Raw genomic sequence first — 56,217 nt, forward strand, 5'->3', positions numbered from 1 at the left:
CTGGTACAGCCCCTGCAGGAACACCATTCGCACCAGCACCTCGGTGGCATCCACAAGAAATCAGAAAGTCATTGACCTGCTTCCCGAAAAGCCTCAAGCTCCAGCGGCGAAAATTTGTTGATACTCAGCAAATCCTCCATCGCCCTCTACACACGTCGCCCCCAACGACTTGTCATGACCGTTCGAGCTGCATGCAGCCCTCCGAGCGGCCGTTTTACCTGCGGTGCTGTTTGAGCCTGCAGCTTTGATTGATCAAGATTTTCCCTTCTGCCATTTCCATGGGCCAATTCGTCGTTTCGCCCACGACACACCCGACCGAATGCGGCCGCTTTCGCGCCTCGATCTCGGTTCAGCGATCGCAAGGCAACGGCAGCTACTGCCGTGTCTTCCGTTTTGACAAGACGTTTGCCTCACGTGATGCGGCCCGGCTCTTTGCCGTGTCCCAGGGCTGGCTGCAAACCAGCATGGCCCAGCCACCGGCCTGCTGACGGCTTGGTGGGAGACGTTCCCACAAGCGGCCCCAACTGCGAAACCGGGTTTCGCGAATGCGCACTTGAACCTGCGCCACTCTCATCCAGAAAGGCTCAATCATGAGCAGCAAAATCTACGTGGGCAACCTGCCTTACTCCGTCACCGACGCCAGCCTGAAAAACAATTTTTCGGAGTTTGGTGACGTGTCGTCCGCCAAGGTCATGATGGACCGAGACACCGGCAAATCCAAGGGCTTCGGCTTCGTGGAGATGTCCACCCCTGAGGTGGCACAAGCCGCCATCGAAGCACTGCACGGCATGTCGGTGGACGGACGCTCCATCGTGGTGAGCCTGGCTCGCCCCCGCGAGGCCACTGGTGGCGCTGGCGGCCATGGCGCAGGCGGCTTTACCGCCAGCAAGCGCGCCGACGTTGGCTACGGTAACGGGGGCTACGGCGGCGGTCGTTATTGAGCGCCTTCGGGCGCATGCAAAGCCGGCCCCGAGAGGCCGGCTTTTTTTCGCCCGTTGCGCCGGCGCGGCCGCTTGACGGTGACGGCCTTCTTGTACAACTAACTGCGCGAAGAACTGGTAGCTCATCGAAGCTCACGGGCAAAGAACGCCGACGCCACCGAGTCCCCCTGCCAGGGTGACCGGCGGACGGGCCGCGGCGCCGTGCGGCTGCCTCCGATCATCCACAGCCGAATGGGCTTCAAGGTGGGCCCTGCCCCGCTTCTCAACGTGTCAGGGCTGACCTTCCCGCCTGAGCAGCTCAGCATGTTGCCAGAGGTCGTTCAGCAGATCGCCATAGACCTTGGCCTCTGTCCCTTCGATGGAGGTGTTCGTCACGAAGACGATGGCGGTCTCATGAGACAGGTCGGAAAGCATCTCGGCGCGCACGCCCGGATCCGACCCACCGTGGCCGATGCGGGTGACGTTGAACTTGGTGGACCAGAAGATGCCCGAGTTCTTCTCATTCAAGGTCACGTTGTCGGGCTTGTGGGCGTCCGTGTACTGGAACCTGAGCATCTCTTCCACCGTCCTGGTGTCCAGGATGCGCGCCTGTTGGTACTGTCCGCCGTTCAACAGGGCGATGAAGAACCGCGACAGGTCGCTCACCGTGGTTCTGACGCCTCCGTCCGCGTAGGTCGTCAGCCCGTACGGCGGGATGGGAATGCTCAGGCCGGACTGGCCGACGTAGAGGGTCGAGTGCGAACCGGCCGGCACGTCCGCCAGCCGCCAGGCCGTACGGCTCATGCCGAGTGGCTGAAAGATCTGCCGCTGGGTGTACGAAGCCAGCGATTCGCCCATGGCTTGCTCGACGATGAAGCCCGCCAGGCCCGCCCCGATGTTGGAGTATTCGCGGTGCGTCCCGGGCAGGACCGGCAGAAAGTTCTCTCGGGCGTAGCGGCTGCCGCCGGGCACCAGATAGGCCTTGAGGAAGGCGCCCATGGGCTCGGGTGCATCCGAGCCCCAGTGGTACGTATCCCGGTAGACCTCCCAGCGGTCCGTGATGCCCGAGGTGTGCGTCGCCAGCTGGCGAAGCGTGATGGGGGCGTCGGGAAAGAACGGGTTGGCGATCCGGAACGGCAGGTAGGTGTTGATGTCGGCATCGAGCGAGAGCTTCCCGCTCTGCACCACCTGCATCAGCGCTGCGCCCGTCACGGTCTTGCTGATCGAGCCGACGTTGATGACCGTGTCGGGCGTGAAGGGTGTTTTCGCGGCTTGATTCGCGTAGCCCCAACCCTGCATCCACACCACCCGCCGATCAAGGATGAGGGCCGCGGCCGCGCCGACGATCCCGGCGTCGTCCATCCGCTTCTGGATCCTGCGCTTCAACGCTTCGCCGGAAGCCAACGCGGCGCCGGGATCGGGCAAGGCTTGTGGCGCGGCCAATGCCGCCGCAGCCGGCTGTCCGGCCAGCACCACGGCCGACATCATGCTGACCGACGCCACGGCCAGCGCCCACGATCTACCTGCGCCCATTGCATGTCCTCTTGCTCAAAATCACACGATCAGTGCCTGGTCAAGCCTGCAAGCCTTTCAACTCGGACTTGGGCGGCACCCATGGCAGGCATCAGGATGCCACCACGACGCGCACCGGGCGAAGGTTTGCGACGAAGCGGGCCCTGAGCCGATAGGGCGCCCAAGACGCCCTCAAGTGATCGATGAACGGAAGCCTGCTGCGGTTCCGCGGCCCACTCGTTCTGCAGAACCTGATCGAGCTCGGCGCCTGAACGCGCTCGGTCGTTGTCCATCCTTCGGTGCATCCCGTGACCAATTCCATCATTCACGTGATCCCGCCCGGGACTCCCTGGGAGACCATCGATCCGCTTCTCGTCTGCGCGCATCACGTCGACCACTTCCCGCGGGGAATGGCGAACTGGGGCCGGTTGTCATTCCCGAGATCGGGCCTGCCGGTGCCACGCACGATTGGCGGAAGTATTTCGGCAAAAGAGTCCCCGGTCTTCCGGCGCCCCCCATCGTGGCTGACGGTTCGGCGAATGACCGCTTGCGGGCGCCATACTTGACACAGGAACTTCCGCCTGGGGTCGCCATGGAGAGCTCTGCATAGCGCCCCGTTGCTGCCTCTCGCCGCTTCAGACAAGTGACCTCGAACTGGTCATTCGGCTTCCTGCTGGACCAGGCTGTCGCGCTCCGCGAAGATGCCTGCCATCACCGCCGCGTTCTTGGTTCCCCAGGTGCACAGCGGGATGATCGCGTCGGCCAGACTGCGGCCGAGCCGGGTCAGCGCATAGTCCACGCGCGGCGGTACTTCGTTGTAGCTTGTCCGCGCCAGCACCCTATCGGCCTCCAGATCCTTCAGCGACTGGATGAGCACCTTGTCGCTGACGCCCTCGCCAGTCGCTTCAGTTCGCCGTAGCGCTTCGGGCCGTCGCGAAGGAAGAACAGGACCAGCGGTTTCCACTTGCCCGAGATGACGCCGCGCTCGACGGCATCGAGCAGGACGCCGACCAACTCGCCAGGACCTTGAAATACAACAACGGCCGTCACGACGACCTGAAGCGCGAGCCGGCCGACACCCGCCTCATGTGAACTTGGCAAGAAAGAAATCTTTATGAACTACGCAATCATCGGCTTCGGCCGGATCGGCCAGGCACTGGCCAAGGCGTTTGCCCGAAGCGGCATCGCCGTCTCCATCGCAACCACGCGCAACCCGGAAAGCTTCGCATCCGACGCGGCCGCGATCGGACCGCAGATAAGTCCCACCACATTAACGGAGGCCGCCAAGGCGGACGTCGTCTTTCTGGCTGTGCGGTTTGAATCGCACACAGATGTCGGGGGTGCGCTTTCCGACTGGCACGGAAGAACCATCATCGACGTGAGCAATGCCTATGGCGTGCCTCCCGAAACCTTGGGAGGACAGCCCTCATCCAGGTTCGTTGCACAGGCCTTCCCTGGTGCCCGACTGGTCAAGGGCTTCAACCATCTGGGCGCTGCCGTCCTCGACCAGGATCCCGCTGTGCACGGCGGAAAGCGAGTCGTGTTCCTGGCGAGCGATGATGAAGGCGCGGCAGCAGAGATTGGCGAGCTCGCGAAAAAGCTCGGCTTCGCGCCGATCCAGCTTGGCGGGCTTTCCGAAGGTGGACTGCTCGTGCAGGCACGCGGAAACAGCTGGGGTCGCCTGATCTTCAAGGACCTGGTCAAGTTCGAGTGATGAGAAGACGCTCGAATCGGGTCGAGCACGATCCGATTCGAGCCTGCCGGAGAAGACACGATGAGCACCAAGGTCAAGGTCGTGAAGAACTTCTTCGCCGCCATCTACCGAGGCGACAAGCAGACTCCGCCGGCGCCCGTTCATTGACTTTGGCGCAGAGGTCGCCCCGCCGAAATCGAACTCTAAGCCATCGGACGCGGTCCGAAATTCGGGCTGCCTTCTGTGAAACTCTCCCCCGGTTGAATTGGCCGTTGTGCCAGTATCCGAAGTACCCGCGTTACGCCGGCCCGGCGAACGACCCCAACGCCGCGAAGATGGCATCGAACTACACCTGCAGTTAGGGCCGAGTCGGGGCCCGGCCGAACAAGGCGGCGCATCGAGACCCGTGGGCGGGCAGTCGCCGCGGCGACGCGGCGGTGCACACGATTCACGTTGCCAAAGTTGCGCGCCGGGGTGCAGGCTCTCAGGTGGTCAGCGCGTCCCCGCGGCGCGGGTCGCCGTGGAATGGCCCCGCCCTGCGACGGCCGCCGGCCCGCGTTTCGGTGCCGCGGCCGCGGCTGCGTGGCGGTTGCGCGCCGCCGTCATCTGCGGCATGTGGCTTTCGATCCAGTCCGTCAGGCCCACGACCTGGCGCGAGGCGTCGCGGCCCAGCGGCGTCAGGCTGTACTCGACATGCGGCGGCACCACGTCGTGCGCCACCCTCAGCACCAGGCCGTCGAGTTCCAGCCATTGCAGCGTCTGCGCCAGCATGCGTTCACTGACGCCGCCGATGGCCCGCCTCAGTTCAGCGAAGCGGTGTGTGCGCTTGGTCAGCACCATCAGCACGAAAAGTCCCCAGCGGCTGGTCATGTGCTTCAACACTTCGCGCGACGGGCAGGCCTCGGCGAGCAAGTCCCCTCGCGCCGTGCGGCCCCCCTTCGGGCGCCGGGCTCCAGGGTCCTTCGGATGGGCGGATTCACTTACTTCCATGCACGTACTTTCAAAAAGTAATCATTGATTCTAGAGTGGCGCCTCGTCATTCACTTCACCGTCTCACCATGACCACCGCCACCTCCATCGCCATCACCGGCGCCACCGGTCAACTGGGCCGCCTCGTCGTCGCCGCGCTGAAGCAGCGCGTTGCCGCCGAGCAGCTGCTCGCCCTGGTCCGCACGCCGGCCAAGGCCGGCGACCTGGGCATCGCCGCCCGAGCCGCCGACTACACCAGCCCCGACACCCTGCCCGGCGCGCTGGCCGGCGTGCAGACGCTGCTGCTGATCTCGTCCAGCGAGGTCGGCCAGCGCGAAGAGCAGCACCGCAATGTCATCGACGCAGCACGTGCGGCCGGCGTCGGGCGCATCGTCTACACCAGCCTGCTGCGTGCCGATGTCTCCACGCTCAGCCTGGCCAGCGAGCACCGCGCGACCGAGGCCATGCTGAAAGCCAGCGGCGTCGCCTACACCCTGTTGCGCAATGGCTGGTACACCGAGAACTACACCGGTGCCATCCCCGGGGCCTTGGCCGGTGGCGCGCTCATCGGCAGCGCCGGCGAGGGGCGCATCGCGTCGGCCGCGCGCGCCGACTACGCAGAGGCTGCGGCCGTGGTGCTGACGACGCCGGGACAAGAAGGCCGCACCTACGAACTGGCCGGCGACACGTCGTACACGCTGGCCGAGTTCGCGGCCGAGCTGTCGCGCCAAACCGGGCGTTCGATCCCCTACCGGAACCTGACGCCGGCCGAGTACGCGAACGCGCTGGCCGGCTTCGGGCTGCCGCCAGCGTTGGCCGAAGCGATCGCCGGCTGGGACTTCGAAGCCTCCAAGGGCGCCCTGTTCGACGATGGCAAGGCGCTGTCGCGCCTGATCGGCCGGCCGACGACGCCGCTGGCACAGGTGATCGCCGCCGCCTTGAAGGCGTCCTGAAGGGCGCCATCACACTCTCGCCATCGTCAATGGAGATTGACGTCCCCTTCCGGACGAGTCGATGCAATTCACATCGCCATCGAGGCACGCGTTGCCGACACCCGCACCGCGGCGCGTTCGGGACGGGAAAGTCTTTTTCATTCGTTGGGCTCGAACGCCCGCACATCGGAGCTCCCGTGCAAACCACTTTCCATGCCCTTGTCATTGCGTTCCTGCTTGCCGCCTCTCCGGCGCTGCGAGCGCAGGTTCCGGTCCTCGCAAATCCGAACCAAGAGCAAATGCTGATCGGCAGCGATCCCAAGGCAGTCATGAACAAGCGGTTGGTCTACGACTTCTGGCGTGAGGTCTTCGAAGGCGGACACATGGAACTGGCCGAGAAATACATGGCTGATTCCTATGTCCAACACAACCCGAACGTCGCCACCGGACGAGCAGCATTCGTGGACTTCTTCAGCAAGGTCGCCAAGCCCAAGCCGATCGAGCCCAAGATCAAGGCCCCATTGGTCGCCGTCGTAGCCGAAGGAGACTTGGTCGTACTCGCCTTCGCGCGCGAGGGCACCGATCCGAAGGACGCGACGAAGAAGTACACAACGACGTGGTTTGACATGTTCCGCATCGAGAACGGCAAGATTGCAGAACACTGGGACCCGGCCACGAAGCAGTAGGCCGACGGCACCGTGTCGGCGCGACCACAGTCACAGGCTGCCAACCTCAGGCGGGCGGCAACCGGATTGCTGGTTCGTAGCGTGCGCGACGACAGCGGCAACCCCGACGTAAAGTGCTTTGCTGCGGCAAGCGCGCTCGGCGGATCGTCCAGAAGCTCGTCGAAGCGCCCACGGGCTGAACGTGCGCCGCGGAACGCCAATCGGCATGGGCTTCGCGCTTGGGCGTGTGCCACTGCCCGGCCGTGTAGTGCAAGGCCCGTCCCGGCAAGCTCCTGGGCAACACGCTGTGCAGGTTGGCCAGCAGCAGCTTCTCGATCTCGCTGAGCACCGGCACACTGTCGTGCTGGCGTCGCCGCGTGAGCTCTGCGGGACCGACGCTTGTACGATGGTGATACAGGTCTCGACCAACTGGGTAGTGGCAGTGGCCGGATCGCAGCGAAAAATTCTGGGGTATGAGTGGGGGTATCACTCACAGCCATGTAAATGGATCTCAACAAAAACATGAACTTAGGTACACCATGAAACTCGCCACCTGGAACGTGAATTCGCTGGCCGTGCGGTTGCCGCAGTTGCTGGACTGGCTTGGCCAGCATCAGACGGATGTGGTGGTGCTGCAGGAAACGAAACTGACGGACGACAAGTTTCCGCACGAGGCGCTGAAGGAAGCCGGCTATCACGCGCAGTGGTTCGGCCAGAAGACCTACAACGGTGTGGCGCTGGTGTCGCGCGAGCCGGCGACCGATGTCGCGCGCAACATCTTCGGCTTCGAAGACGAACAGGCACGGGTGATCGCGGCAACGGTGAACGGCGTGCGCGTGGTCGGCGCGTATTTCCCGAACGGCCAGGCACCGGACAGCGACAAGTTCGTCTACAAGATGGGCTGGCTGACGGCGCTGCGCCGTTGGCTGGCAGACGAAATGGCCCAGCACCCGCAACTGGTGCTGATGGGCGACTTCAACATCGCGCCGGAGGACCGCGACGTGTATGACCCGGTTGCCTGGGCCGGGCAGATCCACTGCACGCCCGAAGAGCGGGCGCACTTCCAGGCGCTGATCGCAATGGGCTTCGTCGACGCGTTCCGGCTCTTCGAGCAACCGCCCAAGAGCTGGAGCTGGTGGGACTACCGCAACCTGGCGTTCCGCAAGAATCAGGGCCTGCGCATCGACCACATCCTCGTCAGCCAGGCGCTGAAGCCGCGGGTCACGGCCTGCGTGATCGACAAGCTGCCGCGCAAGAACGAGCGACCCAGCGACCACGCACCGGTGGTCATCACCCTCGACTGACATCGACAAGCGCCACGGCCAGAGGCTTGCAGGCCTGGCCGCATCAATCGTCCAGCGCGAGTTCCTGGATCTTGCGAGTGATGGTGTTGCGGCCAATGCCCAGCTTTTGCGCCGCCTCGATGCGGCGACCGCGGGTGATGGCCAGCGCAGTGCGGATCAGCCGTGCTTCGAACTGACGGGTCAGCAGGTCCCAGACCTCGGGCGAACCGGCTTCCAGCAGGCGCTTGGCCTCGGTTTCGAGGTCCTGCAACCAGGGTGCCTCGCCGCTGCTGCTGGGCGCAGCTGCCACGCCGGCTGGCGCCGCTGCTGCTGCCATCACAGGTGTGGGAACGGCGAGGTTGCCGGGCTGCGCTGCCGCCGGCTGCGGCGAATAGCCACCTTGCGGCAGCGCACGCGCAGTCTCGGCGGGATCGACGTGCAGGCTGTTGACCGACACCGCTGGCACCGGGCCGAGGAACTCGGGCGGCAGGTCCTTGGACTCGATGACCTGGGCCGGTGCCATCACGGTCAGCCAGTGGCAGACGTTTTCCAGCTGGCGCACGTTGCCCGGGAACTCGAACAGCTTGAGCCGCTCCAGCGCGTCGTCGGTGATGCGCTTGGGCTCCACGCCCAGTTCCTTGGCGCTCTTCTGCAGGAAGAAACGGGCCAGCGCCGGGATGTCTTCGTTGCGCTCGCGCAGCGGCGGCAGGCGCAGGCGGATCACGTTCAGGCGGTGGAACAAGTCCTCGCGGAAGCCGCCCTCGCGCACCCGCTGCTCCAGGTTCTGGTGGGTGGCGGCGATGACGCGCACATTGCTGCGCAGCGGCTGGTGGCCGCCCACGCGGTAGAACTGGCCATCGGACAGCACACGCAGCAGCCGGGTCTGCAGGTCAAACGGCATGTCGCCGATTTCGTCCAGGAACAGCGTGCCGCCATCGGCCTGCTCGAAGCGGCCGCGCCGCATCGTCTGCGCGCCAGTGAAGGCGCCGCGCTCGTGGCCGAACAGCTCGGACTCCAGCAGGTCCTTGGGGATGGCTGCGGTGTTGATCGCGATGAACGGGCCGTTGCTGCCCAGGTCACCGCGCGGGCTGTGGCGGTGCAGCGCGCGGGCCACCAGTTCCTTGCCGGAGCCGGACTCGCCGGTGATCAACACCGTGACATTGCTCTGCGACAGGCGGCCGATGGCGCGGAACACGTCCTGCATCGCCGGCGCCTGGCCGAGGATCTCGGGTGCCGGTGCGCCGCGCTCGTCATTGACCTCTTCGCGCAGGCTTTCTTCGACCGCGCGGCGGATCAGCTCCACCGCCTTGGTCAGGTCGAAGGGCTTGGGCAGGTATTCGAAGGCGCCGCCCTGGAAAGCCGACACGGCACTGTCCAGGTCGGAGTACGCGGTCATGATGATGACCGGCAGGTTGGGCATGCGCTCCTTGACCTTGGCCAGCAGTTCCAGCCCGGAGCCACCCGGCATGCGGATGTCGCTGACCAGCACCTGGGGCTCGTCATCCGCCAGCGCCGCCAGCACGTCGCGGGGGTTGGCAAAGCTGCGCACCGGCAGCTGCTCGCGGGCCAGGGCCTTCTCGAGGACGAAGCGGATGGATTGATCGTCGTCGACGATCCAGATGGGTTTCATTCGAGCGGTCGTTAGGTCTTGAAAGCCAAGGAAAGGCCGCTCCCAAATTGAACCACCCCAGCGCGGGCCACCGCCATTGGCGGCCCGGGGGTGTCCTCGCTTCAGGGCAACGGAATCACGATCTTGAAGACCGTGCGTCCCGGTTCGCTGTCACATTCGATCATGCCCTGATGTTGCTGCACAAAGGTCTGCGCCAGCGTCAGCCCTAGCCCTGAGCCGCCCTCCCGCCCCGATACCAAGGGGAAGAAGATGCGTTCTCGCAAGCTTTCGGGGACGCCCGGTCCGTTGTCCTGGATATGCAATTCCAGTGCCAGTCGATTGCGCTGCTTGCCAATCGTCACCTGCCGGGCAATGCGGGTGCGCAGCACGATCTGCGCGTCACCGGCGTCGATGCGCTCGGCCAGCGCCTGGCTGGCGTTGTGCACGATGTTCAGCAAGGCCTGGATCAGTTGCTCGCGGTCGCCGCGGAACTCGGGGATGGAGGCGTCGTAGTCACGCACCACCTCCAGCCCGCGCGAATGCTCGGCCAGCACCAGCGAGCGCACCCGCTCGCAGACCTCGTGGATGTTGACGTCCGTCACCACATGCGGCTTGCGGTGCGGCGCCAGCAGCCGGTCGACCAGCAACTGCAGCCGGTCGGCCTCGTGGATGATGACCTGGGTGTATTCGATCAGCTCGGGCGACGGCAGGTCCATTGCCAGCAGCTGCGCCGCACCGCGGATGCCACCCAGCGGGTTCTTGATCTCATGCGCCAGGTTGCGGATCAGTTCCTTGGTGACCTGGGCCTGGCCCAGCGCACGCTCCTCGCGGTCCTGCTTGGTCTGCTGCTCGATCTCCAGCATTTCAACCAGGATGCGGGTGTGCGAATGCTCGGTCTGGCTGACGATGATGTGCACCGGCAGCGGCTCGTGATGACCGACCACCGCGCGGCGCAGCGCACCTTCGAAGCGGCGGGTGGCGAATTCGTTGCGGGCGACCGCATCGATCGCCTCGCTGAGCGCCGCCGGTTCGCGGAACCACTCCAGCATGCTGCGTTTGAGCAGCGCCTTGCGCGACATGCCGATCACCGACTCCAGCACTGAGTTGACGAACAGGCAGGTCCCGTCAGGCTGGACCACGGCCACCATCGTGGCCAGCAGGTCGAAGGTTTCCCAGGCCTTGGCCTCGGCCGACTCGCGCGGGCGCAGCAGCTTCACGACGGCAGCTTGCCGAGTTCGCGGCGCAGTGCGGCCACGTCGGCTTCCTTGCGGCTGATGGCAGCCTTCAGGTCGGACACGCGGTCCTGGTACTTCTGGAAATTGCGCTCGTCGCCGCGGCGCTCGGGCTCGCCGTTGTTGTACTCGCGCTTCATCGCTTCCAGCGCCGCTTCTTCCTTGCGCAACTCGTCGTCGAGGATGCGGCGGGCATCGGTGTCGCGGCTTTTCTGCTCGGAGGAATCCACGCGCTCGCCGTCGGAACGAGCGGTGGTCGCCGGACCGGCTGGCGCCTTCACCCTCGGGCCGGCGATCGTCGTCGGCTGCTGGGCCTCGCGCGCCTTGCAGCCACGCTGCTCGGCTTCCTTCGAAGTGATGGTGTTGGTGAAGACATTGCCTGGGCAGATGTAATACACCGACGGTGATTGGGCCTTCGCCTGTCCCGCACCGGCCAGCAGCGCCATGCACGCGGCAACGGCAAGAAAACCACCGGCGACACCGCCGGACAAACCGCGTGAAGCACGGATGTCACTGAGGACTGGAGGCATGGGAAATGACAGGGCAGACAACCGCATGGCCGGCATTGTGAACCGAAAAAAAAGGGACGGCGCAAGCCGTCCCTCTTCCGTTACCAATGATCCGTGAAGGATCACAGGGCGTAGTACATGTCGTATTCGACCGGGTGCGTGGCCATGCGGAAACGCGTGACTTCCTGCATCTTCAATTCGATGTAGGCGTCGATGTACGCATCGGTGAACACGCCGCCCTTGGTCAGGAACGCGCGGTCCTTGTCCAGGTAGTCCAGCGCCTGGTCAAGGCTGTGGCAGACGGTCGGGATCTTCGCGTCTTCTTCCGGCGGCAGGTGGTACAGGTCCTTGGTGGCGGCTTCGCCCGGGTGGATCTTGTTTTCCACGCCGTCCAGGCCGGCCATCAGCAGCGCGCTGAAAGCCAGGTACGGGTTGGCCGAAGGATCCGGGAAGCGTGCTTCGATGCGGCGGCCCTTGGGGTTCGCCACGTACGGAATGCGGATCGAGGCCGAGCGGTTCTTGGCCGAATAGGCCAGCTTCACCGGGGCTTCGAAGCCGGGCACCAGGCGCTTGTACGAGTTCGTGCCGGGGTTGGTGATGGCGTTCAGCGCGCGGGCATGCTTGATGATGCCGCCGATGTAGTACAGCGCGAATTCCGACAGGCCTGCATAGCCGTCACCAGCGAACAGGTTCTTGCCGTCCTTCCAGACCGACTGGTGCACGTGCATGCCCGAACCGTTGTCGCCAACGATGGGCTTGGGCATGAAGGTCGCGGTCTTGCCATAGGCATGGGCGACGTTCACGATGATGTACTTCTGCAGCTGGACCCAGTCAGCGCGCTCGACCAGCGAGCTGAACTTGGTGCCGATTTCCATCTGGCCCGCGTTCGCCACTTCGTGGTGGTGCACTTCGACCGGAATGCCCATCTGCTCGAGCAGCAGGCACATTTCCGAGCGCATGTCCTGCGCCGAGTCGACCGGGGGCACGGGGAAGTAGCCGCCCTTGACCGAAGGACGGTAGCCGCTGTTGCCGTGCTCGTATTCCTTGCCGCTGTTCCAGGCAGCTTCTTCGGATTCGATCTTGAAGAAGCAGCCGGACATGTCGTTCGCCCAGCGCACGCTGTCGAAGACGAAGAATTCGGGTTCGGGACCGAAGTAGGCCACGTCGCCCAGGCCCGAGGACTTCATGTAGGCCTCGGCGCGGCGGGCCAGCGAACGCGGGTCGCGCTCGTAGGGCTTGCCGTCATGCGGGTCGATCACATCGCAGGTCAGGATCAGCGTCGGCTCTTCAAAGAACGGGTCGACGTTGGCGGTGTTCGGGTCCGGCATCAGCAGCATGTCGGAGGCTTCGATGCCTTTCCAGCCAGCGATGGAGGAACCGTCGAACGCGTGGCCCGAGGTGAACTTGTCTTCGTCAAAGGCGGACACAGGCACGGTCACGTGCTGTTCCTTGCCACGGGTATCGGTGAAGCGGAAGTCCACGAATTTGACTTCGTTTTCCTTCACCAGCTTCATCACATCGGCGACGGTCTTGGCCATCAATAAGGCTCCTGGCGGATGAGTTGTTCAACAGGGTGCTTGGTCGCAATTCCCCGACACTGGCCAGCCCTCGAGCCAGCCCACGGGTGCACCACGGCGCCGGCGAATGTAGCAGAAACCATGCCCAGAAATGGGGAGCGAAGGGGGTGCGGACCCTGTGGCCAGACGCCGCGAATCGCCCTCGCCCAGACCTGATTTGCACCAAGCCGGGACAGCCAGCCCCGGCCGCGCCGCAGTGCAAAGCGCAGAAGCTGCCATATTTGGTGTCGTGAATCCGGGCATCGCCAACGCCCTGGCAGGGCAAGGCGCCATTTGCACCAAACTGGTGAGAATCCGAACCAACTCAGGGCGGCACCGCCAAATCAGGGCATCGTCCGCCGAATCGGGCTCAGGCCAGGTCGAAGCGTAAGCCTTCGAAAGCGGCCAAGCCCTGTTGCAACTGCGCGAAGGCTGCCGCGACGCTGCCCGGCTCGCCCTTCACGCCCAGCTCGATGTGCTTGCCGCGCTGCGGGTGATCGACGCTGGGCAGGCTGAAGACGCGCACGCCGGGGAACTGGGTTTCCAGCGTTTCCATCAGCGGCGTCAGTGTCGCCTCCATGCCGCCATAGACGAACAGCGAGCGCTCTTCATGGGCCAGCGGTGCCAGCTCGGCGTACCGGCTCGCCAGCACCCATTCGATCATCGGATGCGCCATCACCGGGAAGCCCGGCACGAAGTGCACATGGCCGACGCTGAAGCCCGGGATCTTGTTGTACGGGTTCGGGATGATGCGCGCGCCCTCGGGGAACACGCCCATGTTGAGCCGGTGCACGTTGTCCGGCCGGTCCGGCTCCCAGGTCGTGCCCTGCTCCGCGGCCACGTCGCGCATGCGCTCCTCGATCAGCGCCTTGGCCTCGGGATGCAGCACCAGCGGCCGACCGGCGGCCAGCGCGGCGCACTGGCGGGTGTGGTCGTCCGGCGTGGCGCCGATGCCGCCGCAGGAGAACACCACTTCGCCGGAGGCCATGGCCTCGCGCAGGGTTTCGGTGATGCGCGAGCGCTCGTCGCCCACGTAGCGGGCCCAGGCCAGTTGCTGGCCACGCGCGGCGAGCAGCTCGATGACCTTGGCCATGTGCTTGTCCTGGCGGCGGCCGGAGAGGATCTCGTCGCCAATGATGATCAGACCGAAGTTCATCGTGCGGGGCAGTTGAGGTGAATGAAGGGTCAGGCCGGCGGCAGCACGGGCGGCTGCGGTGGCACGTCGCGCTGGAAGTCGTAGTCGGAACCGGGCCCGTCGACCGACAGCTCGCGCAGGTCAGTCGCCTGGCGGGCCGCGGCGGCGGCATTGCCGGCGACGATCAGGCGGTCGTCCCGCAGGGCGCCCAGGCAGTAGTGCACGAACCAGAGCGCGGAAAACGCGAACACCAGCGTGTAAAGCCAGATCGACACGACGATCAGGAACGGCGCCAGGATCAGCGTGGCGGCGCTGACGGCCCACAGCAGTGTGGGTGCAGCGCCCAGGTAGCCGGTGATCACGCCGATGAACAGCAGCGGCCAGTGGTGGCGCTCGCGAATGCGCAGCCGCTCGGCTTCGCTGGCGTGTTCGGCCAGCGCGTCGAAGCTCATGACCTTGGTGGTCAGCCAGCCCCAGATCAACGGCGGGATGATCAGCGCCAGCGGCGGGACCAGCCACAGCGGCGCGCTCAGCAGCAGCGCCACCAGCGCCACCAGCGCCAGCAGCGTGGCGCCCAGCGACACGGCCAGCCCACGCCAGAAGTTGCCGCCACGCAGGCGCTCCAGGCCAGGGAAACGCCGCTCGGCCACCAGGCTCACCAATGCCGGCGTCATGAAGGCCGCAACCAGCAGCAGCGACAGCACGACGACCACCGGAATTGCCACCGCCAGCACGATGATGATGGCCATCATGGCCCGGAAGCTGGTGCCCGCATGCAGGTCCAGCCAGCGCAGCACTGCCTCGGTCAGCGACCAGGTTTCCAGCCAGTTGCGCACGCCGTCAACGGCCGGCTCGTAGAAGAAGTAGCCGGTCACCAGCGTCAGGCCGCCCGCCACCACGAGCGGCAGCAGGGTCAGGCCAATGACACGCGGCATGAAGAGATAGGCCGCCGCGCGCCAGACCGAATCAAGCAGGAGTTTCATGGCGCGCAAGCATACGGCAGCGTGGCCATGAACCCTGGGTGGGCCGTGGCGTTCTTTCAGCTCGCCTGGCGGCGTGAGAACAGCCGCTGCAGGCCCAGCCACTGCTGGCGCCAGAAACCGCGGCCGTAGTCGCGCCCACCCGCTTCGGGCAGCTGGTCGCGAATGCCGGTGGCCGGCCATTCGGCGCCGAAGTGCGCGCTGCGGAACAACAGGTCCCAGACAGGAAACAGCACCGCGAAGTTGTGCCCACCCAAGGTGCCCTGGCCCTTGGACTCATGGCCGACGCCGATGGCGTGATGCAGCCTGTGGAAGCGCGGGCCGACCAGCAGCCGCTCGCCCAGCCAGCCGAAATGCAGCCGGGTGTTGGCATGCGCCAGGTTCTCGATCAGCTGCGACAAAGCGACCAGCGCAACGAACTGCCCCGGCGCCACGCCGATCAGCCGCGCCAGCAGCACAAACGCGCTGTCGATCAGCAGGTCGTCCAGCAGGTGGTTGCGGCTGTCGGTCCACATCGTCATGTGGCGCTGGCTGTGGTGCAGCGAGTGCAGCGCCCACCACCATTCGAACTGGTGCTGCGCCCGGTGCAACAGGTAGTTGGCCAGGTCGAACACCAAGAGGTAGGCGACGAAGCCAGCCAGCGCGGTGTCGGTCAGGCCCGGCCACCATGGCGCGATCCACTGGTCCAGGTGCCAGGCGCCGTAGCCGGCCAGCGCCAGACCACCGAACAGCGCGTCCCACAGCGGGTCGATGGCCAGGAACAGCCCGACGCGGAACAGCCCGAGCCGGTGCAGCAGCGTGTAGAGAAAGTCGATGAAGATCGCATGGCGGCGCTCGGCACGGCGAGCAGGGTCGGCTGGTGCCGCTTCGCCCGGCCACCAGCGCTGCAGCGGCCCGATCAGCGCAACGATGATCACCAGCTGGATCAGACCGACCAACAGCCAGCCGGTCGCGTCGAACGCGTCTTCCAGGTATGCACCCCAACCCATGGAGAACAGCAGGGGCTGCACCACCGCTTCGTACAACCACTGCTGGGCCAGGCCGAAGACATCGGCGACCCAATCGAAAACAGACGACAAGACCTGCATGACGCCCGCTACTTTGCCACCGCTTCGTCGGCCTTGAAGAGGCTGCGGTATTGCGGGTGCTCGCGCAGCGTGGCGAAACACATGCCACGCGCCTTCAGACCCGTGATCAGCGGCGCCAGCACCGCAGGCGCCCAAGGATCCTGGCGCGACCAGATGCCCAGGTGCGCGAGCAGGATGTCACCAGGCTGGATGTCGCGCAGCGCCTTTTGCAGCAACTGCGCATTGGGGTACTTGTCGCTGGGCAACTCGTCGCCCAGGAAGCCGGCGGCCGACCACGGCACATGGCTGAAGCCACAGGCCTTGGCAGCAGCCAGCAGCGCTGGCGAGGTCTTCCCTCCAGGCGCGCGGAACAGCGGTGCCATCGTCGCACCGGTCATCTCGTGGAAGCGCGTCGCGCTGCGCTTGAGTTCCTGGCAATAGTCCGCCGCGGTCCACTCCAGCGTCTTGCCGTTCTGCGGGCCCGCCGAGGGCTTCATCAGGAAGCGGCCACCGGGCTTGTCCGCGCGCCAGTAGACGTGGTCGAAGGTGTGGCTGCCAAACACGTGGCCTTCGGCCGCGCGGGCCTTCCACCACGGCGCCCATTGGTCGTCCAGGCTGCTGCCGCCGTCCAGCGTCTTTTCGTTGGCCAGGAAAAACGTGACCTTGACCTGCTCCCGCGTCAGCACCTCGGCGATCAGCGGCGCCACGCCCATGTGGCCGGTGTCCAGCGTCAGGTAGACCGGCTTGTCGCAGTTCGCCGCGGCAGCCAAACCGCTCTGCGCCGCCAGCAACATGGCCAAGGCCAGCGCGCCGGCCTTGCGAACCACCTCCTTATTGACGCGGCACATGGTCCAGCGTCCAGACGCCGTGCGGCGAGCGGCCCACCGGGATCTGGCGCACGACCTTCTTGTCGATGATGTCGACCACGCTGATCTTGCGGGCCCAGCGTGAACTGACCAACAAAGTGCGGCCATCGGCCATCAGGTCCAGGCAGTCCGGGCCGCCAGGGCCGGGCAGTTCGCTCACCACCGTCATCGTCTGCGTGTCGATCAGGCTGATGGTATTGGCCACGCGGTTGCTGACGAAGATGTGGCGCTTGTCGCCCATCGCGCGGAAGGCGTGTGCGCCCTCGCCCGTCTGGATGCGCTTGACCAGCTTCGCCGGGCCATTGGACACGTCGTAGACCTCGACGAAGCGGTCGCCGGTCAGGCCGACGAACAGCGTCTTGTCGTCGGCCGTGAGGTATACGTCGGCCGGCAGCTTGCCGGTCGGCACGCGCCAGCGCACCGCTTGCGAGGCCAGGTCGATCGCGACCAGTTCGTCGCTGTCCTGCATGGTCGCGTAAATCGTCGTGCTCTTGCTGTCGATCCACTGGTGGCTGGGCGTCTTGCCGGTAGGCACGCGCTTGACCAGCTTCATCGGCTCGGCGGCGTTCTCGGGCTGCCACTTGTAGATGTCCACGTGGTTCAGCCGGTTCGCCAGGGTGACGAACCACTTCATGTCCGGCGAGAAGCGCAGCTGATACGGATCCGAAATGCCACCCAATGTACGCTGCACCTTGGCGGTCAGCGGGTCGATGAAGGTCAGCGAATCACTCAGCGCATTGGCCACCAGCAGCGACTTGTCGTCGGGCGTGAGGTAGAGATGGTGAGGCTCCTTGCCGACCGGAATGCGTTCGCGCTCGGTGAAGGTGACCGGGTCCAGCACGCTGACGCTGGCATCCAGCGAGTTCAGCACGAAGATCGGGCGCTGGCCGGGCGGCGGCACTGTCGCAGCGGCGGCACTGGCCGTGGCTGCCGGCTCCGGTGCCGCCATCAGCAACGAGGTCGACAGGCAACCGACAGCCAGCAACAGGGCCTGCAACGCCGGCAGGCGGCGCGCCTTCAAGGGAAATACGGCAGACAAATTCACTGAAACAGGACCCTGAACGGAGCAACATGCCAGTTTAGCCGCCCTGCCTTGCCGGTCCCCGAATAACCGGCATCTCCCTGCAGCGAGCTTGCGTTGGCGCAAGCCCGCTGCCGCCGTTGCCGTGGCAGTGGCTCAGTCGTCGTCGCCGCCCAGCAGGCCACCCAGCAGGCCCGCACCGGCAAAGCCGCCCAGGACCGAGCCCTCCTCGCGGCTGCCGCCGTTCTGCGGCGCCGCGGCGAAAACGCGGCTGGCCAGGCGCGAGAACGGCAGGCTTTGCAGCCAGACCGTGCCCGGGCCGGTCACTTTGGCGAAGAACAGGCCTTCGCCGCCGAACAGCGCGGTCTTGATCTTGCCGACGTACTGGATCTCGAAATTGACGTTCGGCGTCATCGCGACGATGCAGCCGGTGTCGATCAGCAGCGTCTGGCCAGGTTGCAGTTCACGCCGCAGCACGGTGCCGCCGGCATGCACGAAGGCCAGGCCGTCGCCCTCGAGCTTCTGCATGATGAAACCTTCGCCGCCAAAAAAGCCGACCGAAAGCTTCTGCTGGAAGTAGATGCCCAGCGACACGCCACGCGCCGCGCAGAGGAATGCATCCTTCTGGCAGATCAGCATGCCGCCGAGCTGGCGCAGGTCCATCGGCAAGATCTTGCCGGGGTAAGGCGCGGCGAAGGCTACGCGCTTCTTGCCGTCCACCTGGTTGGTGTAGACGGTGGTGAACAGCGATTCGCCGGTGACCAGCCGCTTGCCCGCCCCCAGCAGCTTGCCAAACAGGCCGCCGCTGGACTTGCTGCCGTCGCCGAACACCGTGTCCATCGAGATGCCGGCGTCCATGTACATCATGCTGCCGGCTTCGCCGACCGCCGCCTCGCCTGGGTCGAGTTCCACCTCGACAAACTGCATCTCCGAGCCCTTGATCTCGTAGTCCACCACATCCATCGCCATGGCGATCACTCCCCGTTAGGTAAGTCTGCAAAGAGGCGAATGGTACAAAAGCCCGCGCCCGCCGGCCGCGTGTTGCTGCATCCCCAATTCAAGGGGACCTCAAGGTAACGCAATGCAACCTGCGTTGGCACAATGACGCGGCGCCTCGTCGCGTCATGCGTGCAACTGGGTATGGCTGCCAAGCCAGCCGCCAACCACACTGGCCGGATGCCCATGCCACGCCCCACTCCTGCCGTGCCCGCCGCTGCTGTGTCCAAGCTCCCCATCGTCCACCCCGGAACGCCGGCTCCCAACCATGCCCAGGCCGGCCGCATCGGGCCCTGGCCGCTGGCGCTGCTGGCGACCGTGGCGGTGATGGGCGGACTGGGCGTGTTCGCCTACGCCGGCAAGCCGGCCTATGCCCCAGCCGGTACCGGCCGCCTGGCCGGAGGCGATGCCGCAGCGCCGGGTTCGCAATCGATACAGGCCGCCATGCCGGCCGCAGCCGGCCCTGGTGTCACACCCAGCGCTGGCACGCCGGAAGGCGTCAGCGCGGCAGACTGGGCCAAGGTGCAGCAGGCCCTGGCGCAGCACCCGCAGCGCGAGGCCGAGCTGCGCCGCATCGGCCAGCTGCTGAGCTACCAGTCGCGCGTGCGGCGCTTCCAGGAGGCACGCCAGAGCGGCGCCCCCGCCACCGAGCTGCGCGCGCTGGCCAGGCAGCTGGACGGCGAGCTGGACCAGCACCTGGCGAACAACGAAGTCAGCGCTGGCGAAGCCCAGACGCTCAAAGCCGCGCTGCTTGAACAGCTGCAACCCGACACCGCCGCGCGCGCCATGGCCCTGGCCGCCTGGCGCCGCCAGCAGGCCGCCGCAGCGCCCAGCCAGCCCGACCCGCGCGACGCCACCTACCTGCAGGCCCAGGCCAGCACAGTGGCCGCCTGGCAGGCCAGGCCCGCGGCCCAGCGCAACGAAGCCCAACTGAGCCAGCAGCTGCGCACGCTGCGCGGCCAGGTCTATGCCGGCAACAGCGGCAACAACACAAACACCGGCACCACCGGAGGAACCCAACCGTGAACCCTGCATCCACTGCGCCCATGCCCGTGCGGCGGCGCCTGTCTTCCCGCTGGCTGGCACGCGCCAGCGCCCTGCTGGCGCTGGTCGTGCTGCCGGCCGCCCATGCCGGCTATTTCAACTGGGACATGGTGGAGTTGCCGCCGGAATCGGGCGCCTCCTGCGGCAACGGCACGCCGTACCGCTTCTTCGTCAACCGCACGCCGCTGAACCACAACGTCTCGCTGACCTTCGAAGGTGGCGGCGCCTGCTGGGACCAGGACGCCTGCGAAGGCAAGGGCCCGTACAGCGCCAGCAACCCGGACGGCATTCCGCCCGACTACATGCACTCGCTGCAGACCATGGCCGCTGGCGGCTTGGTCACGCCCTTCACCTCCCGGCTGGACCCGTTCCAGAAAGTGCGCACGCAGGACTGGACCATGGTCTACCTGCCGTATTGCACCGGCGACGTGCACGCCGGCAGCAAGGTCTCGGTCTACGACGATGTCGATCCTTCGGCACCGCGGGTGCAGCACCACGCCGGCCTGGCCAACATCCGCGCTGCCGCCTCGTGGCTGCGCAGCAACCTCGGCCGGGCGGACGACCTGCTGGTTGGCGGCTTCTCGGCCGGCGGCGTCGGCTCCACCGTCAACTATGCGACCGTGCGCGACACGCTGGCGCCCAAAGGCAAGAGCACGCTGCTGGCCGACTCCGGCCCGCTGTTCAACGCCCCGCGCGCCACGACCACCTCGTCCACCCAATACCCCTCGCTGCCGCTGCACCAGAAGATCCGCCCGGCCTGGGGCCTGGACGAACCCGGCGGCATGATCCCGCGGCTGGCCGCACGCCTGCCGGCGCTGGATGTCAACAACCTGGGCAGCCTGAACACCGGCCTGGCGCGGGCCTATCCGCAGGACCGCTTCGGCTACCTGGCCTTCGAGACCGACAACGTCTTCTCCGGCTTCAGCTACCTGGACTTTCACCCCGAAGTGCATGCCAGCGACCCCGAAGTGCAAAAGCAGCTGGTCAACCAGCTCTGGCGCACAGACCTGGCCAACTGGCTGCCCACGCTGGCGGCAGAGGCCAATGTCGACTACCACGTGCCCTTCTTCCGCGACTTCAACGACGCCCACTGCCTGAGCATCGTCGACTTCTCCGGCACCGGCGTCGAAGAGCTGGGCGTGGCCTCGGTGCTGCCCTTCTTCGACAACCTGATGGACCGCGGCCCGGTGCAGCGCAACTACGAGACCGACCAGGTCTCTGACCTGTCGCAGACCTTGAGCCCGATCATCCAACTCTTGAACTGGCTCGAAAACCTGCTTGCCTGAACGGCGCTTTGCTGGCCGGGCGCTGTGAAGCAACGCTAGACGGCGCACCAGCGCAGCCGGCGCCGGGCCGCCCCAAGGCGGCTGCGCCAACCCGCCCGGCGGGTGGTCTCACGTACCCGTGGGGCCGGGTGCACCATTCAAACCACCGAAGCAGGTCTGCAGCAAAAGCTCGATGATGCGTTCATCGCTGTACTGGCCGGTCGCCTTCAGGACCGGCAGCACAGGGTCGCAGGCACGGGCGAACAGCGTGTAGAGCACCAGCTCTGGCGGCAGCGAATCGTCCAGTGAGCCTTGCTGCTGGGCTTCGACGATCCATTCGCCGAGTTGCTCGCTGACCTCGTTGAGCCGAGTCAGGTAGGTCTCGTGGCCCATCAGCGTGGTGCGCAGGGACGAGTTCTGCGAAGGCAGGGACGGCATTTCGCCGGCCAGCTGCAGTTGCATGGTCCAGCGTGCCACGGCCTTGAGCCGGCCCAGCGGCGTGGGCTCGGTGGCGGGCAGCGTGGCCATGAAGGCCTGCGCCAGCGTCAACACCCGGACCATGGCCGCGGCGGCCAGCTCTTCCTTGGAGGCGAAATGCCGGTACAGGCTGGCCTTGGCAATGCCCACGTCGGCGGCCACTTCGTCCACCGTCATCAGGTCAAAGCCTTTTTCGGCCAGCAAGCGGTTGACCGACGCCACGATGGCGTCTTCCCGCACCTTCAACACCTGCTCGCGAAACGAAACCTTGGCCATTGCCGCATTCTATGACTGGCGAGTCAAGTTGCGACTGATCGGTCACTTCGCCCCTGCTGCGTCCATGTCGTGCAGCCTCAACGCCGCCCGGGCGGCCCGCTCGGCGTGTCGACAATGCTGATGAAGCCGCGCTGCAGCGCGATCACCACGGCCTGCGTTCTGTCGGTAGCACCCAGCTTGGACAGGATGCTTTTCATGTGCGTCTTGACCGTGTCCTCGGACAGGCACAGCGCATCGGCAATCTGCCGGTTGGTGCCGCCCTGCTTGAGCTGGCGCAGCACCTGCAGCTCGCGCGGCGACAGCGCTTCCCCATACGAGTGCAGCCCCATCATCGCCGCCACTGCCGTCGGGATGTGGCGCTTGCCGGCATGCACCTCGCGGATCGCGTCCAGCAGCTCCTTGCGCACCATGTTCTTCAGCAGGTAGCCGCGGGCCCCCGCCTTCAGCGCCCGCAGGGCCTGCACGTCACCCTCGTAGGTGGTCAGCACGACGATGCGCGCACCGGGGTCGTCGGCGACGATGGTCTCGATCGCCTCGATGCCGTCGCTGCCCGGCATCTGCACGTCCATCAGCACCACGTCGGGCCGGTGGTTGCGGTACTGCTGCAAGGCCTCGTCGCCATCGGCCGCTTCGGCCACCAGCCGCATGTCGGGCTGCGACATGATCAGCGAGGCAATGCCCTGGCGCATCAGCGGATGGTCGTCCACCGCCAGCAGGCGGATCGCTGCGGCGTTCATCGGCCCGCCTTCAGCCGCCGCAGCAAGCTGCGCCAGGCACTGCCTGCGGGCTGATCGCCACCGGTCGGTGCGCGCAAGTCCGGCGCCTCATGCGCCAGGCTCGCGGGCAGGCGCAGCTGCAGCCGCGCCCCACCATCACGCTCGTCCAGGTGCAGCTGCCCGCCCATGCGCGCCACACGCTCGTGCATGGCCGCCGAGGCCGGCAGGCCTTGCGTCGGGTGGTCGGGGCGGTTGTCCTGCATGTCGACGATGAACACCTGTTCGTTGTAGTGAAGGGTCACCAGCGCCGAACGCAGCCCCGCGTGGGCCACCGCATGCGCCAGCGCTTCGCGGACGATGCTGCAGACCTCGTGGTAGACCAGCCGCCGCAGCGGCCGGGCCCGGCCCTGCACCAGCACCCCAAAAGCCTGCGATTCTCCCCCCGCCAGCTCGGCCCAGATGGCCGCGATGGCTTGCGACAGCACGCTGGCATCCAGCTCGGCGGCCGGCAAGGTCCTGACCCGGTCGCGCGCCTCCAGCAGCCAGCCATCGGCCTGGGTCAGCAGGGTTTCAAAATCCGCGCGCACCGGCCCGTCCGCCGGCAAGGTGGCCGCCAGGCCTTCGACCGCCAGCACCAGCCCCTGGGTGCTTTGCAGCAGGCTGTCATGCAACTGCATGGCCTGTAGTTCGCGCAGCTGCCTGGCGCGCTCGGCCTCCTGCTGACGCGAGCGGGCACGCCTGCGCAACAGCGCGCAACTGCAGCCGGCCATCAACAGCAGCAGCACCGAAAACGCCACCAGCCAGCCACCGGGGCCACGCAGCACCTGCTCGAAACAGGCTTGCGGAACACACGACGGCGGCGGCGAGGAAAACGGCATGTCAGACGATGAGCGGTGCTGGAAAAGACAGGCGTGCGGCCGGTGGTCCAGCTTGCCGCAGTTCGGCCGCGCGGCCTTCACCCACAAGGGTGAATCTGGCGTCGCTGGACCTGGGCTGGATCAAAGCAAACGATGCGGCCTAGCATCAGCTCACCCAAAAGGAGGCCCAGATGTCATATGAGCGGATGTCCCATGAGGCTGGCACCGTGCGTGTCAGCGTGATCCACAGCGAAGCCGTGATCGCGCTGGGCATTGCCACCGCATTGCGCGGCCAGTCCAGCTGCGAGGTGGACATCGTCGGCGCCACGGCATCACCGCTGGCAGCCTGCGTGAGTGCGCGGGCCGACGTTGCCGTCTGCGACCCGACAAGCGCCGCCCTGCTGCTGGCCCAGCGGCGTGAGCATGCGCACGGCTGGGGCAACAGCGTGCGCGTGCTGGTCGTCAGCACCCAGGTGCAGCCGCAGGACGTGCAGGCCGCGCTGCGCCACGGGGCACATGGCTACGCGCTGCTGGACTGCGGCATCTCCCAGTTGCAGGAGATCGTGCTGGCCGTCAGCCGCGGCCAGCGCCACCTGTGCCCGGCGGCGGCCAGCCTGGTGGCTGAGAGCATGAGCTACCAGGCGCTGACCGGCCGCGAGAGCGAGGTCTTGCAGTTGCTCGCGCAAGGCGACTCGAACAAATCGATTGCCAATGCGCTGAGCCTGTCCGGCGGCACCGTGAAGGCCCACGTCAAGAGCATCCTGAACAAGCTGGACGCGAAGAGCCGCACCGAAGCGGCCAACGTCGCGATGCGACGCGGGCTGATCGGTTCGCAAGCGCCATCGTCGCCCGCCACCGGCGTGCGGACCGAACTGTCACCGGCGCATCGCCCGCAACCGGCGGCCTCGGCCACGCGAAGCCTGAGCCACGCAATCTGACTTCCGCCGTCACCGGGCAAGGAAGTCCTGCACGGCATTGACTGCCGGCACTGTCGCTGCATCCATCAGCCAGTGGACCGAGCCAGGCTTCAGGTGCGGGTGATGGAAGCGCCACCGTCCACCAGCGAGGCGGTACCGGTGACAAACGCGGCGTCGTCAGACGCGAGGTAGAGGACCGAGCGCGCGAGCTCCTCCGGCGTGGCCACGCGCTTGAGCGCATGCAGCTGCGTCACGAAGGCCTGGGACTGTTCGGTGTTGTTCATGCTGCGGTACATGTCGGTGTCCACCGCGCCAGGCAGCACCGCATTCACGCGCACGCCCCGCGGGCCGAACTCGGCCGCCAGCGCCTGCGTGAGGCCGATCAGCCCGGACTTGCTCGCGGCATAGGCAGCCACGCCCGGGAAGGCAAAGGTGTGGCCGACGAAGGTCGACGTGAAGATCACCGAGCCGCCGCCGTTGCGCAGCATTTGCGCGATCTGGTGCTTGGCGCCGAGGAAGGCGCCGGTCAGGTTGATGGCCAGCGTGTCTGACCAACCCGCTTCTGACACCTCCGTGCTCGGCCCGCCCTCGCCCAGCGTGCCGGCGTTGTTGAAAGCGATGTCCAGCCGACCATACCGCGCCACCGCCAGCGCCACCAGCGCCTTGGCATGTGCCTCCGAACGCACATCCCCGGCCAGCGCGACCGCGTCGCCGCCGCGGTCGCGGATGGCGTCGACCAACTGGTCCAGCTCGTGCGCGCGGCGGGCGGTGACCACCACCTTGGCACCTTCGGCAGCAAACAGCAGCGCGCTGGCATGGCCGATGCCGGAACTCGCGCCGGTGACCAGTGCGACCTTGCCTGATAGACGATCCATCTTGTTTCTCCTTTTGGCTCGCACGCGTGGGCGAGCAACGGGGTTGAGGGACGAGGTGATGCATGGTGTTGGGAGCGACCCGGCCGCACCAGTGAATCGCTGTGAATTCACTGCAATTCACGCGTGGTGGCCGACGAGGTTCAAGGCTTCACTTCAAACGGCAAGGCCTGGCCCTCGCCACACGCCTGGTGGCTGTTGCCGCGCATCTCGAACAGGGCGCAGGCCCGGTTGCCGGCGGCGTCTTCCAGGTCGGGGTGGACCATCAGCGTGTAGCGCCCGGCCGCCCATGGCTGCGCAGGCACGAAGCGCCAGCCGGTTTCGGCGTCCAACAGCTGCGGCCGGCCCGCCAGGCGCAGACCGTCCGGGCCACGCACGGCCATCAAGCCTTCACCACTGGCGCTCACAGGCGCATCCAGCCTCACCACCAGCGCAGCCGCACTGCCGGCTCGCGGCGCTGCAATGCGCCAGCGCGCCGGTTCTGGCGCCGCACGGTCCGCGGCCGTGACCTGCCAGGTCTTGCGCAGCGCGGGCCCGAGTGCCGGGTCGTCGATCCTCAGCGTGATGCTGTCGCCGGCTTTCAGCGCCAGCCCCAGCTGCTCGTGCGCGACCAGCCCGGACTTGACCCGCCCCGGGTGCAGCAGCAGCGTCAGCCGGCGGCCGTCGGCACTGGGCAGCGGCAGGTCCAGCAGCGCGCCGGGCAGCACCTGGCCGGCAGCGTCCAGCAAGGTCACATGGCGCATGTCCAGCGCCCGTGGCAGCGGCATGGGCAGCCGCAGCTCGATGTGCAGCAGGTTCTCCGGCACGCTGGGGCCGGACGGGAAAACCTGCACCGAACCCGCCAGCACATCGGTGGACAGCAGTGCCAGCGCCAGCGCAGCACGACCGCGCTTCACGGCAGCGTGCGCCGCGCCAGTTCGGGGTAGCCCTCGTCGCTGCGCAGCACGCCGTGCAGGCCGCGGAAGCCATCGCTGGCCTGGTAGCGGAAGTCGGCGAAGTCGTACTCGTTGATGAAATCGCTCAGGCGCAGGAACGCCCCCTGGCGCAGCGACACCAGCTCCAGCGCCCCGGTGCTGCCATGACGGCGCAGCACCGTGAGGAAGGTCTTGTCCTGCACGCCGAGCTTGACGATGCCGGCCAGCGGGATCGGGATGGCTTTCACGCCCAGGTACGGCTCGGTTGGCCAGTTGATCGGCCTGGCCAGGCCTGGTTGCGCGCTCGCGGCGGCAATGGCCGAGACCGGCAGCAGGTCCGCCGCCTTGTGCGAGTTGGCCAGCAGCAGCGCGGGTCCGTCCTGCGTCTCCAGGCTGACCAGGCCGACAGGCGCGCTGCCCCAGCCCAGTTCGGCCACGGTGCGGCCGACGATGTGGGCGCCGTCTTTCAGGTCCCTCAAAGGAATCGTCACCAGCGGCGTACAGGTGAAGGCCGCCACCAGCGTAGGTTCGCCGTTGAGCGTGGCGATGGCCATGCGGCGGATCGGTGCCCGCGTCTCGACCTGGTTGTGCACCGCGTGGTACATCTCCACGCTGGTCGCGCTGGCCGTGCCGTTGAACGGGAAGTCGTAGACCCGCAGCGTGGAGGCAAAGGCTGCGTTGCTGAGCCCGGCCACGTACAACTTGCCGGCCTGGTAGACCATGTCGGTCACGGTATAGGTCGCGGCCGGCACGTCCGCCCAGAAGCGTTGGTCATCGGTGGGCCGGCCGGCAATCGGTGCGCTGCTGTGCGGCGCATGCACCAGGTCCAGCCGGCGCACCAAGCCACCAGCGTCCAGTGTCACGACTGCCGGCTCGGGCAATCCGCGGCCGCGGTCCACCGAAAGCGAGAGGTAGGCCAGGCCGGCGCCGGGGCGCATTGCCATGTCCTCGAACTGCAGCCGTTCGGCCGAGGTGCCCAGCGCCGTCGCGACCTTTGCCGCCACCTGCAACTGGTTGAACGGCCGGCTCGCCTCGGCGGGCGCCACGCTGAGCGGCGGCAGCTTCAGCGCGTGCAGCGCGGCGCCGCGCCAGTCGGCCACGACCAGCGTGTCGGCATCGGTGAACAGCAGCGTGCCGGCGGAGCGGATCGGCGCGTCCGCCGCGCTGGCGTTGCCCAGCCAGCCTGCCAGTGCCAGGCACGGCAGCAGGCGCAGCCAGCGGAGGGTTCGAGGACCAGATGACATGAGCGGCTCCAAAGCGTGAGCGTGCCGGACGGCCCGGCGCCGGGGGTTGCGGATGCCCGCAGCTTCGGCGCTGCCTCACGCCAGCGCATCCCGCAGCAGGGTGGTCGGCAGACCAGCCAATCGGGACAGCCTCCCGGTGAACGACACCCACCTCGCGCCCGGCCACCCATCACATCGGCGTGTCCGAGTTGACACCGGCGTAACGAGCTGCGACGCCGGGCGAATGGCGGCCCCAGTCTTGCCCTTGCCTCGGGTGTCGCGGCGGCAGGTGCCGGCTGATGGGTGTCAGGCAGGCCAAACTGCTTGAAACCCAACAGCCGCACCCTAAAAGCTGTCGACATTGGTGCAGCCAGAAGTGATCGACCGCATGGGCTGCGCAAAACCGAACCTAGGAGACCTCATGAAACTGAAACCTCTGCTCGCTGCGCTGAGCCTGGCGACGGCCAGCCTGGCCAGCCAGGCCGGCGTGTACGACCTGGGCGTGCTCAGCGTCCCGCCCGCCGATCCGACCTTCGCGGTGCACGGCGTCACGGCCCAGCCCAGCGTGTTCACCGACTGGTGGTCCTTCAGCGTGCCGACCAACGCCAGCCTGGTCTCGTTCGCCTCCAACACGCTGCTGCTCAGCGGTTTCACCGAGCTGTTCGGCCTGAAGCTGTCGATCACCCACACCATCGGCGGCACCGCCATCGTCAGCGACTATCAGAGCCTCAGCAACATCACGCTGTCCCCCGGCGGCAACTACTACCTGGGCGTCACCGGCAAGACTGCCGGCAGCCACGGCGGCGTCTATTCGCTGCTGGCCCAGGCCGCGCCGGTGCCGGAACCCAGCACCTACGCGATGCTGGGCCTGGGCATTGGCGTGCTGGCCCTGATGAGCCGGCGTCGCAGGAAGGAAGAGGCCGAAGCCGAAGCGCCTGGCCTCGCACACCCGCTCGCCACTGCCTGAGGCTTCGCGCCAGGCAAGCCGGCTGCGCACCGCAGTTGGTGCGCCGGGAAAGGTGCGGCCCCGCTGGCACCCGACCTTTCTGCCGAAAACCGCAACACCAGTGCCCACCACCGGCGCTGGCGTCATCCGCATGCTGAATGCCGGTCACCACGTCACCGTGCGTGAGGGACTGGCGGCGATGATCGGCAGGCACGTGGACATGTGCGTGGCGGGCGAAGCCGCCAACGGCCAAGCCGTCGTGGCCTTGTTGGCTGCAGCACCGGCCCGATGTCGCGTTGTTCGACCTGCGCATGCCGGTGATGGACGGCATCGAAGCCATCGCCGCCGGCAGGCATCAGCCGTCGCAGCTTGATCCAGCTTTGCTCATGGCGCCTGGCTCGGCGCCAGCGCAATCGAGTTCAGGAACTCGTAGAAGATGGCGAGGTGCCGCTCGGCAGTCGCCGCCGTGGTGCAGCCATACACGTAGACATTGCTGAGCCGAGTTCTCGGAAGCACCGCGGCCCATTCCACACTCGGGATGCGGTTGAGGACGTGAAAATACTCCAGCAGGCCATACACCACTCCGTGTACGTTCCTGCCTTCCGTTCGCCTGCGCTCCTCGTAACCCACGGTGTTGGCCTTGCGTCGGTTTGAAAGATTGGCCAGGTAGTCATCTGGGCTTTGCGGCTCCGTGCGACTCAACTGTTCAATGAAGAGGTACGCGTCATAACCTCCGGCGATTGGCGGGCACATGATCTGTACACCGCTGGAACCCGGGAAGCTTTGCTCGGTCCAGTTGGCAGGTACGGTAAAGCTGACCCCTGCCGCCCGAAGTTTTTCATCGAGCGGCGGGGCGCAGGACACCGTCATTCCGCCCACGGCGAGCAGTGTCAGCACACTGCGTCTGTCAGGGAAATTCGTCACTTCTGAACACCTGCTTGAGCGCAAAGGGCACAGCACGAAAGCCTCAGCCCGTGGGTGGCTGAAGGTTTTCGGCGCCAGGCAAGCATAGCTTCTGATCACGGGCTGTTCGAAGTCGAAGGCGGCGAAAATCTCCTCCAAACGAGCGAGGGGCACCCTGCTGTCGAAGCACGCCAAAACCCTTTGACTGTGCAATGGCGCTGCGGCGCGGGGCACCACTTTCGCGGCGCATCGCGGCGGTGGTTGCCAAGGTGACCGCGGCCCGACCACGCCGCCCGTCTGCCTGGCCGAAGCGCTCGAATAGCCTGCCGTGGCCTTGCTGGTGGAACGTGCCGCGGCCAGCGCGCCGGGGCTTCGCCGCCACGCCCGCCAACCTGCCCGCGATCCTGCAGCTCTGCCAGGCGCTACCGAGACCCAGCGCCTGGTGCTGCGCCGACTCTCGGTGTTCAACCGGTGCTTCGCGCTGGACGAAGCCGGCGAGACACTGGCCTGCGCACGGTTGCCGGCGCTGCAGGCGACCGGCACGGTGCCGAGCCGGGTCGCCAGGTCGCTGGTGATGCGGCTGGACGGCGCCGCCCGGCCCGGTTCCACCTGCCGGCCACCACCCGCGCCTATGCCGCGGCCCGGCAAGCGGCGCGCGGCGAAACCTGAGCCCCGCCAACCCGCCAAGCGCCTCGAATTCACACCGATTCACACCACCCGCCGGAGTGGCTCGCCGATCATGTCTCGGCAGACGGCGGCCCCGCCGCACGGCAGGTTTGCCCGCTGCCCAGGCCGCCGTTTCTTCAGCGTCCGAAGCATGGCGCCCAGCAAGCCCCGAGTCCAACACCGCCGCCCAAGCTGCCGCCCAGCGGCAGCCGGCCAGGTGACGATTGCCTCCCCGGCACAGCCCGCAGCCGCGGCCCGCCACGCCTTCCGTGCTGTCGCGCGCACGAGGCCTTCAGGCCGCACAGACCACGCTGGCACCGATGCTGGCGCGCTTCTTCGACGAAGGCCACGACGCGCGCGACCTGCGCGAAGCGGCCACGCTGCTGGCGGACCTGAAAAGAGGAATCTGAATCGCCCCGCCACCCGTCGGCATTCACGCCGATTCACATCGGCCGAGCCCCTTCGCTTCACGGTGATTCACGTCGATTCACTCGCGCCGCAGCACAACCGGTTCCATCATCTGCTCACCCACTGCCTGGAGGCCGCCATGCTCGATCTGCTCACGATCAAAGTCCTTGTCCTGTACGACGACGCGCTGCTGTGCGCTGGCCTGCGGGCCACGCTGGGCGCGCAGCCCGACATGGTGCTGCTGTCGCCGCAGGCCGACCCGGGCCAGGCCGACGTGGTGATTGCCGACTACGCGCAAGGCCTGCGCTGCATCGCGCTCGGCAAGGCCGAACCCGCACGACGCTCGCTCGGGTCACTGGGCGCGCGGGTGCTGATCCTGACGCGCCGCGACAGCGAGCGCGAGATCCGCCATGCGCTCGAATGCGGTGTGCGCGGCTACCTGACGATTGGCTGCGGGCTCGACGAGCTGGTCGACGCGGTGCGCGCGCTGCACTGCGGCATGCGCCGCATCGGCACGCTGGCCGCCCAACGCCTGGCCGACAGCGTGGCCGGTTCGCTGCTCACCAGCCGCGAGACCGATGTGCTGCGGCTGCTGGTGGCCGGCCACGGCAACAAGGCGATTGCCAAGCGGCTGGACATCGCGCTGGGCACCGTCAAGTCGCATTTGAAATCGGTGTTCCAGAAGCTGGACGCGAGCAACCGCACCGAGGTGGCATTGGCCGCGGACAAGCGCGGCCTGCTGATCGACCTGCCGGTAATGGATGAGCCGGAAGTGGAGGCCGCGCCAGCGCGCTGGCGCATGCCGGCCGTCAGCCCGCAGGCAGAACCGGCGCGGGCACTGGCGTCGGCGAACTGAGTCACCCTGCTGCCGCGGTGGCGGCCGGGCGGGCGCGGCTTCGGGCGATGGCCTGCATGGCATCCTCTGGCCCCTGACTTCCGCCGAGCATCCCATGTCCCAACGCCCGCCCCTGCCCCCGTTCACCCGCGAGACCGCGGTCCAGAAGATCCGCTTGGCCGAAGACGCCTGGAACAGCCGCGACCCGGCGCGCATCGTGCTGGCCTACAGCGCCGACACGCACTGGCGCAACCGGGTCGAATTCCCGGTCGGCCGCGACCAGGCGCAGGCGCTGCTGGAACGCAAGTGGGCGCGCGAGCTGGACTATCGGTTGATCAAGGAACTGTGGGCGTTTGAAGGCGACCGCATCGCGGTGCGTTTTGTCTACGAGTGGCATGACGACGCCGGCCAATGGTTCCGCAGCCACGGCAACGAGAACTGGTTGTTCGACGGCGACGGCCTGATGACGCAGCGCCACGCCAGCATCAACGACCGGCCGATCGCCGAAGACCAGCGCCTGTTCCGCTGGCCGCTGGGCCGCCGGCCGGACGACCATCCAGGCCTGAGCGAGCTGGGGCTGTAAAACCGACCTTTTTGTGGCAAACAGCAGCTGGCAAGCCCTGGTGCAAAGCCCCGCCCGCTGCACCACATTGCAAGCCATCTGAACGCAGTTTTGGCGGGTTTGCGATGAGCGTGCCCGCGGTCAGAGCCCGCTGGCGGCGCGGAACAGGCCTTCGGAGCAGGCCGAGCAGCGCGCCGGGTCCGTCTGGTCGCCGGTCATCAGGGACGGGTCGTACTTGTTGTAGAACACCACCGGGCCGTTCGCGGTCACGAACACTTCCGGATCGCTGCGCTCGTGCAGGTCGGTGTCGTCGCTGATCTTCCAGAGCTTGGTCTTGGCATTGGGCGACACGGCGGCAATGTAGATCGCGGTCGGGAAATCGTAGGCGTCGCTCTTGACGGCCAGCGACACGTAGGACTTGCTGTTGTAGGTGAAGGGCTCGGGCGAGCGCACCACCGTGCCCGCGGGCATCGTCACGCTGTTGACAACGGCCCAGTTGCCATTGCCGTCGCCCTTGTAGAAGCGCAGTTCGTTTTCGTTGACCGTGGTCATCAGGACCAGCTTGTTGTTGTATTCCGGTGCGCGCCACATCCACGGCACGGTGCGCGCGTCCTTCTCGCCTTCGTCGAAGGTCAGCTGCACGGGCTCCTTGCTGTCATCCAGCGCCAGCTTGAAGACCTGCTTGGTGCCGCCTTGGACCTTCTGGGCATAGACCAGGCTCTTGTCGCCCTTGACGAAGCGCACCGACACCGGCTGCTTGGTCGCCGTCATGCCTTTGACCTTCTTCTCGGAAGACTCGTCGTACAGGTAGCGCCAAAGGTGCTGGCCCTTGGCATTGACGTAGCTGATCCGGGGCTGGGTGTCGCCTTCATCGTCGCTGGCGTACGGCGCATTGCCTGCGCCCAGCAACTGGGGCGCGCTCCAGGTCGTGCCGTCCGCGCTGCCTTCGACCAGCGCCAACTGCGCGGTGTCGACCGACGGCGTGCCGACGAACTTGGTGTAGACCACGTGGTCGCCGGTGGCGGTGGAGATCCACTCCGGGCCGTTGGTCGTGATCAGCATTTCCTTGGTCGTGATTGCGTCTTCATCCAGCAGCTTGTAAGCCGGCTTCAGGATGTTGCCGGTGACCGGATCGACGGTGCCCAGCCACAGCCGACCCTGGCTGTCGCACCAGGTGAACATGTTGCGCGAGGGGCTGAACTCGCTGTCGATCAAGTCCTTGCGGGTGGAGGCTTGCGACTCGTTCGGCGCGAAGCCGGCCTTCACCTGGGCATGGCCCAGGGCCGGGCCCATCAGGCAGACACTGGCCAGCAGTGCGAACAAGGTGGTGGATGGGGTGGCGGCCGCCGCGGGCCTGCGGGTCATTCGAATGGGGCTGTGACTCACGACTTCCTCGAAACAACATCGATCCCTGGGCATCTGGCACAGCGCCCAACGCGCTGCGGCAGACTTGGCCAACCCGCGAAGCGCCGGCCATCGGAAGTGTTTTGAACACTTTGTCACAAGTATGGCCGAGGACGGCCGACGACCAGGGTCTACCCGTACCCCTGCAGACTAGGGATACAGCCCTGCCGCGTGCGGCATATCGCACGGGCCGGGCAAGTTCGTCGGGTGGAGCGCGGCGTTTGACCGGCTTGCGCGCGGAAAAAAGGCCCCGAGCGGGGCCTCCTTTCCTGCTAGGCGCGGTGGTCAAAGACCTGTGCTGGCCCGGTAGAGCCCTTCGGAGCAGGCCGCGCAGTTCGGATGTTCGCCAGTGGTGTCCAGCGAGGGGTCGAACTTGTTGTAGAAAACCACCGGGCCGTTGGCGGTCGTGATGTAGACCTCCGGGTCGATGCGCTCGTGGTTGTCCGCGTCGTCGCTGACTTTCCACAACGGGGTTGGCGCGTCCGGTGCCACGGCCGCGATGTAGACCGCAGTGGGATAGTCGTAGCCGCTGCGCTTGACCGCCAGCACCACATAGGACTTGCCGTTGTAGGTGAACGGCTCGGGCGATGCCACGGTGTCGCCTTCGGCCAGCTTGATGCTGTTGATCTGCGTCCAGGCACTGCTGCCGTCGCCACCGTCCTGCTTGCGGTAGAAGCGCAGCTCGTTTTCGTTGACGGTCGTCAGCACCGTCAGCTTGTCGTTGAACTCCGGTGCGCGCCACATCCACGGCACGGTGCGCGCGTCCTTGGCGCCATCGTCCTTGGTGATCTGCACCAGCTTGTTGGTGTCCAGTTGCAGGAAGAACACCTGGTTGACGCTGTCGACCGCCTGCGAATACACCAGCCCGTTGTAGCCCTTGGAGAAGCGCACCGAGATCGGCTTGGGCGTCTTTTTCATGCCCTGCACCTTGACCTCGGACGCCGCGTCATGGAGGTAGCGCCAGTAGTGGTTGTTCTTGGCGTCCACGTAGCTGATGCGGGGGTTCGGATCGTCCGCATCGTCGCTGCCATAAGGCGCGTTGCGGCCGGCATCCGGACCCAGCAAGGTGGGCGCGCCCCAGGTGCTGCCGTCTGCACTGCCCTCGACCAGCGCCAGCCGCGCCGTCGAGGCCTTCGGGTCGCCGACGAACTTGGTGTAGATCACCTGGTCGCCTGTGGCGGTGCTCACCCACTCCGGCCCGTTGGTCGTGATCTTCATGTCCTGCGGCGTGATGGCGTCCGCGTCCAGCATCTTGTAGGTTGGCTTCAGGATGTTGCCGGTGGCCGGATCCACCGTGCCCACCCACAGCCGGCCGTCCTTGTCACACCAGGTGAACAGGTTGCGCGACTGGCTGAACTCGGAATCCAGCAAGTCCTTGCGCGGCGCCGCCAAGGTCTCGTTCGGCGCAAACCCCGGCTTCAGCTGGGCATGCACTGCGCCCGGAACCAGGCTGGCCAAGCCAGCCAGCAGCGACAACGACGCCGCGAATCGATGATGAGAGCTACGCACGAATTCCTCGGATGAACAACAACAGGTCTGCCACAGCAAGCGGCCCGTCTGTTCACACTGTATGACAGGCCTTGTCGCTGGCAAATGATGCTAACCCCCGGGAATCCGCCGGCGTGCCGGCGGACTCAAGGAATCTAACCTGCGAAGGCGCCGTCGTTCAGGGCCGGTTCACCGCCGTACAGGTCCTCTGCCGCCTTGATGGTGTCGACGCGGGCCATCGCCAGCGTTTCGGTCGAGACCATGTAGACCGACAGCGCGCGGTACCAGATCCTGGTGGCCTTGTCCCGGCCGATGCCAATCAGGCTGCCGCTGCCGGTGGCCTTGAACTTGTCACCCGCCTGGCAGGTCTTGGACACAGGGCCGCCCGCCGGCGCGGTGCCTTCGGCGAGCGTGTAGAAGAAGTGCTTGCCCACGCCCGACGAATAGTGCTCGTTCAGGATGCCGACCTTGCTGGTCCAGCAGTCGGCCGAGTGGCCGTCCTTGCTGGGCTGGAGCACCGCACCAGGGGGCCATGGGCTGCGTGGCAAAGACAACATGGGTCATGCAAAGCAGCTGTGCTCTTGGGCTGTGATCATCTGCTGCTGCCAGAATCCCTCAAAAGGGATCACGCAGCAGATGAAACAACAAGACGCCTGGGGAACGCCCGCCGATTCATATCGCCATTCGCGCCAGCCCGCGTGACCGCGCGATGGGCACCGCAAGTCAACCCACCCTCGCCTTCTTCGAGCTGACCACACCGTCGGGCGAAGTCGTCGTCACGCCGCTGGCCTTCCCGGAAATGGCCTGGGTGGGCAGCACGGCCTCGGCCATGGCCCGCAAGATGGCGAGCGCCGTGCAGTCGCACCTGATCGACAAGGGGCGCTACCTCGAAGCGGTGCAGTTCACGGCGGGCGGTGCGTTGGAGCGCCACGAACTGGCGGTGGACCTGCCGGCCGGTGCCGACCCTGTGACGCAGCCCGCGCGGCGGGTCAAACACGTGGCCTTCCTCTCGGCGGATGCCGATGGCGGGCGGGCGCTGGGTTGCGTGCCGGCGCTGGGCGTGGTCGCACTGGCCGACGCAGCCGGTCTGCGCGCGGCGGTGACGGAAGCCATCTTGCTGGAGCACCGCCGCAACGGTCGGCTGGGCGACGTGCGCAAGCAGGTGGCGGCCACGTGGTTCGAGCAGGTCGAACTCAAGCCGGAGACGCTGTCACTCGAATTCCACGGCGCCGAGGCGCTGCGCCAGCTGCGGCAAAAGAGCGAGCCCTTGCTCAAGGGCGTGGCCGAGGAGATGCGGCGCGACGGGCGTGCCGCCGTCGGCCTGGAGGACACGCTGGCCACGCTGCAGCGCGCCGCCGAAGGCACCTTCGCCCGCAGCGTGCTGGTGCTGGGCGACGAGGGCAGCGGCAAGACGGCGCTGCTGAGGCATTACGTGCGCGACCGCGCACTGCGTGATGCCGCCGCGCCGTGGGAGACCAACGCCGCGCGCCTGATCCAGGGCCTGACGCGCGACGGCGGCTGGCAGCATGCGCTGGCGTTGCTGTGCAGCGAGCTGGCGCAGCGCGACGTGATGCTGTACGTGGGCCACCTGTCCGAGCTGTTCGAGGTCGGCCAGTACCAGGGCAATGCGGTGAGCCTGGGCGACGCGCTGCGCGAGCCGCTGGCGCGTGGCCGGCTGATGCTGCTGGCCGAGGCCACGCCCGCCGAGCTTGCGCGCATCGAGCCGCGCTCGCCCGGCTTCGGCGCGCTGTTCCAGACGGTGCGCATGCCAGCGCACGACGAGCCCGCGCAGGAACGCGTGATGGTGGCGGCCATAGCGGCGCTGGCGCGCGAGCATCGCGTGACGGTTGAGCGTGAAGCGGTGGCCGAGCTGCTTGCGCTGCAGCGCCGCTTCTCGCCGTATTCGGGCTTCCCGGGCAAGGGCATCCGCTTCTTCGAGGAGCTGATCCTGCACGCGCGCGGCCGCACGGCCAGCCTGGGCCGGGACGACGCACTGGCGGCTTTCTGCACCGAGACCGGCATGCCGCGCCGCATGCTGGACCCGCGCCTGCCGCTGGACCTGGCCGAGGTCGACGCATTCTTCCGCCGCCGCCTGTTTGGCCAACCCGATGCGTTGAACGTGGTCACCGGCCTGCTGGCGTCGACCAAGACCGGGCTGGCCCGCACCGGCAAGCCCATCGCCTCGCTGCTGCTGATCGGCCCGACCGGCGTGGGCAAGACCGAGACGGCCAAGGCGCTGGCCGAGTTCATGTTCGGCGACGCGCGCCGCATGCTGCGCTTCGACATGAGTGAATACGCCGACCCGGCCGCGGTGCTGCGCCTGCTGGGCGACCTCGGCCGCGAAGAGGGCTTGCTGATCGGCGCGGCGCGGCGCCAGCCGTTTTCGGTGCTGCTGTTCGACGAGATCGAGAAGGCCCATCCGAACTTCTTCGACCTGCTGCTGCAGGTGCTGGGCGAAGGCCGCCTGACTGGTGGCGACGGCGTGACCGCGAACTTCTGCGGCTGCTTCGTGGTGATGACCTCCAACCTCGGCGCCGAGGCCTCGATGCGCGCAACGCTGGGCATGCTGCCCGGGCGCGACGACCCCCGCCGCCACTTCGAGCGCGTGGTGCAGGAGACCTTCCGGCCCGAGCTGTTCAACCGCATTGACCACGTGGTGCCCTTCGCCGCGCTGACCGCGGCCGAGCGCGCTCCGATCTTCGAACGCGAGATCGGCCTGCTGCGGCGGCGCGACGGGTTGCTGGAGCGCCACGCAGAACTTCAGGTGGACCCGGGCACCTCGCTGCAGCTTGCCACGCTGCCGGGCGACGCGCGCTACGGCGCACGCGACGTGCAGCGCACGCTTCGCCGCGAGCTGGTGCTGCCGTTGGCGCACGCGCTGGCGCCGCACCCTTACGTCACGCCGGTGATGGTGCGCGTCGAGCCTGGCGCGCAGGCTGCGCCGGCCATCCACGTGGCACCCTCGCCACGCCCGGTCGACACTGCGCCGCTGCTGGCTGCGGACGCATTGGCCGACGCACGCCGGCACTGGGTGCGCGTGACCGATGGCCCGCTCTGCGTGAACCTCGTGAACCAGGTGTTCCGGCTCGACCGCGAGCGCCAGACGCACGAGAAGCGGCGCCACAAGGACCCTGCGTTGCCGCACTGGGATACCACCGCACCGGCGCTGCGCTGGCGTGAACTGGACGCCGTGCAGCAGGACGCCAAGGCCTTGCTGGCCGAGATCGTGGACCTCGAAGGCCAGGCGCTGCTGGCGCTTGCGGGCGAGGCCGTCGCGCCGCCCGACGTGGCCACCTGGCGCCGCCGCTTCGTCAGCTTCCAGCAGCGCGCATTCCACGCGATGCGGCCGGACAGCGGCCTGTGCACGGTGGGCCTGTATGCGGCACCCCGCCTGCTGCCCACGCTGCTGGCCGCGTGGACCGACGTGCTGCGGCTGGCAGGTTTCGAGACACGCGTGCGGGTGGTGCGCCTGCGCGTGGAAGGCGGCAAGAAGGAGGGTGAAGAGGAAGCCGGGCCAGAAGGGCCTTACCTCAAGTTCGCCTGGCCGCAGACCGAGAAGGTGCAAACCACCATCGTAGGCTTCGAGATCGAATGCCGGGGCGCCGCGGTGTACGACTTCCTGCGGCTGGAAGCGGGCGTGTGGCGCCAGTTCGAGGCCGACCGCAAGTCCGACATCTGGGTCTCGGTGCGGCCATCGCCGCTGGACAAGTTCGGCACGCCGGAGAACGTGCACCGACAGCACTTCTTCGACGCGCTGCCTGTGCATCGCCAGCTCAAGGACGGCCAGCTCATCGACCCGAAGGCCGACTGGCGCTGCGAGTTCCCGGACGCTGCCGCCTGGAAGCGCGCGCTGGCCCGCCAGTTCGAGGCCTTGATGGGCCGCATGCTGCTCGGGGAGGATGCGTGATGGCAGCGCTGCGCATTCCGCTGCTGGTCGCCCATCGCAAGGACGCGGGCTATCGCCTGCGCTGCCTGTTCCTGCCCGAGATTCACGCGACGGCCGAACGTTACGAGTCCGCGCTGAACAAGCTGCGCCAGGCCATCCAGCAGCATTTCAAGGGCACGCGCAGCGAACGCGCCACGCTGGACGAGCGGCTATGGCTCAGCTTCGCGCCGCCGCTGCGCTTCGAGCTCGTGCCGCTGGGCTTCGACTCGGGCCGGCGCTGGGTCGAGGGCCTGTTCGCCGCGGCGCACTTCACGCTGGGCGAGCGGCGCCATGCCTGCCTGCCGCAGCTGGACGGCATCGTGGCCGACCTCGGCGACAGCAGCGCGTCTCAGGCCGAGCGCACCGAGCGGCTGGTCGCCTGCATCCAGCGCTTCTTCCGCGAGCAGCGCAAGGAACTCGGCGACGCCTTCGACCCGCTGCGCCACCTCGCGTCGGCCAACGACGAGCTGGGCGAGCTGGAACTGTCACTGCACCTGGCCAACGGCCGCTTCCCGTTCGAGGCGGACAGCGACTTCTTCGCCAAGCTGAGCGGCGACGAGATCGGCGACGGTCCGACCGAGATGGCGCGCGTGGCCATCGACCTCAACGAGCTTTACCCCGACGAGCTGGGCCAGGCCATCCTGCGCGAGGCCCAGGTGGCCGAGGTGGCGCAGGCCATCTACCGCGCCGACGCCAGCGCCTTCGTGCTGGTGGGCCCGCGCGGCGCGGGCAAGACGGCCCTGGTGCACGGCGCCGTGCGCCGCCACATCGACAGCCAGCCCGGCCGCCAGCGCAGCAAGCTGCAGAAGGTTTGGCAGCTCGATCCCATGCGGGTCATCTCGGGCATGAGCATCATCGGCCAGTGGCAGCGCCGCATGGCGGTGGTGATGGACCATGTGCAGGCGCGCTTGCGCGAGGTGCATGCCATCGACAAGCCCGATCACCTCTACTGCGACAACCTGGTCGCGCTGCTGGCCATGGGCAAGAGCTCGCAAAGCTCGCTGACGCTGGCCGACGTGCTGCGCCCGCAACTGGAGCGGCGCGCCTTCACGCTGATCGGTGAAGCGACGCCAGAGGCCTGGCAGAAAGTGCAGCAGCGCGACCGCCGCTTTGCCGACCTGTTCCGCGTGATCCGCGTCGATGCGCCCTCGCGTGCCGACTCGATCCGCGTCGTCGGCTGGCGCCGCGCCGAGCTTGAGCAGCGCCACGGCTGCCGCATCGAATCAGCGGCGGTGGGCGAGCTGCTGAAGCTGGAGCGCCGTTTCGCGACTGACGAGGTGCTGCCCGGCTCTGCCCTGCGCGTGTTGGACCGCCTGGCGGTTCGCCACGCGAAGCAGACGGTGGGACGCGACGAAGTGATGGCCGCCTATCTGTCTGACTTTCACTTCCGCGAGCGCCTGTTTTCGCGCCACGTCGGCCTCGCGCCGGCAGAAGCTGCGAGCCACTTCGCAGCTCGGCTGGTCGGCCAGCCGCAGGCGCGCGCCCGGTTGGTCGACGTTGTCGCGCTGGTCAAGTCGGGGCTCGCGGCCCCGGGGAAGCCACTGTCTTCGCTGCTGCTCATCGGCCCCACCGGCGTAGGCAAGAGCGAAGCGGCCAAGCTGCTGGCCGACTACCTGTTCGCCGACGAGGGCGGCTTGGTGCGCTTCGACATGAACGAATACGTCGACGCCAACGCGCTGGCCCGCCTGATCGGCGATGCCTCGCGGCCCGACGGCCAGCTCACGGCCGCAGTGCGGCAGCGCCGCGCCTGTGTGCTGTTGCTCGACGAGATCGAGAAGGCGCATCCGTCCGTGCACGACCTGCTGCTGCAACTGCTCGGCGAGGGGCGGCTGACCGATGCGCTGGGCCGCACCACCGACTTCTCGCAGTGCGTGGTCATCCTCACCTCCAATCTCGGCGCCGCCGCGGCTGAGCGCCGCACCGGCTTCATGCAGCAGGCAAGCGACGTGGCGCACACCTACCGCGAGGCGGTCGAGCGCTTCTTCCGGCCCGAGTTCCTGAACCGCATCGACGAGGTCGTCAGCTTCACGCCACTGGGGCGCGAGGACATCGCCGGCATTGCGCGGCTGCAGATCGAACGTGTGCTGGCACGCGACGGCTTCGTGCGGCGCCTGACCTTCCTCAACGTGGCACCCGCGGCGCTGGACCAGCTCGCCGAGCTGGGGCGTGACGAGGCGCTGGGCGCCCGGGCGCTCAAGCGCGGCATCGAACGCACGCTGACCGGGCCGATCGCGCAGCGCCTGGCGTCCTCGCATCCCGGCGACCCGATGCTGCTGGACGTTTCGTTCGCACACGGCGAGCTCGCCACGCGGGCGACGCTGCTGCGCTACGCGAGCGCGCGGCCGGTCGCCCTGCCCATCGACGAGGGAACAGCGGCCGGCTACGCGCGTGTGCGCGATGCGGCGCTGGCGTTGCGGGACTCGCTGGTCGCAGCGCTGGATGCAGCGCCGCCGGACGACCTCGCCTTCGCACTGCGCGCGTTGCAGGTGCGGCTGGACCCGCTGCGCGAGATGCTGGAGCGGCGCTGCTGGGACCTGACCGAACACCGCGCGCCGGCAGCAGGGCGTTCAACGTTCGCACCGCCTCGGGCGCGCGAATGGCGCTGGTACGGCAAGCCGATCAAAGACATGCTGGAAGCCTGCCTGGACATCCACGAGTTCTTCGACCGGCTGCTGGCCGAGACCACAGCAGTGCGCGGCGTCGAGACCGAGCTGGTGCGCTGGCAGCTTGAGCTGGCCCTGCTCGCCCGCCGCGCAGACAGCCTTGCGCGCGGCGGCCTCGAACGTGTGCAGATCGAGATCACGCCGCTGCAGGCGGGCGACGGCGCAGCGCTCGTGAAGACCGCATGGGCCGACTACGCCACGCTGCTGTCGCAGCTCGACGCGCACGAGCTGCCGTCCCCAGCACCAGGCGCGCGCTGTTTCGAGGGCGCGGGCATTGCCGAGGCCTTTTCCGGCGAATGCGGTGTGCACCTCTGGTACCTGGGCGACGACCGGCCAGTGCCGCTGGCGGTGCGCGTCCTGCCGCTCGCCCCGGACAGCGGCGCGAACGGCGATGCGGCGCCACCCACCGAGATCGTGCGCATCCGCTACGAGCCGGCGCGCGAGGGCGAGCATCGGCGCCTGAGCGACCTGCGTTCGGGCCGCGTGCGCAAGTTCGCCGAGCCGCTGACAGAAGATGACTGGCGGCTGCTGCTGTGGGATGCCACGCCCCCCGCGCAACCAAAAGGAGAGCGCTGAGATGGCTTTGCTGTCCTATCCCCTGATCTGCTGGCAGCTCGGCGACGACTCGGTCTTCGGCATCCTGCTGGGCACCGGCTTGGAGGGCGTGGAGCGCAACGCCAAGCGGCTCAAGACCGCACTCGCGGAGACCCTGCAGCGGGAACGCGAACGCGAGCGTTACCTGCCCGATCCCGACATCGACGAGCCGCGCCTGCGCGTCGTCAAGGCCCAGGTCAACCTCGCGCACCAGACCGACAAGGGCAGCTTTCCGGTGCCCACGCCCACCGAGGTCGCCGTGGCCGCGGTCTACGGCGCGAAGGCAAGCGAGGGCTACCTCAAGTGCTGGCTGCCCTGGCTGGACGAGAGCTTTTACTACTACGACGAGTCGCAGCTGGCGATGTTGATCCAGCACTACACGCGCGACCGGCTGGACGGCATGTCGCCCGAAGAGGCGCAGCGCTACCTGGGCCGCGGCACACCGTGGCTGGAGCTGGTGGAGGCGCGCCGCGACGAGCGCGTGGCCGAGCGCCAGCATGTGCCGCGCCATGTGCGCGAAGCGCATGCGCAGCTGGCCGTGGTGGCCGACAAGCTGCCCGACGCCGGTGGGCGCCGCCCGGCACATGGCTTTGCGGAGACGGCCTGGGAGCAGAGCGCGCTGGTCGACGAGATCGCCGCGCGCATCGCGCGCGGCGGCAACCTGTTGCTGGTGGGCGAACACGGCGTGGGCAAGAGCGTGGTGATTGCCGACGCGATCCGCAAGGCGCACCGTGCCACCTCCGGCAGCGAGGCCCCCCCCAGCTTCTGGCGCAGCAATTCGGAGCGCCTGATTGGCCGCGCCAAGTACCTGGGCGAATGGCAGGCGCTGTGCGACCAGGCCATGCAGTGGCTGGACCTCTCGCATGGCGTGCTGTGGGTGACGGACTTCCTGAACCTGCTGCAGATCGGTGGCGAGAGTCCCGAGGAATCGATGGCCGCCTACCTGCTGCCGGCCCTGCGGCGCGGCAGCTTGCGGCTGATCGGCGAAGCCAGCCCGGGTGAGCTGGAGGCCGCACGCCGCCGGCTACCGGCCTTCATCGATTGTTTCGAGCCGCTGACCCTGCCCGAGATGGACAGCCAGCGCGCGCGCCGCGTGCTGGCCTTGTTCGCGGCGCAGGCCAAGGGCGCGCTGCAGGTGGAGATCGAAAGGCCGGCGCTCGACACCGGCTACCGGCTGCTGCATCGCTATGTGCGTTACGAGCGTTTTCCCGGCAAGGCGATGCGCTTCTTCGGTGAATGCGTGCGCGAGGCAATTGCCGATCACCAGCCCCTGCTCACCGAGACCCGCGTGATCGCTCAGTTCGCCCGTTTCACCGGCCTGCCCGAGCGCTTCCTGCGCGACGACCAGCCGCTGGACGACGCCGAGGTGCAGGCCTTCTTCGCCGGCAAGCTGTTCGGCCAGGAAGCGGCGATCCGCCAGTTGAAGGACGTGGTCTACCTGTTCAAGTCCGGCCTGAGCGACCCGGCCAAGCCCATCGCCACGCTGCTGTTCGCCGGGCCGACGGGCGTGGGCAAGACAGCCGCGGCCAAGGCGCTGGCAAGCTACTTCTACGGCGCCAACAGCGGCGTGGACCCGCTGTTCCGCGTCGACATGAGCGAGTTCCAGCATGCGTTCCAGATCACGCGCCTGATCGGCACCGGCAAGCAACCCGGCAAGCTGGTGGAACACGTGCGCCAGCGCCCGTTCTCGGTGGTGCTGCTGGACGAGATCGAGAAGGCCGACGCGTCAGTCTTCGACCTGCTGCTGGGCGTGCTCGACGAAGGCCGCCTGCGCGACAGCCAGGGCCGCGTCACCGACTTCCGCGGCGCGCTGATCGTGATGACCACGAACCTGGGCGTGCGCCACGGTGCATCAGCAGGTTTTGCCAACACGGATGACGGTGAGGACGCGACCCACGAGATCCGCCAATTCTTCCGCCCCGAGTTCTTCAACCGCATCGACCGCCTGGTGCACTTCGCACCACTGGGCCGCGAGGCCATCGCCGCCATTGCGCGCCTGGAACTGCAGGCCATCGAGCGGCGCGAAGGCCTGCTGCGGCGCGGCTTGACACTGCGCTTCATGCCCGCGGTCGTCGACTTCGTTGCCGCCGCGGGTTTCAGCCCGCGCTACGGTGCGCGGCCGCTGCAGCGCGCGGTCGAACACCATGTCGTCGCAGCGATAGCCCGCGCTCTTTTCGGCGAGGTGCCAGATGCGGCGATCCTGGAAGTCGACATCGTCGACAGCGCGGTTCAGGTCTGGGTTTGCCAGGCTGTTCCGTAAGGCCAGCAAAGACGCACGGGGCGTTCGCGCCGAGCGCATTGCTCTATTGCTATGGGTAGCACTTGGGCGGACACGCCGTAGCAAAGCGCCGCCAAATTCAGTTTGGAACGCTGGCCGAATGACTACCGCTTCTGGGGAGTGTTTATTTCCGCCAACCGGATCTTCAGCGTCGTGTTGGGACATCGACTCCTTGGCGACGACGGCCGAGCTGGGCGGCAGCGCCGCTCTCTGCGGCCAACGGAAATCAAATCCTCAAGGCAGCTAAGACGTGAGACTGCGACAAATGCTGACATGCAGCCTGGCTAGGATGCGCAAGCAAACTGGCGCCTGCCGCCCACCCGCTCATGACTTTTTCGTTCCTGCAACTCCCGCTCAAGCTCCTCGAAATCGCTTTCGCAGTGGCACTCATGCTGCTGTTTCTCGCCGTGCTGGTGCCTAACCTCGTTGGCGGCCCGAACCCCAATGAAGATCGTCTGGCCGTGCTTCTGTGGACCCTAGTCGCGGCAACGCCGACGTTTGCTGTCGCTTCTGGAAGTCTACGTAGTCGGCTTTTGCCAAGGCTAGTGGGCTGGGCAACCCTTCTCTTTCTCGTCGTGGCAGCCCTACACAAGTGACCTCCATCCACGGCCGGTCAGCCGACGCAGTCGCGGCCGCAAAGGTCTGCGAATTCCATGCGAATTGACAGTCCATCCGGGGCCACAAGGCGCGTTTCACACCTCCGGCGACCAAGCAAAGAAAAAGCCCTAGAGCGTTGATTCTCTAGGGCTTTTTTGCCTTTTTCGGTTCGCTGTGAACCGGTGTGAATGGTGGAGCCGGGGGGAATTGAACCCCCGTCCGTCAGCCATCGCCAGGAAGATCTACATGCTTAGCTGTCTGATTTGGATCTCGCCGACCGGATCGCGCAGCAGCACGCTATCCAGCCAACCAGCCACTTGATCTCGCATCCCGGCCCATGGCCAACCGGGACACCAGCCTATGTGATTAACCTCTCAGTCCTTGCCTTGCGGCTTGGACCCGGCCCATAGGCCAACCGTTGAGAGGCTCAACCGCAATTAAGCGGCGAGTGCGAACGTAGAGTCGTTTGCAGTTACTTTGTTTCCAGTGGTTTTACGAGCGAACTGGTGCTCGGCATGCCCTGTCCCAACTCAGTACCAACGTCGAAACCAGGTCGGCCCCAAGAGGCCTAGTTTAAGCCAGATCCAGCCAGTTCAAGAGCTGATCGGGGCTTTCGACGACAAGATCGGCACCCCAGTCCTCGATGCGCCCGCCCACGCCGAGGTAGCCCCAGCGAACGGCCACGGTGCGCATGCCGGCGGCCTGGCCGGCTTGGACGTCGCGCAGGTCGTCGCCCACGTAGACGCAGTCATGTGGTGCCACGCCCAGGCGGCGCGCAGCTTCCAGCAGTGGCGCCGGGTGGGGCTTGGCCTGAGGCATGGTGTCGCCGCAGACCAGCGTGCCGGCCCGCGTGTGCAAGGCCAGGCCCCGCACCACCGGCTCGGCAAAACGGGCCGCCTTGTTGGTGACAATGCCCCAGGGCAGGCTGGCGCCATCCAGCGCCGCCAGCAGCGGCTGCGCCTCGGCAAATACTGTGGTGTCTTGCAGCAGGGCCTCGGCATAGCGAGCCAGAAAGGCATCGCGCAAGGCCTCGAAGCGAGTGTCTGCCGGTGTGATACCAAAGGCCACGCCGATCATGCCGCGGGCACCGCTGCCCACCATGGGCCGCAGCTGCGCGTAAGGCAGCGGCGGCAAGTCATGCTTGCCGCGCAGCCAGTTCGCGGCGTTGGCCAGGTCGGGCGCGCTGTCGATCAAGGTGCCATCAAGGTCGAACAGGACGGCCGCCGGCCGGTTTTGTGAACCCGGGTTCATGCCGGCTTGCGGCAAGCCATCAGATAGTTCACGTCGGTGCGCGCGGACAACCAGTAGCGCTGCGTGAAAGGGTTGTATTCCATGCCCTTGAACGCCGAGACCTCCAGGCCGGCTTCACGCGCGAAGGCCGAAAGCTCGCTGGGCTTGAGGAAGCGCGCGTATTCGTGCGTGCCCTTGGGCAGCAGTTTGAGCACGTGCTCGGCACCGACGATGGCAAACAGAAAAGACTTCAGGTTGCGGTTCAGGGTGGAGAAGAACACCCGGCCACCGGGCTTGACCAGCGTGGCACAGGCGCGCACCACGGACGCCGGATCGGGCACATGCTCCAGCATCTCCATGCAGGTCACGATGTCGAAGCTGGCCGGCCGCTCTTCGGCCAGGACCTCGACCGCGACCTCGCGATAGCTGAGGTTCTCGACGCCGGCTTCCAGCGCGTGCAACTGAGCCACTTTCAGCGGCTTGACCGACAGGTCGATGCCCAGCACCGTGGCCTGGCGGCGCGCCATCGATTCAGCCAGGATGCCACCGCCGCAGCCCACGTCCAGCACCTCGGCGGCAGGCAGCTTCGCCAGGCCGGCGATCCAGTCCAGCCGCAAGGGATTGATCTGGTGCAAAGGCCGGAATTCACCTACAGCGTCCCACCAGCGGTGGGCCAGTTCGCCGAATTTGCTCAGTTCTTGGGGATCTGCATTCACCATGGCTCGAATGGTACGGCGAGAAATGAAAAAACCCCGCCGGGGCGGGGTTTCGATGTGATCGGAAAACCGATTACTTGGCGCGGGTACCAACCACTTCGATTTCCACGCGGCGATTCTTCGCGCGGCCTTCGGCGGTCTTGTTGTCGGCCACAGGTTGCTTCTCGCCCTTGCCTTCGGTGTACACGCGGTTCTTTTCGATGCCCTTGCTGACCAGGTATTCCTTGACAGCTTCCGAGCGGCGAACCGACAGCTTCTGGTTGTACGCGTCAGAACCAACGCTGTCGGTGTGGCCGACGGCGATGATGACTTCCAGGTTCATACCAGCGGTCTTGCTGACCAGGTCATCCAACTTCGCCTTGGCTTCGGGCTTCAGGACAGACTTGTCGAAGTCGAAGAAGGCGTCAGCAGCGTAGGTCACCTTCTCGCTCACGGGAGCGACAGGCACCGGCTTCGGCGGAACCGGCGGGGCCACAGGCGCCGGAGCGACGGCCGGAGGCGGAGCGACCGGCTTCACCTCAGGCTTCAGCGCGCCATCGCATTCAGGGGCCGCGGTAGCAGGCGTCCAGAAGTTGTCACGCCAGCACAGTTCGTTGGTGCCGTTCTTCCAAACGGTGCCATCGGAAGCGCGCCAGTTATCGACGGTCTGGGCAAAAGCGCTCGACATCGGCGCGGCAAGTGCGGCAGCTGCGAACAGCATCGCCACCTTGTTCAGTTTCTTCATGATTCTCCTCTCAAGGAAAGCCGCAGGTTGCCTGCGATACGTCCAAATCGGAAGCGAAATACCCAGCAAATGCTAGTTTTCCCTAGCATTCACCAGCGACAACTGATTGTGCCATAGGGCTTCCGCTGGCTCGTATTCTCTGGGCGCGGCCGACCAATCACGCCGAACTTGTTGTTCATGAGCCACAAGCCCGGCAGCTTAGAATGGACGCTTCGCCCGCGCGCACTGCGTCAAGGCTGGCCGCACCCTGTCGCTTCATGACCCAATTCGCCAAAGAAACCCTGCCCATCAGCCTCGAAGAGGAAATGCGGCGCTCCTACCTCGACTACGCGATGAGCGTGATCGTGGGGCGCGCATTGCCCGATGCGCGCGACGGCCTGAAGCCGGTGCACCGCCGCGTGCTGTTCGCGATGCACGAGCTGAACAATGACTGGAACCGGGCTTACAAGAAGTCCGCCCGCATCGTCGGCGACGTGATCGGTAAGTACCATCCGCACGGTGACACGGCTGTGTACGACACCATCGTGCGCATGGCGCAGGATTTTTCGCTGCGCCACATGCTGGTGGACGGCCAGGGCAACTTCGGCTCGGTCGACGGCGACAACGCTGCGGCCATGCGGTACACCGAAATCCGCCTGTCGAAGATCGCCCACGAGATGCTGGCCGACCTCGACAAGGAAACCGTCGATTTCGGCCCGAACTACGACGGCTCCGAGAGGGAACCGCTGGTGCTGCCGACCCGGCTGCCCAACCTGCTGGTCAATGGCGCGACCGGCATTGCCGTCGGCATGGCAACCAACATTCCGCCGCACAACCTCAACGAGGTGGTGGACGCCTGCCTGCACCTGCTGAAGGTGCCGGACGCGACGCTGGAACAGCTGATGGAGATCATTCCGGCGCCGGACTTCCCGACCGCCGGGATCATCTACGGCATCAACGGCGTGCGCGAAGGCTACCGAACCGGCCGCGGCCGGGTGGTGATGCGCGCCAAGGTGCATTTCGAGGACATCGACAAGGGCGCGCGCCAGTCCATCATCGTGGACGAGCTGCCGTACCAGGTCAACAAAAAGACGCTGCTGGAGCGCATTGCCGAGCTGGTGCACGAGAAGAAGATCGAAGGCATCAGCCACCTGCAGGACGAGTCGGACAAGTCCGGCATGCGGGTGGTGATCGAGCTCAAGCGCGGTGAAGTGCCCGAGGTGGTGCTGAACAACCTGTACAAGCAGACGCAGCTGCAGGACACCTTCGGCATCAACATGGTGGCCCTGATCGACGGCCAGCCCAAGCTCTGCAACCTGAAGCAGCTGCTGGACATCTTCCTGGAGCACCGCCGCGAGGTCGTGACCCGCCGCACGGTGTACGAGCTGCGCAAGGCGCGCGAGCGCGGCCACGTGCTGGAAGGCTTGGCCGTGGCGCTGGCCAACATTGACGACTTCATCGAGATCATCAAGAACTCGCCGACGCCGCCGGTCGCCCGCGCCGGCCTGATGGCCAAGAGCTGGGACTCATCTCTGGTCCGCGAGATGCTGACCCGTGCCGAGCAGGACGCGCCGGGTGGCCGCGAGTCCTTCCGCCCAGAAGGCCTGCCGGCCCACTTCGGCATGCAGCCCGATGGCCTGTACCGACTTTCCGAAGATCAGGCAGGCGAAATCCTGCAGATGCGACTGCAGCGCCTGACCGGCCTGGAGCAGGACAAGATCATCGGCGAGTACAAGGAAGTCATGTCGGTGATTGCCGACCTGCTGGACATCCTCGCCAAGCCCGAACGCGTGACCTTCATCATCGGTGAAGAGCTGACCGCCGTGCGCCAGGAATTCGGCCAGACCAAGATCGGCGCGCGCCGCTCGGTGGTCGAGCACAACGTGCAGGAACTCGGCACCGAGGACCTGATCACGCCGACCGACATGGTCGTGACGCTCAGCCACACCGGTTACTTCAAGAGCCAGCCGCTGGCCGAGTACCGCGCCCAGAAGCGCGGCGGCCGCGGCAAGCAGGCGACCGCGACCAAGGAAGACGACTGGGTCGACCAGCTCTTCATTGCCAACACGCACGACTGGATCCTGTGCTTCTCCGACCGCGGCCGCGTCTACTGGCTGAAGGTCTGGGAAGTGCCGCAGGGCGGGCGCGCCAGCCGCGGCAAGCCCATCGTCAACATGTTCCCGCTGCAGCCTGGCGAGAAGGTGACCGTGGTGCTGCCGCTGACCGGTGACAACCGCGCCTTCCCGGCCGACCATTTCATCTTCATGTGCACCGCACGCGGCACCGTGAAGAAGACGGCACTGGACGAATTCAGCAACCCGCGCAAGGCCGGCATCATTGCCGTGGACCTGGACGAGGGCGACTACCTGATCGGCGCCGCGCTGACCGATGGCAAGCACGACGTGATGTTGTTCTCCGACGGCGGCAAGGCCGTGCGCTTCGACGAGGACGACGTCCGCCCGCTGGGCCGCCAGGCCCGTGGCGTGCGCGGCATGATGCTGGAAGACACGCAGACCGTGATCGCGATGCTGGTCGCAGAAGACGAGACGCAAAGCGTGCTGACCGCCACCCAAAACGGCTACGGCAAGCGCACCAGCATCGTCGAGTACACCCGCCACGGCCGTGGCACCAAGGGCATGATCGCCATCCAGCAAAGCGAGCGCAACGGCAAGGTCGTCGCTGCCACGCTGGTGCGCCCGAACGACGAGATCATGCTGATCACCGACAAGGGCGTGCTGGTGCGCACCCGGGTTTCGGAGATCCGCGAACTGGGCCGCGCCACGCAAGGCGTGACCCTGATTGCGCTGGACGACGGCTCCCAACTTTCCGGCCTGCAACGCATCGTCGAAAACGATGCGGCAGACGCCATCGAACCTGAAACCGACGCCGACACCGGCCCAGAGGACACCAACGGATGATGATGAACCATCGCACGCGGCTTGCCGCGCTCGTGCTGGCAGGCTTTGCCCTGACCGGCGCCGCCCAGGCCCAAAGCTCGCAAGCCAAGAAGGACCTGATCGCGCGCGTCATCCAGCTGCAGCAACCGTCGATCGAGCAGATCGGCCAGAACATCGCGGGCCAGACGGCCCAGCAGGTGCTGCAGGTTGCCGGCCAGGCGGTCAGCCAACTTCCAGCAGACAAGCAGGAAGCCGTCGGCAAGTCGGTGCAAGCCGACATCAAGCAGTTCTATGACGAACTGGCCCCGCTGCTGCGCGACCGGGCAACCAAGCTGGCGCCAACCGCAATGGGCTCGCTGCTGGACGAGAAGATGAGCGAGGACGAGCTCAAGCAGTTGGTCGCGTGGCTCGAATCACCGGCCGCAAAGAAGTTCAACGAGGTCGGCCCGCAGATGCTGAACAACCTGCAGGAGAAGCTGGTGGCTGACACCAAGCCGACGGTGGAGCCCAAGCTGCGCGCGCTGGAAGATTCGTTGCGCAAGAAGCTGGGCATCAACGGCGCAGCGGCACCCGCGCCTGCGGCATCCGGTGCGGCCAAGCCGGCTGCCAAGGCGCCAGTCAAGAAGTAAGTTGCACGCTCCTGCTGGCAGCGCCCCGAGGCTGCCAGCCCTCTCCGTTTCCCTGCCGACCCGCCCGCCATGACAGCGCGTACCCGCCCCTTCAACTTCTCGGCCGGCCCGGCCATGCTGCCTGAAGAGGTGCTGCGCGAAGCCGCAGCCGAGATGCTGGACTGGCATGGCTCCGGCATGGGCGTGATGGAGATGAGCCACCGCGGCAAGGAGTTCATCGAGATCTACGAGACTGCAGAGCGCAACCTGCGCGCGCTGCTGGCGGTGCCACCCGAGTTCCGCATCCTGTTCATGCAGGGCGGCGGACTGGGTGAAAACGCCATCGTGCCGATGAACCTGTCGCGCGGCGGTCTGGTGGACGTTATCGTCACCGGCGCGTGGAGCAAGAAGTCGCTCGGAGAGGCCGGCCGCTACGCCAATGCCTGCGCGGCTGCCAGCAACGAAGCCAGCGGTTTCACCACCCTGCCGGCGCCGGCCAGCTGGGAACTGCGCGAAGGCGCGAGCTACCTGCACCTGTGCTCGAACGAGACCATCCACGGCGTCGAGTTCCAGACGCTGCCCGACCTCGCCGCGCTGGGCAGCAGTGCGCCGCTGGTGGTCGACTGCTCTTCGCACATCCTGTCGCGCAGCATCGACTGGTCCCGCGTGGGCCTGGCCTTTGCCGGCGCGCAGAAGAACATCGGCCCGGCCGGGCTCACCATCGTCTTCGTGCGCGAAGACCTGCTGGGCCACGCGCTGCCGATCTGCCCAACGGCCTTCGACTACACCGTCGTCGCCGAACATGGCTCGATGTTCAACACGCCGCCGACCTACGGCATCTACATCGCTGGCCTGGTCTTCCAGCACGTGCTGCGCCAGGGCGGCGTGGCCGAAATGGAGCGGCGCGCGATCGAACGCTCGCAGCTGCTGTATCGCTACCTCGATGACAACGGCGGCTTCTACCGCAACCCGGTGGCGGCCGACGCACGTTCCCGCATGAACGTGCCGTTTTTCCTGGCCGATGCTTCGCACAACGAAGCCTTCCTGGCCGGCGCTCGCGAAGCAGGCCTGCTGCAGCTGAAAGGACACAAGTCCGTCGGCGGCATGCGGGCCTCCCTCTACAACGCCATGCCACTCGCCGGCGTGCAAACGCTGGTCGAGTACATGAAGGATTTTGTGCGCCGCCATGGCTGACCCGACCTCCGGCACTCCCGCCGCCAACCCTGCCGCCACCCCGGCCACGATCGCGCCGGAACTGCTGGCGCTGCGCGAGCAGATCGACTCGCTGGACCAGGACCTGCTGGCCCTGCTGAACCGCCGCGCCGGCCTGGCGCTGGCCGTTGGCGAGCTGAAAAAGAAGGAAGGCTCGGTGGTCTTCCGCCCCGAGCGCGAAGCCCAGGTCATCGACGGCCTGAAGGCCTCGAACCCGGGCCCGCTGAAGCTCGACAGCGTGGCGCCCATCTGGCGCGAGATCATGTCGGCCTGCCGTGCGCTGGAAACGCCCACCCGCGTGGCCTACCTGGGCCCGGCCGGCACCTTCAGCGAAGAGGCTGCGCTCGGCTATTTCGGCTCGTCCATCGTGCGCGTGCCCTGCACCAGCATCGACGACGTGTTCCGCACCACCGCGGCTGGCGCCGCCGACTTCGGCGTCGTGCCGGTCGAGAACTCGACCGAAGGCGTGGTCGCCCGTTCGCTGGACATCTTCCTGACCACGCCGCTGTTCATCATCGGCGAGACCAGCCTGTTCGTGCGCCACAACCTGCTGCGCAAGGAAAACTCGCTCGAAGGCATCGAGGTGGTGGCCGCGCATCCGCAGGCGCTGGCGCAGTGCCACGGCTGGCTCTCCAGCCACCTGCCCAACGTCGAACGCCAGCCCATGGCCAGCAATGCCGAGGCCGCGCGCCAGGCCGCCCTGAACCCCAAGCTGGCCGCCATCGCCAGCGTGCGCGCCGGCAGCGAATACGGCCTGCACCTGGTCTCGCCCGCGATCCAGGACGACACCCACAACCGCACCCGCTTCGCGATCGTCACCGACCCGCATCGCCACCCTGCCCCCAAGGCCTCGGGGCACGACTGCACCAGCCTGGTCGTCTCGGTGGTCAACCGCCCCGGCGCGATGTACGACATCCTGAAGCCACTGAAGGCGCACGATGTGTCGATGACGCGCTTCGAGTCTCGCCCAGCGCGCTCGGGCCAGTGGGAGTACTACTTCTACATCGACCTGCAAGGCCACCCGGACGAGCCGCATGTGCACACCGCCATGCAGGAACTCCGCCAGGCCTGCGCCTATTTCAAGGTGCTGGGCACCTACCCGCTGGACGTGCACTGAGCAACCCCCACACGATGTTCAAACAATTGGGATTGATCGGCTGCGGCCTGATGGGCGGCTCGTTTGCGCTGGCCATGAAACAGGCCGGCCTGGTCGAGCGCGTGATCGGCTACAGCAAGTCACCCTCCACGACCGAACGCGCCAAGCAGCTCGGCGTGATCGACCAGTCGGCGGAAAGCGCGTTGCTGGCCGTCTCTGGTGCCGACATCGTGCTGATCGCCGTGCCAGTGGCCGCCACCGATGCCACCTTCCGCGCCATCCGCCACCTGGTCTCGCCGGACGTGCTGTTCATGGACGTGGGCAGCACCAAGCGCGACGTGGTGGACGCCGCGCGGCGCTCGCTGAAGGAGCGCGCGGTGGCCTTCGTGCCGGCGCACCCCGTCGCCGGCAAGGAACTCTCAGGCGTGCAGCATGCCGATGCGCAGCTGTACCGCGACCGGCAGGTCATCCTCACGCCGTTGCCGCAGACGCTGCCGACGCTGGTGGAAAAGGCCCGCGCCGTCTGGACCGGCATTGGTGCGCACGTGCGGCTGATGACGCCCGAGGCGCATGACGCCGCGTTTGCCGCGGTCAGCCACCTGCCACATTTGCTGGCCTTCGCGTATTTCACCGGCATCCTGCAGCAGCCAGAGAGCGAGGACTTCCTCGCACTGGCCGGCCCGGGCTTCCGCGACTTCACCCGCATCGCCGCCAGCGATCCCGCCGTCTGGCGCGACATCCTGATCGCCAACCGCGAGGAAGTGCTGCGCCAGTCCGAGTACTTCCGAGGCGCACTCGGCGTGTTGGAGCAGACCTTGCGCGACTGCCAGGGCGAGTCCCTTGAAGCGCTGGTGCAAGGCATTTCCGAAGCACGCGCCCAATGGCGCCTGGGCGCACCGCGCCGTTCCTGATTCCCGCATGTACTCGACCGCTTTCCTCGACCTGCCGCCACTGGTGAATGCCGCCGGCACGGTGCGCCTGCCCGGCTCCAAGAGCATTTCCAACCGCGTGCTGCTGCTGGCCGGCCTGGCCGAAGGCACGACCGACGTGCGCGACCTGCTGGATTCCGACGACACCCGCGTGATGCTGGCCGCGCTGGAAGCGCTGGGTTGCACGCTGCAGCGCAACCGCGCCTCGCTGCTGGTCACCGGAATCGGCGGCCAACTGCGCACCCGCGAAGCCAAGCTGTTCCTCGGCAACGCCGGCACTGCGATGCGCCCGCTGACCGCCGCGCTGGCGGTGCTGGCCGCCACGCAAGGCGGCGCATTTGAACTCTCGGGCGTGCCACGCATGCACGAGCGGCCCATCGGCGACCTGGTCGACGCACTGCGCCAGCTCGGCTGCCCGGTCGCCGACCTGGCTCAACCCGGCTTCCCGCCGCTGCGCGTGGGTGATGGCGCCACGCACATGCTGCAGACCGGCGCGCCGATCCGCGTACGCGGCGATGTGTCCAGCCAATTCCTGACCGCGCTGCTGCTCGCGCTGCCACTGGTCACGACTGACGGCCCCGTCACCATCGAAGTCGACGGCGAGCTGATCAGCAAGCCCTACATCGACATCACGCTGCGCCTGCTGGCGCGCTTTGGCATTGATGTGCAGCGCGATGGCTACCAGCGTTTCGTGCTGCCGCAAGGCTCGGCCTACCGCACGCCCGGCCGCATCCACGTCGAAGGCGATGCTTCGTCAGCCTCGTATTTCGTCGCACTGGGCGCCATCGCTGCGACAGACAAGCCGGTGCGCATCGAAGGCGTGGGCCTGGACTCGATCCAGGGCGACATCCGCTTCATCGACGCCGCGCAAGCGATGGGCGCGCAGGTCAATGGCGGCGATGGCTGGCTGGAAGTCAAGCGTGGCGCCTGGCCGCTGAAAGGCATCACGCTGAACTGCAACCACATCCCCGACGCGGCGATGACGCTGGCGGTGATGGCGCTGTATGCCGACGGCCCGACCCGGCTGACCGACATCGCCAGCTGGCGCGTGAAGGAAACCGACCGCATCGCGGCCATGGCCACCGAGCTGCGCAAGCTGGGCGCCACGGTCGAGGAAGGCGCGGACTTCATCGAGGCGCAACCGCTGCCGGCCGGTGCCTGGCGCGCCGCCAGCATTCACACCTACGACGACCATCGCATGGCGATGTGCCTGTCGCTGGCCGCGCTGAATCCGCTCGCAGGCGCTGGACAACCGGTGCCTGTGCGCATCGAAGACCCGCGCTGCGTCGCCAAGACCTTCCCGGACTACTTCGAGGCCTTGTTCGACCTGGTGCAGCCACTGGCCGGCAGCGTGCCGGTGCTGACGGTTGACGGGCCGACCGCCTCCGGCAAGGGCACGCTGGCCAGCGAGCTCGCCGCCAAGCTGGGCTACCACCTGCTGGACTCCGGTGCGCTGTACCGCGCGACCGCGCTGGCCGCGCAGGACGCCGGCATCTCGCTGGAAGATGAAGCCTCGCTGGCAATGATGGCAGCCCAACTGGACCTGCGTTTCGACGGTCACCGCGTGCTGCTGGGCGGGCGCGACATCACCGACCCGCTGCGCCTGGAATCCACCGGCGGCATGGCCTCGCGGGTCTCGGTCCACCCCGCCGTGCGCCAGGCCTTGTTCCAGCTGCAGCTGAGCTTCCGCCGCCTGCCCGGGCTGGTGGCCGATGGGCGCGACATGGGCACCGTGGTTTTTCCCAGCGCCGAGCTGAAGGTTTTCCTGACGGCCAGCGTCGAGCAACGCGCCAGCCGCCGGCTCAAGCAATTGCTGGGAAAAGGCGTAGCTGCTACACTCGACGGTCTATTGGCCGACTTGCGGGCCCGTGACGAGCGCGACATGTTGCGCAGCGTTGCACCCTGCAAACCGGCCGAAGATGCGGTCTTGCTGGACAACTCCGCCTTGTCGATCGATGCGTCGGTCGAACAGGTGTTGGGCTGGTGGCAGGCCCGCAGGCCGTTCTGAACCGCTGACTCAGCGACGGCCGGGCCCACCGCCCCTGCCTGCT

Annotated in this window: 49 protein-coding genes, 1 other RNA gene and 1 pseudogene; 23 read left to right on the forward strand and 28 right to left on the reverse strand. The window is 66.9% G+C overall.

The window, feature by feature from the left end; translation table 11 throughout:
* Window positions 1-278: 278 nt before the first annotated feature.
* Together AC3WR5_RS10715 and rbp are read left to right on the forward strand one after the other, a co-directional pair.
* Entirely contained in the window at window positions 279-488 is a 210-nt protein-coding gene (locus AC3WR5_RS10715; protein WP_141286991.1) for a hypothetical protein, read from the forward strand.
* A gap of 102 nt (window positions 489-590) precedes the next feature.
* The gene (rbp, locus tag AC3WR5_RS10720) at window positions 591-941 is read left to right on the forward strand and encodes an RNA-binding regulator (protein WP_492484226.1); all 351 of its coding nucleotides are present in this window, start codon (window positions 591-593) and stop codon (window positions 939-941) included.
* Between the two features lie 270 nt (window positions 942-1,211).
* Here rbp and AC3WR5_RS10725 read toward each other — a convergent pair whose 3' ends face one another.
* Both AC3WR5_RS10725 and AC3WR5_RS10730 read right to left on the reverse strand, forming a co-directional pair.
* Window positions 1,212-2,453: a serine hydrolase domain-containing protein gene (locus AC3WR5_RS10725; protein ID WP_492484228.1), complete on the reverse strand. Its 1,242-nt coding sequence runs from the start codon at window positions 2,451-2,453 to the stop codon at window positions 1,212-1,214.
* A 637-nt stretch (window positions 2,454-3,090) separates the two neighbouring features.
* Window positions 3,091-3,446: pseudogene (locus AC3WR5_RS10730) on the reverse strand (winged helix-turn-helix transcriptional regulator).
* A 100-nt stretch (window positions 3,447-3,546) separates the two neighbouring features.
* Here AC3WR5_RS10730 and AC3WR5_RS10735 point away from each other — a divergent pair.
* Entirely contained in the window at window positions 3,547-4,146 is a 600-nt protein-coding gene (locus tag AC3WR5_RS10735) for an NADPH-dependent F420 reductase (protein WP_492484230.1), read from the forward strand.
* Between the two features lie 471 nt (window positions 4,147-4,617).
* Here the strand turns inward: AC3WR5_RS10735 and AC3WR5_RS10740 are convergent, their stop codons facing one another.
* Window positions 4,618-4,995 (reverse strand): winged helix-turn-helix transcriptional regulator, encoded by a 378-nt coding sequence (locus AC3WR5_RS10740; protein WP_492484232.1) that lies wholly within the window; start codon window positions 4,993-4,995, stop codon window positions 4,618-4,620.
* A gap of 188 nt (window positions 4,996-5,183) precedes the next feature.
* Between AC3WR5_RS10740 and AC3WR5_RS10745 the strand changes: the two genes are divergently transcribed.
* Both AC3WR5_RS10745 and AC3WR5_RS10750 read left to right on the forward strand, forming a co-directional pair.
* Window positions 5,184-6,047 carry an SDR family oxidoreductase gene (locus tag AC3WR5_RS10745; RefSeq protein ID WP_492484234.1) on the forward strand — a complete coding sequence of 288 codons (864 nt, stop codon included), beginning with the start codon at window positions 5,184-5,186 and terminating at the stop codon, window positions 6,045-6,047.
* 176 nt (window positions 6,048-6,223) lie between these two features.
* Window positions 6,224-6,712: a nuclear transport factor 2 family protein gene (locus AC3WR5_RS10750; RefSeq protein WP_492484236.1), complete on the forward strand. Its 489-nt coding sequence runs from the start codon at window positions 6,224-6,226 to the stop codon at window positions 6,710-6,712.
* A 46-nt stretch (window positions 6,713-6,758) separates the two neighbouring features.
* On the opposite strand, the gene AC3WR5_RS10755 is transcribed toward AC3WR5_RS10750, so the two are convergent.
* A complete protein-coding gene (locus AC3WR5_RS10755; protein WP_492484238.1) occupies window positions 6,759-7,040 on the reverse strand; it encodes a hypothetical protein in 282 nt (93 codons plus the stop codon).
* Between the two features lie 190 nt (window positions 7,041-7,230).
* On the opposite strand from AC3WR5_RS10755, the gene xth reads away from it, so the two are divergent.
* Window positions 7,231-7,995, forward strand: coding sequence for an exodeoxyribonuclease III (gene xth / locus AC3WR5_RS10760; RefSeq protein ID WP_141286550.1), 765 nt, complete (start codon window positions 7,231-7,233; stop codon window positions 7,993-7,995).
* Between the two features lie 43 nt (window positions 7,996-8,038).
* Here xth and ntrC read toward each other — a convergent pair whose 3' ends face one another.
* From ntrC to AC3WR5_RS10810, 10 genes are all read right to left on the reverse strand, one after another.
* Window positions 8,039-9,604: a nitrogen regulation protein NR(I) gene (gene ntrC, locus AC3WR5_RS10765; RefSeq protein ID WP_492484240.1), complete on the reverse strand. Its 1,566-nt coding sequence runs from the start codon at window positions 9,602-9,604 to the stop codon at window positions 8,039-8,041.
* A 101-nt stretch (window positions 9,605-9,705) separates the two neighbouring features.
* Window positions 9,706-10,800 carry a nitrogen regulation protein NR(II) gene (glnL, locus tag AC3WR5_RS10770; RefSeq protein ID WP_259372430.1) on the reverse strand — a complete coding sequence of 365 codons (1,095 nt, stop codon included), beginning with the start codon at window positions 10,798-10,800 and terminating at the stop codon, window positions 9,706-9,708.
* Window positions 10,797-11,345, reverse strand: coding sequence for a hypothetical protein (locus tag AC3WR5_RS10775; protein WP_231011374.1), 549 nt, complete (start codon window positions 11,343-11,345; stop codon window positions 10,797-10,799). Before AC3WR5_RS10775 ends, glnL begins: the two co-directional genes overlap by 4 nt.
* Before the next feature lie 101 nt (window positions 11,346-11,446).
* Complete coding sequence (gene glnA / locus AC3WR5_RS10780) at window positions 11,447-12,862, reverse strand: type I glutamate--ammonia ligase (protein WP_141286546.1); 1,416 nt, start codon at window positions 12,860-12,862, stop codon at window positions 11,447-11,449.
* A 388-nt stretch (window positions 12,863-13,250) separates the two neighbouring features.
* Window positions 13,251-14,036: a competence/damage-inducible protein A gene (locus AC3WR5_RS10785; RefSeq protein WP_492484243.1), complete on the reverse strand. Its 786-nt coding sequence runs from the start codon at window positions 14,034-14,036 to the stop codon at window positions 13,251-13,253.
* Between the two features lie 29 nt (window positions 14,037-14,065).
* Window positions 14,066-14,998, reverse strand: coding sequence for an EI24 domain-containing protein (locus AC3WR5_RS10790; protein WP_492484245.1), 933 nt, complete (start codon window positions 14,996-14,998; stop codon window positions 14,066-14,068).
* Between the two features lie 56 nt (window positions 14,999-15,054).
* Window positions 15,055-16,083 carry a sterol desaturase family protein gene (locus tag AC3WR5_RS10795; protein ID WP_492484247.1) on the reverse strand — a complete coding sequence of 343 codons (1,029 nt, stop codon included), beginning with the start codon at window positions 16,081-16,083 and terminating at the stop codon, window positions 15,055-15,057.
* Between the two features lie 8 nt (window positions 16,084-16,091).
* Window positions 16,092-16,910: a polysaccharide deacetylase family protein gene (locus AC3WR5_RS10800; protein ID WP_492484248.1), complete on the reverse strand. Its 819-nt coding sequence runs from the start codon at window positions 16,908-16,910 to the stop codon at window positions 16,092-16,094.
* Complete coding sequence (locus tag AC3WR5_RS10805; protein ID WP_492484591.1) at window positions 16,894-17,877, reverse strand: YncE family protein; 984 nt, start codon at window positions 17,875-17,877, stop codon at window positions 16,894-16,896. The genes AC3WR5_RS10800 and AC3WR5_RS10805 overlap by 17 nt, the downstream gene beginning before the upstream one ends.
* Window positions 17,878-18,105: 228 nt before the next feature.
* Window positions 18,106-18,918: a TIGR00266 family protein gene (locus tag AC3WR5_RS10810; RefSeq protein ID WP_141286536.1), complete on the reverse strand. Its 813-nt coding sequence runs from the start codon at window positions 18,916-18,918 to the stop codon at window positions 18,106-18,108.
* A 213-nt stretch (window positions 18,919-19,131) separates the two neighbouring features.
* Between AC3WR5_RS10810 and AC3WR5_RS10815 the strand changes: the two genes are divergently transcribed.
* Both AC3WR5_RS10815 and AC3WR5_RS10820 read left to right on the forward strand, forming a co-directional pair.
* Window positions 19,132-19,971, forward strand: a complete 840-nt coding sequence (locus AC3WR5_RS10815) for a hypothetical protein (RefSeq protein WP_492484250.1) — start codon at window positions 19,132-19,134, stop codon at window positions 19,969-19,971.
* Complete coding sequence (locus AC3WR5_RS10820) at window positions 19,968-21,275, forward strand: pectin acetylesterase-family hydrolase (protein WP_492484252.1); 1,308 nt, start codon at window positions 19,968-19,970, stop codon at window positions 21,273-21,275. Before AC3WR5_RS10815 ends, AC3WR5_RS10820 begins: the two co-directional genes overlap by 4 nt.
* A gap of 108 nt (window positions 21,276-21,383) precedes the next feature.
* On the opposite strand, the gene AC3WR5_RS10825 is transcribed toward AC3WR5_RS10820, so the two are convergent.
* The 3 genes from AC3WR5_RS10825 to AC3WR5_RS10835 form a co-directional block, all read right to left on the reverse strand.
* Window positions 21,384-22,007: a TetR/AcrR family transcriptional regulator gene (locus tag AC3WR5_RS10825; RefSeq protein ID WP_492484254.1), complete on the reverse strand. Its 624-nt coding sequence runs from the start codon at window positions 22,005-22,007 to the stop codon at window positions 21,384-21,386.
* Window positions 22,008-22,084: 77 nt separating this feature from the next.
* The gene (locus AC3WR5_RS10830) at window positions 22,085-22,744 is read right to left on the reverse strand and encodes a response regulator (protein WP_141290728.1); all 660 of its coding nucleotides are present in this window, start codon (window positions 22,742-22,744) and stop codon (window positions 22,085-22,087) included.
* Window positions 22,741-23,601 carry a sensor histidine kinase gene (locus tag AC3WR5_RS10835; RefSeq protein WP_492484256.1) on the reverse strand — a complete coding sequence of 287 codons (861 nt, stop codon included), beginning with the start codon at window positions 23,599-23,601 and terminating at the stop codon, window positions 22,741-22,743. Before AC3WR5_RS10835 ends, AC3WR5_RS10830 begins: the two co-directional genes overlap by 4 nt.
* 170 nt (window positions 23,602-23,771) lie before the next feature.
* On the opposite strand from AC3WR5_RS10835, the gene AC3WR5_RS10840 reads away from it, so the two are divergent.
* On the forward strand, window positions 23,772-24,518 hold the full coding sequence (locus tag AC3WR5_RS10840) for a LuxR C-terminal-related transcriptional regulator (protein WP_492484258.1): 747 nt from the start codon (window positions 23,772-23,774) through the stop codon (window positions 24,516-24,518).
* 89 nt (window positions 24,519-24,607) lie between these two features.
* Here the strand turns inward: AC3WR5_RS10840 and AC3WR5_RS10845 are convergent, their stop codons facing one another.
* The 3 genes from AC3WR5_RS10845 to AC3WR5_RS10855 form a co-directional block, all read right to left on the reverse strand.
* Window positions 24,608-25,372 carry an SDR family oxidoreductase gene (locus tag AC3WR5_RS10845; RefSeq protein WP_492484260.1) on the reverse strand — a complete coding sequence of 255 codons (765 nt, stop codon included), beginning with the start codon at window positions 25,370-25,372 and terminating at the stop codon, window positions 24,608-24,610.
* A gap of 140 nt (window positions 25,373-25,512) precedes the next feature.
* Window positions 25,513-26,265, reverse strand: a complete 753-nt coding sequence (locus tag AC3WR5_RS10850; RefSeq protein WP_492484262.1) for a hypothetical protein — start codon at window positions 26,263-26,265, stop codon at window positions 25,513-25,515.
* A complete protein-coding gene (locus AC3WR5_RS10855) occupies window positions 26,262-27,527 on the reverse strand; it encodes a hypothetical protein (RefSeq protein ID WP_492484264.1) in 1,266 nt (421 codons plus the stop codon). Before AC3WR5_RS10855 ends, AC3WR5_RS10850 begins: the two co-directional genes overlap by 4 nt.
* A 400-nt stretch (window positions 27,528-27,927) precedes the next feature.
* Here AC3WR5_RS10855 and AC3WR5_RS10860 point away from each other — a divergent pair, with 400 nt between their 5' ends.
* The gene (locus AC3WR5_RS10860) at window positions 27,928-28,473 is read left to right on the forward strand and encodes an FxDxF family PEP-CTERM protein (RefSeq protein ID WP_492484266.1); all 546 of its coding nucleotides are present in this window, start codon (window positions 27,928-27,930) and stop codon (window positions 28,471-28,473) included.
* Between the two features lie 363 nt (window positions 28,474-28,836).
* Here AC3WR5_RS10860 and AC3WR5_RS10865 read toward each other — a convergent pair whose 3' ends face one another.
* Window positions 28,837-29,349: a hypothetical protein gene (locus AC3WR5_RS10865; RefSeq protein WP_492484267.1), complete on the reverse strand. Its 513-nt coding sequence runs from the start codon at window positions 29,347-29,349 to the stop codon at window positions 28,837-28,839.
* 896 nt (window positions 29,350-30,245) lie between these two features.
* Here AC3WR5_RS10865 and AC3WR5_RS10870 point away from each other — a divergent pair.
* From AC3WR5_RS10870 to AC3WR5_RS10880, 3 genes are all read left to right on the forward strand, one after another.
* Window positions 30,246-30,431: a hypothetical protein gene (locus AC3WR5_RS10870; protein ID WP_492484269.1), complete on the forward strand. Its 186-nt coding sequence runs from the start codon at window positions 30,246-30,248 to the stop codon at window positions 30,429-30,431.
* Between the two features lie 137 nt (window positions 30,432-30,568).
* Window positions 30,569-31,285, forward strand: a complete 717-nt coding sequence (locus tag AC3WR5_RS10875; protein ID WP_492484271.1) for a response regulator transcription factor — start codon at window positions 30,569-30,571, stop codon at window positions 31,283-31,285.
* 94 nt (window positions 31,286-31,379) lie between these two features.
* Window positions 31,380-31,847 (forward strand): nuclear transport factor 2 family protein, encoded by a 468-nt coding sequence (locus AC3WR5_RS10880; protein ID WP_492484273.1) that lies wholly within the window; start codon window positions 31,380-31,382, stop codon window positions 31,845-31,847.
* A gap of 120 nt (window positions 31,848-31,967) precedes the next feature.
* Here the strand turns inward: AC3WR5_RS10880 and AC3WR5_RS10885 are convergent, their stop codons facing one another.
* The 3 genes from AC3WR5_RS10885 to AC3WR5_RS10895 form a co-directional block, all read right to left on the reverse strand.
* A complete protein-coding gene (locus tag AC3WR5_RS10885; protein WP_492484274.1) occupies window positions 31,968-33,191 on the reverse strand; it encodes a hypothetical protein in 1,224 nt (407 codons plus the stop codon).
* A gap of 324 nt (window positions 33,192-33,515) precedes the next feature.
* On the reverse strand, window positions 33,516-34,688 hold the full coding sequence (locus AC3WR5_RS10890; protein ID WP_492484276.1) for a hypothetical protein: 1,173 nt from the start codon (window positions 34,686-34,688) through the stop codon (window positions 33,516-33,518).
* A gap of 185 nt (window positions 34,689-34,873) precedes the next feature.
* The gene (locus AC3WR5_RS10895) at window positions 34,874-35,275 is read right to left on the reverse strand and encodes a M4 family metallopeptidase (RefSeq protein WP_492484278.1); all 402 of its coding nucleotides are present in this window, start codon (window positions 35,273-35,275) and stop codon (window positions 34,874-34,876) included.
* A 152-nt stretch (window positions 35,276-35,427) separates the two neighbouring features.
* On the opposite strand from AC3WR5_RS10895, the gene AC3WR5_RS10900 reads away from it, so the two are divergent.
* The 4 genes from AC3WR5_RS10900 to AC3WR5_RS10915 all read left to right on the forward strand — a co-directional run bounded on the left by AC3WR5_RS10900 (window position 35,428) and on the right by AC3WR5_RS10915 (window position 44,774).
* Window positions 35,428-38,625, forward strand: a complete 3,198-nt coding sequence (locus AC3WR5_RS10900) for an AAA family ATPase (RefSeq protein ID WP_492484280.1) — start codon at window positions 35,428-35,430, stop codon at window positions 38,623-38,625.
* On the forward strand, window positions 38,625-41,882 hold the full coding sequence (locus AC3WR5_RS10905) for an AAA family ATPase (protein WP_492484282.1): 3,258 nt from the start codon (window positions 38,625-38,627) through the stop codon (window positions 41,880-41,882). The genes AC3WR5_RS10900 and AC3WR5_RS10905 overlap by 1 nt, the downstream gene beginning before the upstream one ends.
* A 1-nt stretch (window position 41,883) precedes the next feature.
* Entirely contained in the window at window positions 41,884-44,160 is a 2,277-nt protein-coding gene (locus AC3WR5_RS10910; RefSeq protein ID WP_492484284.1) for an AAA family ATPase, read from the forward strand.
* Between the two features lie 344 nt (window positions 44,161-44,504).
* A complete protein-coding gene (locus AC3WR5_RS10915; protein WP_492484286.1) occupies window positions 44,505-44,774 on the forward strand; it encodes a hypothetical protein in 270 nt (89 codons plus the stop codon).
* A gap of 190 nt (window positions 44,775-44,964) precedes the next feature.
* On the opposite strand, the gene ssrA is transcribed toward AC3WR5_RS10915, so the two are convergent.
* The 4 genes from ssrA to ompA all read right to left on the reverse strand — a co-directional run bounded on the left by ssrA (window position 44,965) and on the right by ompA (window position 47,445).
* Window positions 44,965-45,336, reverse strand: a transfer-messenger RNA (tmRNA) gene (gene ssrA / locus AC3WR5_RS10920).
* Between the two features lie 12 nt (window positions 45,337-45,348).
* The gene (gph, locus tag AC3WR5_RS10925; protein WP_492484288.1) at window positions 45,349-46,026 is read right to left on the reverse strand and encodes a phosphoglycolate phosphatase; all 678 of its coding nucleotides are present in this window, start codon (window positions 46,024-46,026) and stop codon (window positions 45,349-45,351) included.
* On the reverse strand, window positions 46,023-46,724 hold the full coding sequence (ubiG, locus tag AC3WR5_RS10930; protein ID WP_492484290.1) for a bifunctional 2-polyprenyl-6-hydroxyphenol methylase/3-demethylubiquinol 3-O-methyltransferase UbiG: 702 nt from the start codon (window positions 46,722-46,724) through the stop codon (window positions 46,023-46,025). Before ubiG ends, gph begins: the two co-directional genes overlap by 4 nt.
* A 70-nt stretch (window positions 46,725-46,794) precedes the next feature.
* Window positions 46,795-47,445: an outer membrane protein OmpA gene (ompA, locus tag AC3WR5_RS10935; protein ID WP_141285418.1), complete on the reverse strand. Its 651-nt coding sequence runs from the start codon at window positions 47,443-47,445 to the stop codon at window positions 46,795-46,797.
* 257 nt (window positions 47,446-47,702) lie between these two features.
* Between ompA and gyrA the strand changes: the two genes are divergently transcribed.
* From gyrA to AC3WR5_RS10965, 6 genes are all read left to right on the forward strand, one after another.
* The gene (gyrA, locus tag AC3WR5_RS10940) at window positions 47,703-50,342 is read left to right on the forward strand and encodes a DNA gyrase subunit A (protein ID WP_492484292.1); all 2,640 of its coding nucleotides are present in this window, start codon (window positions 47,703-47,705) and stop codon (window positions 50,340-50,342) included.
* A 2-nt stretch (window positions 50,343-50,344) separates the two neighbouring features.
* Window positions 50,345-50,950 carry a DUF2059 domain-containing protein gene (locus tag AC3WR5_RS10945; protein WP_492484294.1) on the forward strand — a complete coding sequence of 202 codons (606 nt, stop codon included), beginning with the start codon at window positions 50,345-50,347 and terminating at the stop codon, window positions 50,948-50,950.
* A 69-nt stretch (window positions 50,951-51,019) separates the two neighbouring features.
* The gene (gene serC, locus AC3WR5_RS10950) at window positions 51,020-52,123 is read left to right on the forward strand and encodes a 3-phosphoserine/phosphohydroxythreonine transaminase (RefSeq protein WP_492484296.1); all 1,104 of its coding nucleotides are present in this window, start codon (window positions 51,020-51,022) and stop codon (window positions 52,121-52,123) included.
* Window positions 52,116-53,258: a prephenate dehydratase gene (gene pheA / locus AC3WR5_RS10955; RefSeq protein WP_141285410.1), complete on the forward strand. Its 1,143-nt coding sequence runs from the start codon at window positions 52,116-52,118 to the stop codon at window positions 53,256-53,258. Before serC ends, pheA begins: the two co-directional genes overlap by 8 nt.
* A 14-nt stretch (window positions 53,259-53,272) precedes the next feature.
* Window positions 53,273-54,148 (forward strand): prephenate dehydrogenase, encoded by an 876-nt coding sequence (locus tag AC3WR5_RS10960; protein WP_141285408.1) that lies wholly within the window; start codon window positions 53,273-53,275, stop codon window positions 54,146-54,148.
* Between the two features lie 7 nt (window positions 54,149-54,155).
* Window positions 54,156-56,174: a bifunctional 3-phosphoshikimate 1-carboxyvinyltransferase/cytidylate kinase gene (locus tag AC3WR5_RS10965; RefSeq protein WP_492484299.1), complete on the forward strand. Its 2,019-nt coding sequence runs from the start codon at window positions 54,156-54,158 to the stop codon at window positions 56,172-56,174.
* The last annotated feature ends 43 nt before the right edge of the window (window positions 56,175-56,217 follow it).

Source organism: Ideonella sp. FW305-24 (assembly GCF_058788035.1).

Bases quoted from the DNA above. Each gene is read 5' to 3' on its own strand.
- rbp (WP_492484226.1), top strand. From the start codon at position 591: ATGAGCAGCAAAATCTACGTGGGCAACCTGCCTTACTCCGTCACCGAC.
- AC3WR5_RS10875 (WP_492484271.1), top strand. From the start codon at position 30,569: ATGCTCGATCTGCTCACGATCAAAGTCCTTGTCCTGTACGACGACGCG.
- AC3WR5_RS10785 (WP_492484243.1), bottom strand. From the start codon at position 14,036: ATGAACTTCGGTCTGATCATCATTGGCGACGAGATCCTCTCCGGCCGC.
- AC3WR5_RS10815 (WP_492484250.1), top strand. From the start codon at position 19,132: ATGCCACGCCCCACTCCTGCCGTGCCCGCCGCTGCTGTGTCCAAGCTC.
- gph (WP_492484288.1), bottom strand. From the start codon at position 46,026: ATGAACCCGGGTTCACAAAACCGGCCGGCGGCCGTCCTGTTCGACCTT.
- AC3WR5_RS10740 (WP_492484232.1), bottom strand. From the start codon at position 4,995: ATGACCAGCCGCTGGGGACTTTTCGTGCTGATGGTGCTGACCAAGCGC.
- AC3WR5_RS10840 (WP_492484258.1), top strand. From the start codon at position 23,772: ATGTCATATGAGCGGATGTCCCATGAGGCTGGCACCGTGCGTGTCAGC.
- gyrA (WP_492484292.1), top strand. From the start codon at position 47,703: ATGACCCAATTCGCCAAAGAAACCCTGCCCATCAGCCTCGAAGAGGAA.
- AC3WR5_RS10945 (WP_492484294.1), top strand. From the start codon at position 50,345: ATGAACCATCGCACGCGGCTTGCCGCGCTCGTGCTGGCAGGCTTTGCC.
- AC3WR5_RS10790 (WP_492484245.1), bottom strand. From the start codon at position 14,998: ATGAAACTCCTGCTTGATTCGGTCTGGCGCGCGGCGGCCTATCTCTTC.
- AC3WR5_RS10825 (WP_492484254.1), bottom strand. From the start codon at position 22,007: ATGGCCAAGGTTTCGTTTCGCGAGCAGGTGTTGAAGGTGCGGGAAGAC.
- AC3WR5_RS10860 (WP_492484266.1), top strand. From the start codon at position 27,928: ATGAAACTGAAACCTCTGCTCGCTGCGCTGAGCCTGGCGACGGCCAGC.
- AC3WR5_RS10800 (WP_492484248.1), bottom strand. From the start codon at position 16,910: ATGTGCCGCGTCAATAAGGAGGTGGTTCGCAAGGCCGGCGCGCTGGCC.
- AC3WR5_RS10905 (WP_492484282.1), top strand. From the start codon at position 38,625: ATGGCAGCGCTGCGCATTCCGCTGCTGGTCGCCCATCGCAAGGACGCG.
- AC3WR5_RS10810 (WP_141286536.1), bottom strand. From the start codon at position 18,918: ATGGCGATGGATGTGGTGGACTACGAGATCAAGGGCTCGGAGATGCAG.
- AC3WR5_RS10795 (WP_492484247.1), bottom strand. From the start codon at position 16,083: ATGCAGGTCTTGTCGTCTGTTTTCGATTGGGTCGCCGATGTCTTCGGC.
- AC3WR5_RS10725 (WP_492484228.1), bottom strand. From the start codon at position 2,453: ATGGGCGCAGGTAGATCGTGGGCGCTGGCCGTGGCGTCGGTCAGCATG.
- AC3WR5_RS10965 (WP_492484299.1), top strand. From the start codon at position 54,156: ATGTACTCGACCGCTTTCCTCGACCTGCCGCCACTGGTGAATGCCGCC.
- AC3WR5_RS10715 (WP_141286991.1), top strand. From the start codon at position 279: ATGGGCCAATTCGTCGTTTCGCCCACGACACACCCGACCGAATGCGGC.
- AC3WR5_RS10745 (WP_492484234.1), top strand. From the start codon at position 5,184: ATGACCACCGCCACCTCCATCGCCATCACCGGCGCCACCGGTCAACTG.
- AC3WR5_RS10845 (WP_492484260.1), bottom strand. From the start codon at position 25,372: ATGGATCGTCTATCAGGCAAGGTCGCACTGGTCACCGGCGCGAGTTCC.
- AC3WR5_RS10830 (WP_141290728.1), bottom strand. From the start codon at position 22,744: ATGAACGCCGCAGCGATCCGCCTGCTGGCGGTGGACGACCATCCGCTG.
- AC3WR5_RS10885 (WP_492484274.1), bottom strand. From the start codon at position 33,191: ATGACCCGCAGGCCCGCGGCGGCCGCCACCCCATCCACCACCTTGTTC.
- ntrC (WP_492484240.1), bottom strand. From the start codon at position 9,604: ATGAAACCCATCTGGATCGTCGACGACGATCAATCCATCCGCTTCGTC.
- ompA (WP_141285418.1), bottom strand. From the start codon at position 47,445: ATGAAGAAACTGAACAAGGTGGCGATGCTGTTCGCAGCTGCCGCACTT.
- ubiG (WP_492484290.1), bottom strand. From the start codon at position 46,724: ATGGTGAATGCAGATCCCCAAGAACTGAGCAAATTCGGCGAACTGGCC.
- xth (WP_141286550.1), top strand. From the start codon at position 7,231: ATGAAACTCGCCACCTGGAACGTGAATTCGCTGGCCGTGCGGTTGCCG.
- glnA (WP_141286546.1), bottom strand. From the start codon at position 12,862: ATGGCCAAGACCGTCGCCGATGTGATGAAGCTGGTGAAGGAAAACGAA.
- AC3WR5_RS10960 (WP_141285408.1), top strand. From the start codon at position 53,273: ATGTTCAAACAATTGGGATTGATCGGCTGCGGCCTGATGGGCGGCTCG.
- AC3WR5_RS10855 (WP_492484264.1), bottom strand. From the start codon at position 27,527: ATGTCATCTGGTCCTCGAACCCTCCGCTGGCTGCGCCTGCTGCCGTGC.
- AC3WR5_RS10915 (WP_492484286.1), top strand. From the start codon at position 44,505: ATGACTTTTTCGTTCCTGCAACTCCCGCTCAAGCTCCTCGAAATCGCT.
- AC3WR5_RS10805 (WP_492484591.1), bottom strand. From the start codon at position 17,877: ATGGCGGCACCGGAGCCGGCAGCCACGGCCAGTGCCGCCGCTGCGACA.
- serC (WP_492484296.1), top strand. From the start codon at position 51,020: ATGACAGCGCGTACCCGCCCCTTCAACTTCTCGGCCGGCCCGGCCATG.
- AC3WR5_RS10775 (WP_231011374.1), bottom strand. From the start codon at position 11,345: ATGCCTCCAGTCCTCAGTGACATCCGTGCTTCACGCGGTTTGTCCGGC.
- AC3WR5_RS10735 (WP_492484230.1), top strand. From the start codon at position 3,547: ATGAACTACGCAATCATCGGCTTCGGCCGGATCGGCCAGGCACTGGCC.
- AC3WR5_RS10910 (WP_492484284.1), top strand. From the start codon at position 41,884: ATGGCTTTGCTGTCCTATCCCCTGATCTGCTGGCAGCTCGGCGACGAC.
- AC3WR5_RS10880 (WP_492484273.1), top strand. From the start codon at position 31,380: ATGTCCCAACGCCCGCCCCTGCCCCCGTTCACCCGCGAGACCGCGGTC.
- AC3WR5_RS10835 (WP_492484256.1), bottom strand. From the start codon at position 23,601: ATGCCGTTTTCCTCGCCGCCGCCGTCGTGTGTTCCGCAAGCCTGTTTC.
- AC3WR5_RS10900 (WP_492484280.1), top strand. From the start codon at position 35,428: ATGGGCACCGCAAGTCAACCCACCCTCGCCTTCTTCGAGCTGACCACA.
- pheA (WP_141285410.1), top strand. From the start codon at position 52,116: ATGGCTGACCCGACCTCCGGCACTCCCGCCGCCAACCCTGCCGCCACC.
- AC3WR5_RS10895 (WP_492484278.1), bottom strand. From the start codon at position 35,275: ATGTTGTCTTTGCCACGCAGCCCATGGCCCCCTGGTGCGGTGCTCCAG.